This is a genomic window from Dehalococcoidia bacterium (assembly GCA_030648205.1).
GTDB lineage: Bacteria > Chloroflexota > Dehalococcoidia > JAUSIH01 > JAUSIH01 > JAUSIH01.
Genome location: JAUSIH010000026.1, coordinates 1 through 53491, shown reverse-complemented (window position 1 = coordinate 53491; position 53491 = coordinate 1). Strand labels below are relative to the sequence as shown.

Sequence of the window (53491 nt, the reverse complement as noted above, 5' to 3'; positions counted from 1 at the left end):
GGGCAAAACCGCTGATGGTTTTTCCAGCAAAATCCCAACACATACTTTTTCGCTGTTGACTCGCTCTTCACAAGCTGTTCATAGCTTTGCAGGTCCATGGCACCATCCTACTCCTGGTGCCAGACCGTACTCAATCACCTTGTATAATTGGTGCGATCGGTCACAAAGATGGAACCCCAAGAGTTCAAACGACGACGCAAGCAGCTAGCACAGACAATATGGAACGCCGTCACTATCTACGCCATATGGAAGGAATTGCAGTCGAGGAGTGAAGAAGAGGCTGCTGGACTGAACCGCTACAAAGGGTTCTTCCAGCCAGTGCTATACGCGCTACGTCAAGCGTTCGTCGTGGAGTTTTGGAAGATCTTTGACCCGGACTCCCATGCGAATAGTCTCGACTCCTTGATTGCCGCCGCTAGGAATGAAAAGGTGGCGCTTGCGCCGCGTACATCAGACGATGAACTCGCCGAAATAGGCCGTCTCTTGAGGCCACATCGTAAAGTCATTGAGAGGTGGCGTCGTCTCCGAATAACTTCAGTACATGACGACGTGGCACCGCAGAAGCCGGATTCCCCTCTCATTATCCGTGAGGCTAACGCTATGGCAGAAGCGGCTGTAGACGCTTTCAATCGCCTATCAAGTGCGCACGACGGCCAGGCCTGGATCTTCCAATACCAACCAGGGCGTTCAGCATGGGAGACTAGAGAGGTGAAACGGATTATGGCTGAGGAACGAAAACGGGCTGGCGTCGTGAGTGACAACAGACAGTGGGGTCTCGAAGTCGCTGAGAAGATAAAGGACTCAGCCGAGAAACTCCGTATAGCGATAGATGACCGAGGTGCAAGTAAGGAATCTATGCGCCCACTTATTAAAGAACTTCAAGATGCAGCCCACAACATGTGGACTTTTTGGGAAAGCATGAATCGTTAGCCATCTGTGGTGCTGCCAAATCTGTGTGCTAACGCCTCAAGATATTCTAGCTTCGGGGCAAGACTAGCACTAAAAAGAGCTCAAAAATAGGCTGAGTTCTGGTTTCTGTACGTTTAGGTCCGCCAGGCGAGTCAGGAATCGCTGGCCAGCAGTTCCCTCAGCCTGGGCACCAGATCAGGCCGCAGGAAGTTCGAGTACTGTCCACACAGAGCCCCACCGCAACGCGTTCACCCGCTCCTGCGGCACGCTCAGCAGGTCGCGGCAGACGCAGGCGTTGTGCTGGCCGGGCGTCGGGGCGTGGTCTGTTTCGGTAAGACTTGTGGTCATACCAATGGTATGGTAATCTGTATGGCGGAGGCATAGTATGCGTCCGTCAGGCGTCGCCAAAGTCACCATCAGCCTGCCTAAAGGTCTGCTTGCTGTGGCCGACGGGCTGGCCAGAGAGCGCGCCAAGACCAGAAGCGGCGTAATCGCCGAACTTCTGGAGAAAGAAGAGCGCGCCCGCGTCGAAGCGTTGATGGAGCAGGGCTACCGGGAAATGGCCGAGGAGGACCGCCGCCTTGCCGAGGAGGCATTCCCGCTCGCCGGCGAGATGATGCGCAAGAGCACGCGGTGGGACGAGCGCGCCGATGGTTAAGCGGGGCGAGATTTACTGGCTCGAGCTTCCACAAACCACTGGCTCCGAGCAGGCGGGCCGTCGCCCCGTCTTGATAGTCCAGAACGACGTCGGCAACCGCTCCAGTCCCGTTACCATCGTCGCCGCCATCACATCGCAGCCACGCCGCCGACGCTACCCGTTCCACGTTCCCGTCACAGCCAAAGAGACCGGGCTTCGTCTGGATGGGACGGTCCTGTGTGAGCAGGTCCAGACAGTTGACCAGACGCGCTTGGGTGCATTGGCTGGCGTCCTAAGCAGGGGAACGATGCGGGATGTTGACGTGGCCTTGCACTGGAGTTTGGGGTTGGAACACTAGATACCCAACCCGCGCAAAGCCATGTGGTATGTGGCACTTGAAGGACCAAGAGCGGGCAGCGAACATCCTTTCGCCAGACCCCATCCCCTACTGCAGCACCTTCTTGGCCGCCAGCTCGTCCACCCGCTCCTGCGGCACGCCCAGCAGGTCGTGGCAGACGTAGGCGTTGTGCTGGCCCAGTGTGGGCGCGTGGCCGGTGATCTTGCAGGGCGTGTCGCTCAGCCGCCACGGCACCGCGGGCAGCGTGATGTTCCCCAGAATGGGATGCTCCACCTCCACCCACGCCTTCCGGTAGTTGAAGCCCGGGTCGAAGTAGTGGTCGTGGGCGTTCATGACCGGCTCCGAGGCGACGCCCGCCGCCTGCATCGCGTCCGCGGCGTCGCGGGGCGTCTTCTGGCGCGTCCACGCGCTCACGATGCCGTCCAGCTCCTTGCGATTGCGTACGCGCTGGACCACGTCGGCGAAGGCGGGCCTGTCCGCGATGTCCGCGCGCCCTATGGCCGTGCAGAACGCTCGCCACTCCTGCTCGCTGGCCACGGCGATAGCTACCCACGCGTCGTCGCCCTCGCAGGGGTATATGTTGTGCGGGGCCATTGCGGGGTGGAATGTCCCACGGGGAGTCGCCACGCGCCCGTTCATGAAGTAGTCGGCGAACGGCTCGCCCAGCAGCGCCGTCGCCGTTTCCACCTCCGCCACGTCAATCCACTGGCCCTGTCCGGTCTGCTCCCGGTGGTGGAGCGCCAGCAGGATGGCGATGGCCGCGTGGATGGCCGAATTGGCGTCCCCATAGCCGCGCTGGGGCATGACGTTCCGACCGTCCTCCGTGCCGACGAGCGATGTCGTGCCCGACAGCGCGGTTGTGGTCGGGGCGTACGCGACGATGTTGCTGAGCGGCCCCGTCGCTCCGGCGCCAGACATGGACTGCACGATGATGTCCGGCTTGATCTTGACCAGGTCCTTGTAGCCAATCCCGGCCCTGTCCAGCACGCCCGGCGAGAAGTTGTCGGTGGTCACGTCGGAGACGGCGATGAGCTTCCGAAGCAGCTCGTGCCCTTCCGGCGTCTTGAAATCAATGGTCAGACTCTTCTTGCCGCGATTGAGCGAGTGAAAGATGGGTTGCAGCTCCGGCTCGTTGCCCGCGTCGCCGCTCATGACATCGCCGACCATGGGGCGCCCGACGCGCATCCCGTCGAGCTTGGTGCGCGACTCGATCTTGATGACCTCCGCGCCGAGGTCGCTCAGGATTTCGCCTATCGCCGGGCCTGCCCACGCGGTGCCGAAGTCCAGGACCCGTACCCCTTGAAGCGGCAGTGTTTCAGTCACGACTGACCCCCTATGACCAGGCCCGCGGTTGTCGCGGGCGGTCGTGTATTTTTCATCTGGAGAGGGGAAGAAAACGTTTCTGGGGACGCCCCAGACCCCGGCGGGCCGCAGGGCGGCCCTGCACCCGCTTCGAGCGCGGGGGCTTGTGTCATTCCGAGTCCTTCCGGGGAAGGACTCGGAATCTCCCCGGAAACCTTCTGCGGGAGAGACCCCTCGCTTCGCTCAGGGTGACACAAACTGGAACGCCAACGTTAGAACGGGCCACTCTAGATAACTCCCGCCCGACGCATGTCCACAAGGTCGCTGGGCGTGTACCCCAGCCGCTCGCAGTAAACGGCGACGTTATGCTGGCCCAAGGTGGGCGCGGGCCTGTCCACGCGCCACGGCGACCCGGTCAGCTTGAAGGGAGCGCCAATCTGGCGGACGACGCCCGCCCGCGGGTGGGCCACGTCGGTGAAGAGGGAACGCGCCCGTGAGTGCGAGTCCTCCGCGACCTCCGCGACGGTGTGCACCGGAGCAAAGGGCACATGGGCCTCTTCGCACAGCGCGAATATCTCCTTCTTGGTGCGCGCCATGAACCATGGTCGCAGCAGCGCGTCTATCTCGTCCGGGTACTGCTCCGCCATGGCGCGGCGGTCCCGATAGCGCGGGTTCTTCGACCACTCCGGCGTGCCTATCACCTGCACGAAGCGCACCCACTGGTCCTTCTGTGGAGCGCTCAGGCTCACGTAGCCGTCCTTGCACTGCATCAGCGTCTGCGGATACCGCCCGATGGTGTTCCGAAACCCCTGCCGCCGACCCATGACGCCCTGGAAGACGAAGGCAGGCATGTACATGTCCTCATAGAAGCACGCGAGCACCTCGGCGATGGCGATGTCCACGTGCTGGCCCCTGCCCGTCCTGTAGCGCGCAAACAGGGCGGCCAGAGTCGCGCCCGCGGCGCTCAGCCCGCCCTGGTACTCGCTCTGGTCGTATGGCATCTGCAGCGGCTGGCCGTCGGGCATGCCAATGCCCCAGGAGAAACCTCCGGCGGCGTTCATCGTCAGGTCAGTCGCCTTGCGGTCCTTGTAGGGGCCGTCCATGCCCCACGGCGTGATGGTGGTCACCACGAGCCGGGGATGCGACGTTTTCAAGTCGACGTGGGTGAGGCCCGCGGCGATGAGGCGCGACGGCGCCGCGTTCGTGATGAAGGCGTCCGCTCTTTCCAGCAGCTTCAGCAGGATGGCCCTGCCCGTCGGGAGCGCGGGGTTGAGGGTGACGCCGTACTTGTTCGTGTTCAGGTACAGGAAATGGCCCGCCTTCTCGGGGTCAGGCATGTCGCCCGGGAAAGGCCCCATCCGACGCAGCGCGTCGCCCTCTGGCGGCTCCACCTTGATGACCGTGGCGCCGAAGTCCGCGAGCATTTTGCCCGCGTGGGCGGCGGAGATGCCGTCGCCATACTCAACGACCGTGAATTGCCCTGTCGCTCGTGCGGAAGGTCCCGTCGTCATCTCTTCATCCTTGTCTAGTACATCTTCTGGAGCAGGCCCAGTATCTCAGCCGCGTCTTTCGGCGGGCGCGGCGCCCCGTTCAGAGAGCGGTCCCTGAGCGTCAGCTCCGCCACCTTCGGCAAGTCTGCCTCCCTAACGTCCGCGTCCCGCAGGCGGCCCGGCAGGCCCAGCGTCTTGACCAGCCCCCGGACCTTCGCCGTCGCCTGCACGGAGGCCTCCTCGTCGGACACGCCGATGATGCCCATGGCCTCCGCGATGTGCCTCTGCCTCTCGAGTGTCACGGGCCGATTATATTCCATCATGTGCGGCAGGACGATGCACCCGCTCACGCCGTGGGGTACGTGGCACAGGCCGCCCAACTGGTGGCAGATGCCGTGCCCCAGTCCGAAGCCGCCCTTGCCCCCTCCGAACGCCGTCATCCAGTTCAGGAATTGCAGGTTCCCGCGGGCGAACATGTCGGACGGGTCGTCCACCGAGTGTTTCAGGTACCGGAAGACGATCCTGATGGCCTCCAGGCCCAGGCCCTCGGAGAACGGGCTGCGGTTGCGGCTCATGTACCGCTCGACGGCGTTCTGGAGTCCCTTGACGCCCGTGGATCCCCAGAGCCACGGCGGCGTCGCCGAGGTCATGACAGGGTCAAAAATGATGGTGTGCGGCACGACTCCCGGGTCTACGTAGATATCCTTGCCGCCCGTGGCGGGGTTCGTGATGCCCATGGAGGAGTTGAACTCGCCCGCGCTCAGCGTCGTGGGGATGACGATAATGGGGAGCTTGCGATGGGTGAACTTCGGCACGACGTAGGTGTTGGCTATGTGGTCGTAGCGGGTGCAGAGGGCGTCCATGTCCTCGCCCTCGGCCAGGACGAGCGCCGTGCCCTTCGTACCGACGATGGGGCTGCCCCCGCCGACGCCTATCAGGATGTCCGCGTTCGCCTTCCGGGCCATGCGCGCCGAGGCGAGCACGGCGTCGCGCGGGGTGTGCATGCGCATGCCGTCGAAGACCCCCACGCTGCGTTTGCCCAGGGCCTTCACAAGCCGGGGGATGAGGTCCGTCTTGTTGGCGAGCGTGTTGCCGGTGACGATGAACGCGCGCGAGGCGCCTATCTCGTCAAGCTCGGCGTTGATGGCGGTGAACGCCTTGTCCGGCCCGAAGATGATCCTGGTCGCCCCCGGGATTTCCGCCTCGCCCTCCAGCCGCTGGCCCTTCTCGCTCATGTTGTGTGCCTCCTGCAATGGTCGCTGTAACACCCGCGGCAGATGCGCCGCCCGCTGGATTATGCCATAAGTCATGGGAGGGGGACCTCACCCCCTTGGTGCCCCTCTCCAGATTTGGAGAGGGGGAGGAGAAATTGAAGTTGGGGGATACCCCCAGCCCCCCACCAGAAGGGGCTTCGCCCCCTCTGGACTCCTCCGGCCTACCACTCTTACAGCGGCTTTGTGGGCAGCTTCACCGGCCCCGACTGCCGGCTGGGCAGGACGACCGTGGCGCGGCACGGCGCCGTGATCTCGTCCCGCTGGTTCACCGCATGCATCTCCAGCTCCACCCGATGCTCGCCGTCCCTGACCGACTTCCCCACAACCTTGCCGCGGCACCACGTGGTGTCTCCGATGGCGTTGAACCGGCGCAGCTCGACGCGATGGTGCTTCAGGAACCCGTCGTCGCCTATCCAGTCGGTCGCGAGCTGGCTCAGCCACGTGATGCGCTGGGAGCCGTTGTCGTACGCGCCGGGCGCGCCGATGTCTTTGGCCATCCAGTCCTGCGAGTGAACGCGCGCCGGGGCCTCGATCAGCCCCGTCTCCGGGTTCGTGTACGACCAGGACTTGTGGCGCATCCGGAACTTGTGGTATAGCTCCATGCCGCCCACCATGCCCGCCGTGGCGCCGATGCCGACATACGCGGCGATCATATCCTGCTCGGAGAGCGGCCCCTTCACAAGCGGCGAAAGCTGCTCGCCGACCTGCACGTCCTCCCAATAGCGCGGAGTGGCCCCGCGCCGCTCGTGCTTGAACATCTCGTCAAAGATGCGCTCAAGCATCTCAGGGGTATACTTGGTCTTCTCGATGCCGGAGTACTTGCCCTTGGCCCGCCCGCCGCGCGTGGGCGTGCGGAAGACCGTCTGGACGCGCCGGCACATGACCTCGTTCCGCTGGTTGCGGTACATGTGCTCCATCTGCTGCTCGATGAACGTGCCGGAGAATTGGCCCTGGCGCTCTTTGACAGCCAGGACCCTGGTCGTGGTGACAATCTGGTCTCCCTCATAGACCGGCAGGAAGAACTCCAGCTCGTCAATGGCCCAGAGGGCGTGGACACCGGGCAGGCCCACGCTCATCACCTTGCGGCCCGTCTCGACGAAGAGCGGCGGCGCCACCAGGCGGCCCCATCGGGTCTTTGCGGCGTACTCCTTGTCCGACCACAGAGGGTTGCCGTCGCCCATCCCCCACGCGAAGTGGCGGATGGTGTCCGACGCGGCATAGTCGTTGAACTGCTGCATGCCGCGCAGCTCCACGCCGACGAGGGCGCGCAGCTTCGCCAGCCCCTCGGGAGTGATGTCGCCGACGTGCACGGGTTGGGTCGTCATGACGCGCCTCCTTTTTCACGATGGTCCTTCCGTCCCTGAGACGGCGCGGTCCCTAGCAAAGACTGATAGTCCTCATCATATGTCCTGGCGGACTCCTTGCCGGGTCGCCCGCCCTCGCTGGCGGCGCCATGCACAGTGGCGACAGGGCAGTCGCCGATGATGCCCTGCTCCTGGAGCGATTGAAGCTCAGAGCCGGAGAGGCCGATAAGCCCGCCCAGTACCGCCGCGTTGTCCTGCCCCAGCCCGGGCGCGGGCGACTCAAGGTGACACGGCGTGGCGGACATCCGCACCGGTATGCCCGTGTGCACCCGGTCGCCCACGCCTGTCTCCGGCAGGTGGCGCACCACGGGGAAGGCCCCGCGCTGCCGATAGTGCTTGTCCAGCAGGGCGTCCTTGCTCGTCAGCACGCGCCCCGCGCTGAAGCCCGCCCGCTGCAGGCGCTCCATCAGCGCCTGGGGCGCATGGGCCTTTGTCCACGCCGCGATGACGCCGTCAAGCTCGTCGTGGTGCTCCGCGCGCGCCGCGAGTGTCGCGAAGCGCGGGTCCTCGGCCAGTTCCGGCCTGCCCATGAGCGCCGCCAGCGTCCGCCACTCGCGCTCCGACGTGACGGACAGCGCAAGCCACTCGTCAAACCCGGCGCAGGGGTAGCAGCCCTGCGGCGCGAACGCCGGATGGCGGTTCCCCCGCGGCTTTGCTATCCTACCGTTCCAGTCCGCGTCCAGGAGCGCCTCTGTCATGGCGGACGCGCCGATCTCGTACATGGCGAGATCAATCCACTGGCCCTCGCCCGTCATGTCGCGGTAGTTCAGGGCGGCCATCACCGCGAACGCCGCGTGGTACGCCGCGGGGATGTCGGTATAGGGCACGCCGGACTTCATCGGCCCCTCGCCGGGGTAACCGGTCATGTAGGTCAGGCTCGACGTGGCCTCCAGGCCGGAGCCGCGGCCCGCATAGTCCCGCCACGGCCCGGAGTGACCGAAGCCCGTAATGGATAGCATAATCAGGTCGTTTCTGACCTTCCGAAGCGAGTCGTAGTCCAACCCGAAGTTCGCCATGACGCGGGGCGTGAAGTTCTCCGCCACCACGTCGGTCACCGCCACCAACTGTTTGAACAGCGCGCATCCCTCCGGCTTCGTGAGGTCCAGCGTGATTCCCCGCTTGTTCCGGTTGACGTCGTTGAACCGCCCGCCCCTGTTCCAATACCTCTCTCCGGGGATGCCGTCGGGGTAGGAACCGGAGCGGACCATGTCCGGGTGGACCGTGGACTCCACCTTGATGACCTCCGCACCCATGCCGGCGAGGAACTGGATGGCGATGGGCGCCGCCCATTGGTGGCCCGCCTCCAGAATGCGGATTCCGTGCAGGGGCATTCCCTCAGTCTGCATGGCTACGCGACCCTCTTCTCGCGGAGCGCCGCCACGTCGCCGGGGTCGAGCCCCAGATGACCGCACAGCACCTCTTCCGTGTGCTCCCCCAGCAGAGGCGCGCGGCCCTTTCGCCACGGGCTCGCCGAAAGCCGGAACGGCGGGCCGGGAAGGCGTACCGCACCCGCTACGGGATGGTCCTGGACTGTAAAGAACCCCCGCGCTTCCAGTTGCTCGCAGCGCAGGAGGTCCCCCGCGTCCTGCACAATGCCGAACGGCAGCCGCCACTCCTGGGCCTGGTGGAACAGCTCCTTCTTGCCCTGTTCGACCAGCCACTTCTGGACGTGGCGCTCAATCTCCTCCGTCCAGCGATGCCGGCCCTCAGCGGAGGCATACCGGGGATCCTGGAACGCTTCTATGCCAGTGAAGGCGACGAAGTGTTCCCAGTCCCGATTATTCCCCACCTGAGGCACGACGTAGCCGTCCTTGCACGGCATGATGTTGTGCAGAGGCAGGACCTGACCCGGACGACGCCAGCCCACGACACCCATGTAGGTGTAATCCACAACCTGCGTTCGGATGACCGTGGTGATGCACTCGCTGATAGCGATATCCACATGCTGCCCCGCGCCGCGGCCTCTCCGTGCGTAGAAGGCGCCCAGCGCGCCCGCCGCCGCGACGGAGCCTGCCAGATAGGGGCCCTGGGCCAGGCCCAGCTTCAGCGGCGCCCTGTCCGGCGCGCCGTTCACGGCCACCAGACCGCCCATTGCCTCCAGCACCAGTTCCGTGGCCCGGTAGTCACGGTACGGCCCCGTCTGTCCGAAGTTGGAGACGGACACCAGGACGACCGCGGGGTTCGCCGCGCGCAATGCGTCCGGGGAAAGCCCGAACGACGCCATGACCCCCGGCGCAAAGCTCTCCACCACCACGTCCGCCTTCGCGGCCAGGCGCAGGGCGAGCGCCCGCCCTTCCGCCGACTTCAGATCCAGCGTCACGCTCTTCTTGTTCGTGTTAAGGTACAGGAAGAGGCCGCCCCGCTCAGGGTCTGGCCGGTCGTCGGGAAAGGGGCCGAACCATCGCGCCATGTCTCCCGTGCCGGGCCGTTCCACCTTCACCACATCCGCGCCATAGTCGGCCAGGAGCTTGGTGCAGTAAGGCCCTGCCATCGCATGTGTCAGGTCCAGGACGCGCATGTTGGTGAGTGCGCCGCGCACTGCTCCCCCATTGCGCGTCCCGGCGCTGCGTGTGGTCATGAAGCCTCTAGCCCTCGCCTTCGTCCGCCGCGTTCAAGCGGTAGCCGCGGGCCAGAATATCCTGCTGGATGGTCTGAGAAGGACTGACGCCGTCCACCCAGACCTTCGCCACAAAGCGGCCATACCTGTCCTTGCGGACCGGGACGAACTGGACCACCTTGTCCTGGACCAGCCGCTGGTTCAAGCGCCGCGCCACCGCCCCGCCGGGGGCCCAGACCGATGGCGCATGGAATTCCTCGTACCGCAATTCTGTGCCGTTCTCCAGCTCGATCATGCCGCCGTCCACGACGCAGATGCACTTGGCGGACTGAGCGCCGGAGGGCGGGGTCTCCCGCACGAGCCGTAGAGCGGGCCGCGCGGGCGCCGACTGTGGCAGGCTCGCCACGGCCGTCCCCTGCACCGCCTTCTCACCCCGCTGGTTTTCAGCCCACAGGCGGCATTCCACCAGGGCCTCGTCACCCTCGGTGAACTTCCGCGTCACCTCGCCCTTGCAGAACGTGGTGTCGCCGACGAAGTTGACGCTGCGGAGTTGCACGTCCATCTTCTTCAGGAAGCCGTCGTCGCCGACCCAGTCCGTCATCAACTGCGACATCCACGAGATGCGCTGCGGGCCGAGGTCGTAGGCCCAGGGCAGACCCGACCGCTGGGCGTAGTCGTCCTCCCAGTGGACGCGGGCGGGGATGTCCGGAATCCCCTGCGGGTTCTTCGTGGCGGCGCCGGGGTGCTGGCGGCGGTAGATGAGGTTGAGGGAGTGGGCATAGTGGTACGGATTGCCGCCGCCGCCCCATCCCATGCAGTAGGCGATGATGTCATTGGTCGTGATGGGGCCTTTGACGAGAGGGGGAAGGACGTCGCCCACCTGCACCTGGCTCCACAGGCGGGGAATGTCACCCTGCTCCGTATGGTGCATCACCTGCCGCTCGATGTCGCGTATCTGCTGGTCGGTATAGACCTGCTTCTGGAGGTCGGCGTACTTGCCTTTGCTCTGGGCCGCGCTGCGGTCCGCCCGGATGGTCCACATGAAGCAGGAGCCTGCCAGCTCTCCCGTCTGGTTCTTGTAGTCCACCCGCCATGTCTGGATGACCTCCCTGCCGCCAAAGCGTCCCTGCTTTTCCTTCACGTCTGAAAGATAGCACTTGCTGGTGAAGTGGTCGTCCACGCGGATGGGCCGGAACCACTCCCACGTCCCGCCCGCGTGCAGCCCGTGCGCGCCGCGCAGCCCGTGATGGCGGTGGTACCCGGCGGCGTACAGGATGCACGGAGGCGCCGTCAGGCCGCCGAAGCGGCTCTTCCGCGCGTACGTCTCGTCTAACCAGAGGGGATTGAAGTCCCCCATGCCGAAGGCAAAGTGCCTGATGGCGTCCTTGCCCGCCGCCTCGATGTAGGGCTGGTCGTTGCCGACCAACTCCTGGCCAATCTGGGCCCTGAGCTGGGCGACTGTCTCGTCGGTGATGGTCCCTGCGTGCTTTTCCATCTGTTCTCTCCTTACCCTTACCAGAAGACTTTCTGTTCCTCAAGGTCCCGAGCCTCCTCGCCGGGCATGGCGAGGAGGGCCTGATAGACGTACTCGTTGTGCTCGCCTACGGACGGCGCCACGCGCCGAATATGACCGGGCGTCTTGCTCAGCTTCCACGGCATGCCGTAGATTGGCTCCACTCCCACGAGGGGATGGTCCGTCTCCACGAAGGCCTGACGGGCCAGGTGGTGCGGGTTGAAGTACAGGTCCTGGATGTTCATCACGGGCATGGCCGCCACGCCCTCGGCCTGGAGCCGCTCCATCAGGGCGTAGGCATCCTCGTTCCGCGTCCACTCGCTGATGACCGCGTTCAACTCCTTGCGGTTGCGCAGCCGCTGGTACATATCGGCGAAGCGGCCGTCGCTCGCCCACTCCGGATGGCCCGCGACGCGGCAGAGCGCCTGCCACGCCCCTTCCGTGTCCACCGCGATGGATATCCAGGCGTCGTCGCCCTGGCACCGGTAGGCGTTGTACGGCGCCATGCGGGGATGATAGTTCCCTTTGGCGCGCAGCACACGCTTGTTCATTGAATACTCGATGATGGCCTCCGCGTGGAACGCCGTGTCCGCCTCCCACTGGGAAAGGTCAATGAACTGGCCTCTTCCCGTCCGCTGGCGATAGTACAGGGCCTGGCAAACGGCGGTGGCGCCGGCGGTCGCGGCGGCGGCGTCGCAGTAGTGGGTCTGGCTTATGCCCAGCACCTCCTCGTCCTCATAGCCGATGAAGGCGGCCATGCCGCAGAGGGCCGCTATCTGCGAGGCGTAGGTGACGATGTGGCGCTTCGATCCCCACGCGCCAGGCCCCGACATGGAGATGAGTACGATGTCAGGCTTGACTTTGCAGAGGTCGCGATAGCCCAGCCCCAGATTGTCCATCACCCCGGGGGAGAAGTTTTCCGTCACTGCGTCGCTGACGCGCGCCAAATCCAGAAACGTCCGCCGGCCCTGCTGGCTTTTCAGGTCCAGAGTGATGGCCATCTTGTTCCGGTTCACCGCGTGAAACATGGGCTGCATGTTGGGCCACTTGCCCTCGTCGCCGCCCGCGATGTCGTCACCGATGATGGGGCGGCCCAGCCGGGTGCCGTCCATCCTCTGGTGCGACTCCACCTTGATGACCTCTGCTCCCATGTCCGCCAACAACTGGCCGAGCATGGGCCCGGCCAGGACACGGCCCAGGTCAAGGACTCGAAATCCGTCCAGCGCGCTACGTTCCATCGCGTTACTCCATAGCTCAAGCGCCCGTCTTAGATGATGCCCGTGCGTCGCAGGGCGACCAGGTCGGCGCGGCTCAACCCCAGGGAGCCGCAGAAGACTTCCTGATTGTGCTCGCCGAGTTGCGGGGCCTGGCGGCTCAAGGCCCACGGCGTGACCGAGAACCTGGCGGTCGGGCCGGGCATCTCGAACGTCTGGCCGTCGGGCGTCGCGCCCTTCACGAAGAACCCGCGCTCGCGCAGGTGTGGCTCGGCAAGGGTCTCGTCCGCCGTCCGCACCGGCGCACAGGGGATGTGCTTGTCCTGTCCCATCTGGAAGATCTGCTCTTTCGTGTACTGCCTCGTCCACTGGGACACGAGGGCGTCCACCTCGTCCGGGTACTCTTCCGCCATGGCGCGGCGGTCCCGGTAGCGCGGGTTCTTGCTCCACTCGGGCGTTCCCATCAGCTCAATGAACCGTATCCATTCCCCAAGCTGAATCGCGCTGAGGGAGAAATGGCCGTCCTTGCAGGGCAGGAGCGCCTTGGGGTACCGCCCCACGCTGCCACGGCGACCGGAGCGGGTGGCCACGATGCCGCGGTAGATGTAGGTGGGCAGGTTGACCCCCACGTGCAGCGTGGCCAAGACTTCTCCTATGGAGATGTCCACGTGCTGCCCCTCGCCGGTGGCCTCCCGCGCGATGAGCGCCGCAGTGGTCGCCCCCGAGGCGTTGAGTCCTCCCTGGAAATCGCACTGGGTCAGGCCGAAGGCCAGCGGCTCCCTGTCGGAGTCGCCGTTGCCGGCGCTGACACCGCCGATGGCCGCGCAGTTGATATCGTGCCCCGCGAAGTTGCGGTACGGCCCTGTCTGGCCGTAGGGCGTGATGGATGTCATGACAAGCCGGGGATTGAGCTTTTCCATTTCCGCGTACGACAGGCCCCACGCGTCCGTCTGAGGAGGCAGATAACTCTGAACCAGCACGTCCGCGTCCTTGACTAGCCGCATCAGCAGGTCGCGGCCCGTCGGAACCGCGGGGTCCAGCGTGACGCCCCGCTTGTTCGTGTTCAGGAACAGAAAGAGGCCGCTGCGTTCCGGGTGCGGCTGGTCGCCGGGGAACGGCCCGTGCCGGCGCGCCACGTCGCCCTGGGGAGGCCGCTCCACCTTGATCACGTCCGCGCCCATGTCCGCAAGCAGCTTCCCGCAGTACGGCGCGGCGATGTATTCGCCGAACTCTATGACCTTCAGCCCTTTAAGCGCCTGTTCCATAGATGACCCCTGTGCAAGACGTTCGCGGTCTCGTTTCCCACGAGTCCCGCGACTACCAGACCATCCCCCAGACCCCCGTAGAGGGGCGTCGCCCCTCTGAACGCCCTGATATCAGACATTCGAGACAGCGACCAGCAAGCGAAGCGCTGGAACCACCGCGCTAGTACAGTACCTTCCGCTCAATCAGGTCTTCCACACGCTGCTGCGGAAGCCCCAGAAGCCCATGAAAAACGTGCATGTTGTGCTCGCCTATCAGCGGAGCGTGGCGCCGGACTTTGGACGGATTCGCCGTGAGTTTGAACGGCGCGTTCATCACCGCCTGCTTGTTCAGCACCGGGTGCATCACGAAGGTGTACATGTCCCGTTTCTTCATGTGCTCGTCCTCGTACAGGTCCTTGGAGCTGCAGGAGGGCGCCGCCGCGACCCCCGCCTTCTGCAAACGCTCGGTGGCCTGCCAGGGCGTAAGCTGGACCGTCCACGCGCCGATGGCCCCGTCCATGTCCCGCCGGTGCTCCCACCGGCTGAGCTGGTCAGCGAACCGCGCGTCTTTCAGAAGGTCCCGCCTGCCGATGACCCCGCACAACGCCTTCCACTCCGCGTCGTTGGCCACCGCGATGCTGACCCAGCTATCCTCGCCTTTGCAGGGATAGCACTCGCAGGGGGCCATGATCCCGTCCTGGTTCCCCTTCCGCTGCTGCACCCTGCCGTTCATAGTGTAGTCCATGAGCATTTCGCCGATGCTCGCGCTGGGAAGCTCAGCGGAGGCCAGGTCAACGTGCTGCCCTTTCCCCGTGCGAAACCGGTGCTCCAGCGCCACCATGGTGCCCATAGCCGCGCTGACTCCGCTGGCGAAGTCCATGGGCAGCCGCATCTCCACGGGCGGGCCGTCATCGTAGCCGGTCACGTAGCTCAACCCGCTGAGGGCGGAGAAGATGGAGGCGAACCCCAGGTAGTCCCGCTCCGGCCCCACGCTGCCGCGGCTGGACGAAGAGACCATGATGACGGACGGATTACGGGATGCCAGGCTCGCGTAATCCGCTCCCAGCCGGGCCATCACGCCCGGCCGGAAGTTCTGTATCACCACGTCGCATACTTGGGCCAAGCTCGTGACCAGCTCGCGCGCCTCCGGAACGCTCAAGTCCATCGTCACGCTCATCTTGTTCAGGTTCAGGTCGTTGAAGCGCCAGGAATTCTCAAGGTTACCGGGGTTCCGCGTCCGGTTAGTGTCCAGATGCCGGTGGTTTTCGACCTTGATGACCTCCGCGCCGAAGAGGGCCATCAGCAGCGTGGCGTAGGGACCCGCCCCCGCCCACGTGAAGTCCATGATCCGGATGCCGTCCAGTGCGTTCCTCGCCATCGTAATCTCCTGTGCTAGATAATGCCGGCCTCGCGAAGCTGCACGATTTCTTCGCGAGGAATCCCCAGGCGCTGGCGGAAGACCATCTCATTGTCCTGCCCCAGGCCGGGCGCGCTCCGCTCGTAGGCGGCGGGCGTTCCGGAGAACTGGTACGGCACGGTGGGCATGACCACTGGCCCTATGCCCGGGTGGTCCAGAGTGGTAAAGAAGTTGCGCTCCTTGAGTTGCTCGCTGTGCGCCACGTCCTTCGGAGACGCGAACCACCCGACGGGACAGTGGGCCTTCTGCCAGGCATGATAAAGCTCCGGCCCGCTCTTGTCCTTCAGCCACTCCGTCATGTACGCGTTGATGTCCTTCCGATGCTTGGTCCGCCCGTCGCGACTTGCGTACTCCGGGTCCGTCTTCCAGTCCGCGCGGCCGACCAGCTCCGCCAGAGTCCGCCAGTGGTGGTCGTCGAAGGCCATGATAATCATGTGGCCGTCGCGGCAGGGGAAAATTCCCAGGAAGTCGTAGTGCCGGGAGGCGCGCTGCTCCACCACGCCTTCGTTGGGGTAGCGGCCCAGAATCATGCGGTTCAGGCCCATGAGCGCCTCCTGCTTGGAGACGTCCACCTGCTGGCCAACGCCGCTGAAGTTACGGGCAAAGACGGCGAAGAGCGCGGCGGTGGCTGCATTCCACCCCACCTGGTACTCGCCGGCCATGCCTGCTGCCTTGATGGGAGGACGGCCCAGGTAAGCCTCTCCGCTCTGGAGCAGGTAGCCGTCGCCGCCCGCGTGATAGACGTTGAGGGGATAGGCCTTGTAGTCCTTGCGCGGCCCCGTCAGCCCGAACGGCGTAATGGCGACCGCGACAAGGCGCGGGTTCACCTTCTTAAGGTGCTTATATGTCAGGCCGAGCGCGTTGGCCTCTTTGGGTGAGCGATCGGTGACCAGAATGTCAGCGTCAGCTACGAGGCGTCGGAATATCTCCCGGCCCTTGGGCGACGCAATATCCAGCGTGACGCTGTGCTTGTTGGTGTTGACGTACATGAAGAGCGCGCCCCTGTCCGGGTGCGGGATGTCGCGATAGAACGGCCCGCGACGCCGGGCGGAGTCGCCGGCGCCGGGCAGCTCAATCTTCGTGACGTCGGCGCCAAAGTCCCCCAGCAGGCGGGTGCAATAGGGGCCCGCCACCAGGTCGGCCACCTCCACCACCCGCATGCCTTCAAGCGCTTTCGGCATATCAACGTCTCCCTTCAGCTAACAGATGTCGCCTTGCTCACGAAGAGCCTTGATGTCACTGGCCGCGTAGCCTGCTTCCTTCAGGACCTCGTCGGTGTGCTCCCCCAGAATGGGGCTGAGCGTCCGCACCTTCGCGGGCGTCTCCGACAGCTTCAAATGCGTGCCGGCCGTCCGGGTCTTCCCCAGCTTGTGATGGTCCACACTGACGACCATTTCACGCGCCAGGAGCTGTGGATCGCTGAACGTCTCCTGGAACGTGTAAACCGGCCCCACGCAGGCGTCCGCTTCACGGAGAAGGTCAAGCCACTCCTGCCGCGTTTTCGTCAGGAAGGCCTGCTGGTAGGCCTCCAGTATCTCTTTGGTGCGCGGGTTCTCGCGGGGGCTGGCCCTGAACGTCATGTGGTCCGGCAGGTACTGGGTCAGCCCGGTGGCTTTGCACAGCCGCTCCCAGAACCAGGGCTCGCCGGCGTTCACGGAGACGTGCCGCCCGTCTTTCGTCTGGAACACGCGGGACGGCGCGGCGTCGTACTTGGGAGCCGCTCCGTTCGCGAAGTACGCGGCGCCGTAGCGCAGCGCCATGACCATCGCGACCCCGTCCGTCAGCGCGATGTCCACGTACTGGCCCTTTCCCGACTTCTCACGGGCGCGCAGCGCGGCGAGGATGGCGACCGTCGCCGAGAAGCCGCCGATGACGTTGGCCAGCGGAATGGCGGGCGCGATGGGTTTCCCCTCCGGCGTGCAGAGGATGCTCAGAAGGCCACCCGTGGACTCATAGTTGATGTCGTGTCCGGGGTAGTCACGGTACGGCCCCGTCTGGCCGTACCCCGTGATGGCGCAGTAGATGATCCGCGGGTTGATGGCCTTGATAGTCTGATAGCTGATCCCCAGCCGGTCCACGACGCCGGGCCGAAATCCTTCCACCACCACGTCCGCCGTCTTCGCGAGCCGATGGAACACTTCCTGACCGGCCTTGCTCTTCAGGTTCAGGCCGATGCTGCGCTTGTTCCGCTCCACAACCCGCAGAGCGTCACCCCAGTGCTCGCTTTCTTTCTGAGCGGCGGCGCCAGGCGCTTGCACGGCGTGATGGCGGAACTTGGGCTTGGCTTCCTCCACTTTGATGACATTGGCACCCAGGTCCGCCAGAAGCATCGTACAGAAAGGGCCGGGGACCAGCCGGGATAGGTCCAGGACACGGACACCGTCCAGGGATGCGGGCATCGTACCAATCCTCCATCACTCAGCCCCCACGCCTTGACCCTCGGCCCCATGCGCGGGCTGAAAATAAATAGCGCTCAGGCCTTCCGAAGGCGCGGGTCCCAGACGTCGCGGATTGCGTCGCCCAGCAGATTGAAGCCGTACACCGTCAGGCTGATGGCCACACCGGGAAAGATCGCTATCCACGGCGCCTGTTGCAGGTACTCCCTGCCGACACCGGAGAGCATGCCTCCCCATGACGGCAGCGGAGGCGGAATTCCCAGACCGAGGAAGCTCAGCGACGCCTCCACCACTATAGCCTGCCCCAGGCCGGCCGTGGCGACGATAAGGTACGGCGCGAGGCAGTTGGGCATGACGTGCATGACGATAATCCGCAGCGGCGACGCCCCGACCGCGACCGCCGCCTCGACGTACTGGGTCTGCTTGATGACCAGGCCGCTGGCCCGCAGGATGCGGGCGGTGCGCGGCAGGTCCACGATGGCGATGGCGAGAATCACGTTCAGTATGGATGGCCCCATTACGGCGACGATGGCGAGGGCCATGATAAGGCGCGGAAACGCCATCATGGCGTCCACGAAGCGCTGGAACAGGATATCCACTTTCCCGCCCGCGTACCCGCTGATCACCCCTAGCACCGCGCCAACGGTGTGTCCCAGGGCCACCGCCCCGAAGCCCACCAGAAGCGAGACACGAGCCCCCCAGATAATCCGCGAAAGGAGGTCTCTCCCAAAGTTGTCCGTCCCGAGCAAATAGGTGGCGCTCGGCCCCTTGAAGCGGTCGGCGAAGTGGGCCTCAAGAGGATCAAAGGGCGCGACCAGCGGCGTCGCGATGGCGAGCAACGCCATCCCCGTCACCACGACGGCGCCGAACGCTCCCAGCGGCTTCGTGGTAAGAAGCCGGATGATGTTATCGAAGACGCCCGTCCGCCTTCTGCGGAGCAGACCGGCTGATGCGGACGCGTTCAAATCTTGGGATCTCGCCATTGCGCCTTTCTAGCGATACCGGATACGCGGGTCAATCCAGCCGTAGGCGATGTCCACCAACAGATTGACGATGGCGAGCATCAGCGCCACGGCGACGATGATGGCCTGCGTCACGTAGTAGTCCCGGCGGTTGATGGACTCGATCAGGTAGCTGCCCAACCCCGGAATAACAAAAATCGTCTCCACGATGACCGTGCCGCCGAGGAGCACCGCGAACTCCGTCCCCAGAAGCGTGACCACGGGCAGAAAGGCGTTCCGCAGCGTGTGGCGCGCCATGACGACGCGCTCACGCAACCCCTTGGACCATGCGGTGCGGATGTAGTCCTGGCGCAGCACCTCCAGGACGCTGGAGCGCACCATCCTGGTCAGCATGGAGGAGTGGTAGTAGCCCATGGCCATAGCGGGCCAGATCATCTGCTGGAGATTGCTCCAGGGGTCGGCGAAGAACCCCTTGTAGCCCAACGGAGGCATCCAGTTAAAGCCCACGACCATGAACAGCAGAATGAGCGTGGCTATCCAGAAGGTGGGCATGGCGATGCCCCCCACGGTCACGACTCGCAGCACATAGTCCACCCACGTGTCCTGGCGCATCGCCGCGATGACGCCCGCCGGTATGGCTATGAGCGCGGAGACGGCAATCGTGAGGAGCGCCAGCTCCATCGTCCGAGGAATCCGGAGTTGGAGATCCATGATCACGCTGCGCTGGGTGTAGAAGGAAGCTCCGGCGTCCAGCCGCACGAGTCCCCACATCCAGGACAGGTATTGCTCGTAGAAGGGTCTGTCCAGCCCCAGGCTGTGCTGGAGGGACGCTATCTGCTCCTCCGAGGGCGCGCCCGTGTCTCCGGACATGAGCATCACGACCGCCACATCCCCGGGAAGCACGCGCAGAATGCCGAAAATCACGACGGATACCAGCAGGAGCACGGGGACAAGCAGCAGTAAGCGACGCAGGATATACCGGTACACAGATAGACCCCTCAGCCGTTTAGCGAGATGCCGCTCCAGACATGGCTAGTGTCCTGAGCTATTAATCCGTTGCATAATTCGAGCGCCCTGGTGCTCGGAGTTCACACCCTTGCGGACGGCAGTACCTCACCCCCTCGATCCCCCTCCCCTAGATTAGGAGAGGGGGATGAAAGGAGAATCTGGGGACACCCCAGACCCCGGCGGGGCTGTGCCCCCTGCACCCCGCGGCTTTATGCCACGGATATCCAGGACAGGACACTAGCAGAGGGCCTCCAGCCCCGAACGTGCGCCACGGGTTACTTGTCCAGCCAGACCATCGGGTAGCGGTTCAGCGCATAGATGTTGGTGCCGATCGTCAGCCCTTTGACGTACCTGGCTTTCCCCAAGAGCTGGTCTTCCCAGTACGGGAGGATGGCGGGCACGTCTTGAATCAGGATGTCGTCAATCTGCTGAATAAGCTGGAAGCGTTTGGCGGGGTCCACCGCCTCTGCCTGAAGCTTCATCAACTCGTCCAGCTTCGGGTTGTAGTAGTTAACATAGTTCTGGGCCGCGCCCTTGATCCACTTGCGGCCCACATCCACGATATCATCGTCGGTGTACGCGTTGCGCGAGGTGTTCATCGCAAACTGCTTGGCCCGCTGGATTTCCACAGTCCGCGCCCGCGTGCTTGACTTCACTGTCGCCTTCAGCCCTATCAGTTGGAGCTGGGTCTGCATGTACTCAGACACGGTCACCACATCCTCGCGGGCCTCAATGACTACCTCCGCCCCTCCGGCCTTCGCGGCGGCCACAAGCTCCCTGGCCTGCGCCAGGTCCGCCGTCTTGTCCTTCCTGTAGCCGGGTAGCTTCTCAATGTCCGCTTGCGGCCTGGCCCAATCCCCACCCGGCTGCACGAAGGTACCCACGGTGGCGGCGCCTTCCCCAACAACATCAATGGCCTGTTGCCGGTTGAAAGCGAGGCTGACCGCCTGCCGCACGCGCACGTCGTCAAACGGCTTCACCGTCGCGTTCAGATGGAACCACGGGCCTCCCAGTCGCGCCTGCTTGATGATTTCGATATTCAGGTTCCCCTGCGTAGCGGTCTTGGCCTCTGAAGGAGTCAGCCTGCGCGACGAGTTCGCGAAGTCCACCTTCCCCGTCCGGAGCGCGGCCACCGCAGTGGACTGGTCCTTGATGATGAAGAACATGAGGCCGTCCAAATAGGGCTGCCCCTGCACGAAGTAGTCCGGGTTCCGGACAAGCTCCATGTGGCTTCCCGGCTCAAAGGACTTGAACTTGAAAGGCCCCGTGCCCATGACGGTGGTCTTCATGTTCTTGTTGACTTCCAAGATGTGCTTGGGCTGGACGCCGAACCACTCCACGGCGAACCGCGGCAGGAAGGTCACATCAATCTGGTCGAAGGTCAAGCGCACCGTCTTGTCGTCCAGCTTTTCAATCTTGGTCACCGGCTTGAACGTGTCCTTCCGAGACGCGATGTAGCCCTCTGGTGGTGACTTCTGCAGGTTCAACGCATAGACCACGTCGTCCGCCGTGAAGGGCTTCCCGTCATGCCACTTGACGCCGCTCCGCAGGCGGAACGTGAACACCTTGCCGTCCGGACTTACCTCCCACTTCTCAGCCAGGTCTCCCATGAGCGCGGTAGGCTTGGCCGGGTCATTGGCGATGAGGTTGTTGTACGCGGGCGTCACGAGCACCAGCGTCGTGGAGCCTTCCGTCTGGTAGAAATCGAAGTTCTCGGGGTCCGCGCCGGTGGCGATGCGGAACACGCCGCCTCGCTTCGGGGCCGTGCTTGCCGCCGCCTGCGCGGCGGGTTGCGCGGCGGCCGGGGCGGGGGTGGGCCGGGAGGCCGGCGCCGCCGCCGGGGCGGCGGGAGCGGGAGCCGCGGGGGCCGCCGCCGGGGGCTGCCGGGGCGCTGCGGCGGGAGCCGAAGGTTGCTGGGACGCTGGAGCAGGGGCTGGGACCGCCACGGGCGCGCATGCGGCCAGCAGCAATGAGGCAACGATCAGGCTGCCCAGATACGCTTTCCGAGACACTATTCCGTGCATACTTGCCTCCCACAACGATACTAAGATGCAACGACTGGACTGGGACTTCGGTTGTAGCCAGGTGCGACGGTCAACGCCGGAGCATGGTATTATGGCGCCGCGCTTGCACGCGGAGAGTACCTTTCTTTCGCCCCTTTGTCAAGGGATGGCACGGCAGAAAACCTCGCCTTTTTCTCGATTACGCAGTAAGGAGCACGGGAGGCCGCATGAAACTCAAAGGCAAGGTGGCATTGGTGACCGGCGCGGGGCGCAACATGGGTAAAGCGACAGCCCTAGAACTGGCGTCCCTGGGCGCGGATGTAGCCGTCAACGCCCGCGTCCTCGTTGACGCAGGCTATCTCACTTGCCAGTCCATTCAGCTACTACAGCGTGCAAGGCCCTGGTCCCGGGGCTACGAGCCACACAACAGGAGAGAGGGCGGTGCGCCACGCACCGCCCTCTCTTTTTCCGTCAGCGCCAGACGGAGGTCGATACATCCTTCGGGGTCAGGGTTAGAGAGACTTCCAGGCGGTCTTGCCGTCCAGCCGCACCACTTTGCCGACGCTGTCGGGAAGCCAGAAATGGGACGCCGCCACAGTCATGTTCTCATCGGCCAGGCGCTGGGTGACCTTGCGGCGGGTCTTGCGCGCATCGTCCTTGTTTATGTCGCCGCCCGGGCACCAGTCCAGCTCCGAGACCTGCGCGGGGCTGTGGTACACGTCGCCCACAATCATGCCCTTGTGCCCCGCGGAGCTGATGATAACGCTCAGATGGCCTGGGGTATGGCCAGGGGTGTAGAGAGTCTTCAGCTCCGGCGTGACCGCAAAGTCACCCTCCACGAGCTGCGCGACACCCAGGTTAAGCAAAGGCGTCGCCTGAGACAGAGGGGCATAGGCGGGGTTGGTCTTGCTGAAATGCTCGTAGTCTCCCTTGGGGATGTAATACTTGGCCTTGGGAAACGTAGGCCGGGCATTCGCGCCCGCGCCCATCACGTTCCACCCCATGTGATCGCCGTGCATGTGTGTGATGATGACGGTGGACACATCCTCGGCTTTCACCCCTTTGGAGGCGAGATGGTTCATGAGTTGCCCCGTGGCGCCGCCAAACCGCTCGTGCGGGCCGGGGCCAAGTCCGGAGTCCACCAGGATGGTCTTTCCCGAGGAGCGCAAAAGGAAGAAACAGAAGTTGGTGCGGAACTTGCCGTTCTGGTCCAGCCACTGCTTGTAGGGGGCCCAGGCCTCCGGGGGTACGTCCGGAAAGAAACGGGTCGTGTCAAATGGGGGCGGCGCCGCGTCCACAAAGACCGTGATCTCAACGTTGCCAATCGTAACCTTGTCAGCCATGACGACCTCCTGCACTAAACTTTGCCGCACATGAAATAGCCGTGAAACGGCTCTGCCGCGCCAAGCATAAAGACCGTTCTGAGCAGTGTCAAGCCTTTTGCGCTATCCCACGGCCAGAAAACGGCAAAAAGAAGCAGGGCCGCGTGCTCGCCAGAGCGTTGGGCCGCAACGCGACCCACGTATGGCAATTCCTTGCGTCCTCCGCTTGACACGGCGCTCGCTGACACCTACAATCGCGGGCATACTGGTCAGCATGGGATATAGCTTCCTGCGAGAGCGCCCCGGCGCCTTCCGCGGGTGTACGCCAGAGCACCCACGGCGGAATGGGCATGGCCGTACTCTGTCCCGTGCCCAGTGTGTCCCGCAATAACGCGGCCACGGGCGATTCCCAAGTACACAAGGAAGGCTTTCCACAGACATGGAGAAACTAAAGGCCCGCCGAATTTTTCTGGAAGAAGATGCCGAGGCCGCCTTCGAGGACGCCTACGGGAAGGGCTGGACGGACGGCCTGCCCATCATCCCGCCTACCTCGGCGCGCGTAGAGCGCATGATGGCGACAGTGGAGCGCGCGCCTGACTACGTCGTCGCCACGCTGCCGCCGCGCAACGGCGCAGCCACTGTGGAGCGCATCGCGGCCAACGCCGTCATGGCGGGTTGCAGGCCGGACTACCTGCCGGTGGTCGTGGCCGCGGTGGAGGCCATTGCGCAGCCGGAGTTCAACCTGTACGGCATCAACTCCACCACAAGCCCTGTAACCCCTTTGCTTATTGTCAACGGTCCCGTGCGGCACATGGTAGATTTGAACAGCAGCTACGGCTTCTTCGGGCCGGGCTGGCGCGCCAACGCCACCATTGGGCGAGCGGTCCGGCTGGCCCAGCTCAACATCGGCGGCTCCATCCCCGGCTCGGTGAGCAAGTCCACCATGGCCCAACCGGGGCGCTACTCCCTGTGCATGGCCGAGTACGAGGAGCGCAGCCCCTGGCCTCCCCTGCACGTGGAGATGGGACACCCGCGGGAGGAGAGCACTGTCACCGTCACCGCGGCGACGAGCACGGTCAGCGTGTCCGACGTGTGGAGCAGGGACGCGGAAGGCATCCTGGTCACGATGACCTCGTCTATGGACTGGCCTGGCATCCCCTCGCTGCGGTACTTCTCGGGCCAGCCTCTGCTCGTCCTCAATCCGGACCACGCCGCCATCTGCGCCCGCGACGGCCTGTCCAAGGAGGACGTCAAGCGCGTGCTGTACGAGCGCACCAGCCGGATTCCGCTGTCGCGGTTCGCCAAGGCGGAGCAGCAGCGCCTCACAGAGGACCGGCGCGTGCGCGACGGGCACGTGGCGCTGGTGCCGGGGCCGGAGTACTTCATGGTGGTGGTGGCCGGCGGCCACGGCGGCTTTCACTCCACCTTTGTGCCCACCTGGGCCCAGTCCCAGCCCGTCACCCGAGTCATTGACACACGGCGCATCACCCCAGTGTCCAACTCCTAGCGCAGCGCCTCACGGAGGAAAATCAAATGACACGCGTTGAAGTTATTGACCCCGTAGCGCCGTCCCCGGGCAACGTGAAGCAGGCGGCGCCCCGCGTCGCGGACCTGCGGGGCAAAGTCATCGGCGTGCGAAGCTACTGGCCCAACTTCTTCGTCTTCGTGGAGCGCATCCAGGAGCGTCTGCGCTCGGAGACCAAGGTCGGCGACGTGCGCATCATCTCGGTGGAGGAGGAGCGGGCCGACAGGATGCACACCCAGACCCGCACGTCCGCCACCGCGATGCCGAGCAGCGTGGACGCCCTTTCGCCCCAGAAGTATGCCGCCTTCGCCCAGGGCATAGACACCGCCATCTCCGGTCTGGCCGCCTGAGGCTCCTGCACAGCGTGGTGTATCCACGACGCGGTCTCGCTGGAGGAGAAAGGCGTACCCACCCTCATCCTGGTGACGTCCGAGTTCGTCACCCTGGCGCAGGCCTGCCTCAAGGCCAAGGGCTACGCCCACCTGCCGATGGTGGTACTGCCCCATCCGTTCGAGACGCTGCCCAGGGACGAGGTGCGCCGCATTGCGGACGAGCGCTTCGAGGAGATCGTCCAGAAGATGACCATGCCGGTGAAGCAACCGGCTCCGGCGGGGCCGTAAGCTAGCGTTTGAGGGGAGTGGGAGACAAGCCCTTGGCCCAGTACGCGCTGCGCCGCCTTGCTTTGCTTGTGCCCGTCCTTCTGGGAGTGTCGCTCATTGTCTTCTTCATCCTGCGCATCATCCCCGGCGACGTGGCCCGCCTGATGCTCGGTGACCTAGCCACCCCTGAGGAGCTGGCCAGCTTCCGCCAGTCCATGGGACTGGACAGGCCCCTGTGGGAGCAGTACCTGACGTGGGTAGGGAATATCCCGCGCGGCGACTGGGGGACCTCGCTCTGGACCAAGCGCACCGTGCTGGAAGAGTTCAGCAGCTCGCTGCCCGTGACCCTGGAGTTGGCGGCCTTGGCCGTGCTTGTGGCGGTATGCTTCGGCGTGCCGCTGGGCGTCCTGTCCGCCGTAAGACAGGATACTTGGATTGACTATGTCAGCAGGCTGCTCAGCATCAGCGGACTCGCCATGCCCGGCTTCTGGCTGGGCACACTGCTGTTGCTCGTCCCATCGCTGCTCTTCCAGTGGGTGCCTCCCCTGGTTTACGAGCCGCTCACGCGCGACCCCCTGACGAATCTGCAGCAGTTCTTCCTGCCCGCCCTGGCGCTGGGCGCCTCCATGGCCGCCCTCATCGCGCGGCTGATGCGCTCGTCGTTGCTGGAGGTCATGCGCCAGGACTATATGCGCACCGCATGGGCGAAGGGACTCCAGGAGCGAGCGGGCATCACCCGGCACGCGCTGAAGAACGCGGCCATACCCGTGATCACGCTGGTCGGCAACCAGTTCGGGCACTTCCTGGGCGGCGCGGTAATCATGGAGACGATCTTCTCGCTCCCCGGCGTGGGCCGCCTGACGGTGGACGCCATTCACCAGCGGGATTTCGTCCTTGTGCAGGGCGCGGTCGTGCTGCTGGCCCTGCTCTTTACCGTCATCAACCTTCTCGTTGACCTCACGTACAGCTATCTTGACCCGCGCATACGCTATCAGTAAAAGGAGGGCTTTCATGTTCCACGGATTGTCTCGCGTGCTATCCAACCCATGGGCTACCCGCCTCGTCGCCGCCGCCGCGCTCGTTCTCACCGCGTGCGCCGCGCCCGCGCAAGCCCCTGTGCCCACGCAGCCGGCGGCCACTGCTCCCCAGGCCGCGCCGACGACCGCTCCGGCGACGCCGTCCGCCTCAAGCCGGGCCACGCCCGTGCCCACACCTCGGCTGGAGCCTACGCCCGCCATCGCCAACGCGACGCCCACGGCGGTGTCGCGGGGGCCGAAGCGCGGCGGAACGCTGACGCGTGCGGTGGCAGTCGCACCGCCCACGCTTGACCTCAACTTCACCGGCAGTTCCACGGTCTTTGAGATCATCGGCCTCACCCACAATGGGCTGTTCTATTCCGACGCCCAGTTGTCCAACGTCAAGGACCTGGTCGAGTCCTGGGAGCAACCCAACGAGACCACATACGTGTTCCACCTGAAGAAAGGCGTCCGCTTCTCCAACATTCCGCCCGTCAACGGGCGGGAGATAACCGCGCAGGATGTGGTCACGGACTTCAAACGCAAGCGTCAGGAGATTCCAGGTCTTCCGCCCATGAACCTGGTGGCCCGGACCTGGTTTGAACCTCTCAAGAGCATGCAGGCTACCGACCCCTATACGATCACGGTGGAGACAAAGGAGCCTTACGCCCCCTTCCTGACCTACCTGGCCCACGCCTACACCGTCATCTATCCCCAGGAGTCGTACATCGGCCCACGCGGCCCCGCCTACGACCTGACGAAGATCGCTATCGGCACGGGCCCCTTCACTGTAGCCAGCTTCACGCCCAACGTGGAGTTCACCCTTGAACGCAATCCGGCCTACTTCGAGAAGAACCTGCCCTACCTGGACAAAATCCGCGGCGTCATCATCCCGGACGCCTCCACTCGCCTGGCGGCGTTCCGCGCCGGGAGGGTGGACCTCATCCAAGGCGACAAGTCCCAGTATGACGCCGCCCGCAAGACCGTGCCCAATATGGTCGCCGTCAAGCGCCGCGAGTTCCACAACGCTCTGTTCATGAACCCCACAAAGAAGCCGTTCGACGACATGCGCGTGCGTCAGGCGGTCTCCCAGTGCATGGACAGGGAGGCGCTGATACAGTTCGTGGTGGACGGCGACGGCGACCTGGCGGGCGTCCCCACGCTGCGCACGGGCTATAGCCTGCCCAAGGATGATCTGGCCAAGCTCTACAAGCGGGACGTAGCCGGCGCCAAGCAAAAGCTCGTCGCCGCCGGCTATCCCCAGGGCTTCGCCTTCAAGCTCAACGCCACCGTCCGTCAGCCCATTGCCGTGCAGAACATGACGGTCATCAAGGACCAGCTCAAGGACTGCGGCATCACCGCCAACATAGAGGTACTTGAGTTCCCCGTGTTCCTGGACCGGCGCGAGAAGGGGGACTGGGACGCAATCTCCCACGGCCATCCGCCGGAGGCGGAGCCGGACCGCAACATGGTCACCGTCTATGCGAAGGGCTCACCGTACCAGATTGACGACCCGGAGCTGCAGAAGCTGCTGGACCAGGAGAGACGGATTACGGACGACAAGAAGCGGGCGCAGGCTGTGCTGGACCTGGAGAGAAAGGCCATCGAGAAATCCTACGCGGCCTGGACCTATTACTTTTATGTGTACGTGATGATGTCGCCACAGGTGAAGGACTACGCGGAGCCTATCCCCACCGCCCAACACCTTCAGCGCTGGGCCTGGTTGGACAGGTAGCGGTGTGAGCATCTGGAATCGCTCGCGCACCGGAGCGCGGGACAGGTGACGACCAGGCAGGCATCGTCATGGCGATGAGCGACACGGCTACCCTGGAGGTCCAACGGAGGCGGCGTCCCGCCGTCTCCATTGTCCAAAGCGTGGCGGGCTTTGCGCAATGGAAGCCCCTGGGGGCCGTGGGCGCGGCCATCCTGCTGCTAGTGATAGCCGTCGCCATCGCCGCGCCCTACATCGCGCCCAGCGACCCGCTGACGCTGCGCGCGGCGCACCGCTTCGAGCCACCCGGAGCGGACTTCCTGCTGGGCACGGACAAGTTCGGGCGCGACATCCTCAGCCGCGTCATCCACGGCGCGCGCATCAGCCTGTGGGTGGGCATCGTCTCCGTGGGGATTGGGACGGGCCTGGGATCTGTCATAGGGGTGATCTCCGGCTACGCGGGCGGCCGGGCCGACCTGCTAGTGCAGCGGGCCATGGATGCGATCCTGGCCTTCCCAACCCTCATCCTGGCCATCACCATCACGGCCGCCCTCGGCATCAGCACGACCAACACCATGCTGGCTATCGGCATCGTCATGATTCCCCAGGTCAGCCGCGTGGTCCGGTCCACGACTCTGGCGGTGAAAGAGCACCAGTTCATCGAGGCCGCCCGGGCCGTGGGCTGCGGGCGCCTTCGCATCGTGCTCCGGCACGTCGCCCCTAACGTGGCCGCTCCCATTATCATCATCGCGACCGCCGGCTTGGGCTCCGCCATCCTCACCGAAGCCTCGTTGAGCTTCCTGGGCCTGGGCACGCAGCCGCCCACGGCGTCCTGGGGCGCCGACCTCTCCGGCCTGGGCCGCGAGTACTTCGAGCGCGCGCCGTGGATGGCCGTGTTCCCCGGTGTGGCGATAACCCTGGTGGTGCTGGGCTTCAACCTGCTGGGCGACGCGCTGCGGGACGTATGGGACCCGCGGCTGCGCGGTCGGTAGGCGCGGCTGCCGATGACACGCAGGATAGAGGAAACGATGAAGCTGAAAACGGCGGCGCAAGCGGCAGAGCTCCTGAACCCTGTCGGCGAGATAGAGCTCGTGGACATGGGGCTGGCGGAGCGGCCCGCGGACCTGAACGGGCTGCGCATCGCGTTCCTGGACAACAGCCGCCCGAAGGCGGACCTCTTCCTGGCCCGCGTGGAGGAGCTGCTGACGCAGCGCTACAAGTTCGCACAGGTGCTGCACCTGCGCAAGAACACCGCCAGCTCCCCCCATCCGGACCTGCCCGCGGTCATCAGGAGCACGGACATGGTGGTGGAGGCCTTCGCGCAGTGAGGGGGCTGTACGTCGGGGTGTATCTCTGACGCGGTGGAACTGGAAAAAGCGGGCGTGCCCACGGCCATTATGTGCACCCAGGGCTTTGACGTCCTCGGGCGCAGGCAGGCCATAGGCCGGGGCGTGCCCGCCCTTCCGCTGGTGACCATACCCGAGTACTTCGGCATGAGCAACGACGAGCTGCGCGGCTGGGCTGACCGGGTCGTCGGCGACATAGTGGAGGCATTGAGCAAGCCCAGGCAGCTTCTGATGGAGAAGGCGGCGCGCCACATCAACCAGAATGGGCTGGCCTCCGGCGCCGCGCAGGCCCGCGAGCTACAGAACGTTTCCGTCGAGCCGGACGCCGCTTCCGCCACCGACGCCTTCCGCGAGCGCAAGTGGACCGACGGCCTGCCCATTCTGCCTCCCACGCGCAAGGCCGTTGACCGGATGCTGACGCACGCGGACCGCGCCCCGGATGAGGTCATCGCGAAGGTGGCGACCAGATGGGGCAAGGCGACCATCGAAAAGATAGCGGTCAACGCGGTGATGGCGGGCTGCAGACCGGAATATATGCCCGTGCTCATCGCGGCGGTGCAGGCGATCACCGATCCCGCTTTCAACCTCACCGCCGTCCAGGCCACGACGAACCCGGTGGCGCCCCTGCTCATCGTCAACGGGCCTGTCGCCCAGGCAATCGGAATGAACAGCCGATTCAACGCCTTCGGCCAGGGGAACCAGGCCAACGCGACCATCGGACGGGCCTTGCGCCTCGTCATGATTAACGTGGGCGGCGGCCACCCGGAGGCGACGGACCGGGCGATTCAGGGGCAGCCCGCCAAGTACACGTTCTGCGTCGCGGAGAACGAGGCGGAGAGTCCCTGGGACCCCCTTCACGTGGAGCGCGGGCTGGAGCGCGGTGCCAGCGCGGTGACCGCGGTGGCGGTCATGGGGTTCCACGCCTGGGCAAGCGCCGTCCACACCCTGGAGACCGGCTCCGCCGAGTCTCTCGTCTCGACCATGTCCGGGGCCATGGCCGCAATGGGCGTGAACAATGTGCAGTACGCGGGAGTGACTCTCCTGGCCCTGAACCCGTACCACGCCTCCATCCTGGCGCGGTCCGGCTACTCCAAGGACAGACTGAAGCAGGAGTTGTTTGAGCAGGGGCGCATCCCCGTCAGCCGGTACCACCCCCTTGAGATTACCAAGCTGCGCAAGATGCGGCCCACCATCAACTGGGACGACCCTAAGACCATGATTCCCATGACCGACCGATGGGAAGACATCATGGTCACGGTCATCGGCGCGGGCGGCGTCCACGGCATCGTACTCCCGTCCTATGGCCGCCCTTCAACGCCCGTCACGCGGGCCGTGGCCATGCGGAGCGCGCGGGCCCGCCCGGCGGGGACGTAGCGCGGCGGGCCCGCAAGCAAACCTTCCACGGCCCACGCTCGTTATACTGTGTATATGGACACGCGTTTTCCGCGCGCCCTGCTCCTCGCGCTGGCGCTGGCGATAACCGGGTGCGTCGCTCCCGTCCTTCCAGCACCGGAAGGACCGGCCACGCCCGTCGCCGCGCCTTCCGCGAGCAGCGCTCCTGCCAGCAGCCCTGCCGCAACGCTCACGCAGCCCCCTTCCGCGGAAGGGCCGACGGCGACGTCCGCGCCTACCGCCGCGCCCGCCACTCCTCGGCCCGCGGCGCCCGCGGTCAAGCCTCCAGCGGCGCCACCCGCCGTCATCGCCATTCCGGAACCGCCACGTTCGAACGTCTATGAGATGGCGCAACGGCTGCGCCTGAAATCGAATGCGCCCATTGCGCGCGTGGTCAATCCCCAGCCGGTCAGCTACGCCGTGGGGCACAAAATGACGTTCGGGGCAGTGGACTTGGACAAACGCGAGCCGTTTCAGGTGGCCGCCACGCTCCGGGTCGTGACGCCCCACGCGTACTTCTACGTCGCGGACGACATGAACGTGCCGCAGGAGGACCTGGAGCGCTCGGGCAAGGAGTTCGAGGAGCGCATCTACCCACAGGTCACGCGCTACTTCGGGCGCGAGTGGGTGCCCGGCGTGGACAACGACGAACACCTCACCATCCTGCACGCCCGCATCCCGGCGGTGGGCGGCTACTACAGCGATTTGGACGAATACCCCAAGGCGGTCTATACGCTAAGCAACCAGCGCGAGATGATTTACATGAACCTGGAGTTCCTGCGGCCGGGCAGCGGTGCCTACTACGCCACGCTGGCCCACGAGCTCCAGCACGCCGTCCACTGGCGCGCCAGCCCTACCCAGCAGGTATGGGTCAACGAGGGCCTCTCCGAACTGGCCGCGGAACTGGCGGGCTATTCCAGCATCCCCTTCAGGCCGTTTCTGGACAACCCCAACACGCAGCTCACCACATGGCAGACCGAACCCCGCGAGAGCATCCCGCACTACGCGGCCGCGCACCTCTTTTTTTCATACCTCATGGAGCACTACGGAGGTCCCGACCGTGTCAAGGACATTCTGGCCGCGCCGAATACGGGCGCCGCGGGGATTGACTATCTCCTGACCCAACAGAAGTCCGGCGCCACCTTTGACTCGGTGTTCAAGGACTGGGTCATCGCCAACTATCTGGACAGGCCCGGTCGCTACGGCTACAGGGAGCGGGACGTGCGCGTGCGATCCTCCGCCACGCTCACCCGCGCTGGCGAGCAGGATACGGACGTCCGCCAGTACGCCGCGCGCTACTACGAGTTGCGCCTCCCGCCAGGCGACGCACGGCTGACGTTACAGGGCGACGCCACGGTCCCCATTCTGCCCACGACTCCGCGCAGCGGGCGGCGCATGTGGTGGGGCAACCGGGGCGACTCCATTGACAGCACTCTCACCCGCGCCTTTGACCTGACCGGCCTCTCGACGGCGACGCTGACCTGGTGGACCTGGTACGACATCGAGGAGGGGTACGACTTCGCCTACGTGGAGGTCTCAACCGACGGCGGCGCGACGTGGAACATCCTGCCCGGAACCCACACACGGACCGACGACACGCTGTTCGTCAGCTTTGGGCCGGGCTACACGGGAACCAGCGGCGGAAAGCAGTCACAATGGGCGCAAGAGCGAGTGGACCTGACGCCCTACGCGGGCCGCTCCATCCTGGTGCGCTTTGAGTACATCACGGACGGCGCGGTGAACCAGCCGGGCATCGCCATTGACGATATCTCCATCCCTGAGTTGCGCTACCAGGACCCGGCGGAAGACACACAGGGGTGGACAGCCAACGGCTTCGTTCTAACGGATAACGTTCTGCCCCAGCGCTTCGCGATGCAGCTCATCGAGGTGTTCCGTGACGGTCGCGAGCCGCAGGTGCGGGAGCTGCCGCTGGACGCGGAGCAGCGCGCCAGCGCTTCACTGGAGGGATTCGGGCAGAGGCTGGACTACGCCGTCCTGGTGGTCTCAGGCCTGACGCCGGTGACCACCGAGCCCGCCCGCTTTCGCTTCTCCCTGGCGCAACCGTAGCCGGACGCGCGCGCGGACGCTAGCCCTGCTTCTGCGGGGGTCCGGCAGGGCCGCCTGCCTGCGGCGCGGGCGCGGCGGACGCGGGGGCCGGCAGTTCCACATTCGCCCAGATGCGCTCGAACTCCTCCCGCACGGACTTGGAGAGAAGGACAGTGGGCTTCTCCGTCTTGCGGAAGTCCTTGCTCAGGTGAATCTTGCCCAAGAACTTCACCCCCAGGCGATGGGCCATCTCCTCCGCGCCGCCCTCGCCGAAGAAGTCGCTGACAAAGTTCTCGACAACGCCCAAGACGTTCACCTTCATCTTCTTGACCATGTTGATGGAGCGCGTGGCGTCCAGCACCGCCAGCTCCTGGGGCGTCGCGACGATGATGAACCCTTCCAGCTTGAACGTCTGCATCGTGGTCAGCGCCGCGTCCGACGTTCCGGGCGGCATGTCAATGATGAGGAAGTCCAGCGGCCCCCACTCCGTCATCTCCAGGAACTGCGTGATGGCATTGTGAATCATGGGGCCGCGGAAGATGATGGCCTCTTCCTCCTTTTCCTGGAACAGGCTCATGGAGATGACCTTGACGCCGTACTTCTCCGGCGGGTACAGCGTCTTGTCCTCTTTGAAGAGCGGCTGCTCCTGCAGCTTCATCACTTTGACTACGTTGGGGCAGTCAATGTCCACGTCGAACAGGCCGACTTTGAATCCCTTGTCCGCCAGCAGCACGGCCAGGTTGACCGCCACCGTCGTCTTGCCGACGCCGCCCTTGCCGCTATAGACAGCAATCTTGTACTTGATCGCTGAAAGCTTCTGCTCCAACCGGCGCTTGGAATCCCACTGGCGCTTCATGGCCTCCAGACGCGCCGCCATCTCCGGGGTCATCTTGGGCTGGTTCGAGGTCATCCTACTGTCTCCCTCCGGGTAGAGTCACATGCCACCCCACTATGGTTTCATTGTACCCGAAAGGTCGCGGGCGGCTCAAACGACGCCGCTTGGTGGGAGTCCAGAGGACGGAATAGGGAATCCGCGGCTATCAGCCGATAGCCAAACGCGGTGGCGCGACAGGGGGTGGATGCGTCCCTGGCGGGGACGCAGCGCTCGGTACGGAGGCCGTCTACTTCCGGGCGGACGCCCTCTTCGGCGGCGCGGCCGGAATAAGCCCCTTCTCCACGAGCTTCTTCCGCATCGCCGTCGCCACATGGGGCGGCACAAGGCTGTCGGCATCGCCCCGTAGGATGAAGACTTCCTTCAACAGGCTGGAGCTGACGAACTGGTACTCCAGGCTGGACATCATGCACACCAACTCAATGCCCGGCGCGAGCTTCTTGTTCATGAGCGCCATCTCGAACTCGCGCTCGAAGTCCGAGAACATGCGCAGGCCGCGGACGACGACCTGCGCCTTCATGCTCTGGGCGAAGTGCACCGTCAGGCCCGTGTACTGGGTCACCCGCACATTTTTCAGATGGGTTACTGACCCGCGGAACATCTCTACCCGCTCCTGCGTGGTAAACAGCAGGTTCTTCGGCGGGGTGTCGTAGACGCCCACGATGACCTCTTTAAACAGGTGGGCGACACGGGTGACGATGTCTACATGTCCGTATGTCACCGGGTCAAAGCTGCCGGGATAGACGGCGATGGTCACTCCACGTCCTCCTTGCGGTAGATGGTGATGGCGGTGTCCCCGTACCGGCGCTGCCGCACGGCGCTGAAGCCGTCCATGGCCTCCGGCAGGGGCCGGCGATGCGCGTGCTCCACCACAACTGTGGTCCGCGGCCCCACCAGGCCGGACTTCAACACTTGCCCGATAACCTCGTCCCTCCGCGCATCGGCGTAGGGAGGGTCCATGAATACCACATTATACGGGCCGGTCAGAAAAGTGGCGGCCCTGGCCACCTCCACGGCGTAAACGTGCGTCCGCTCCACGAATCCAGCGGCCTTCAGGTTCTCCCTTATCACAGTGGCCATGTGCGCGTTCCGCTCCACGAAGTCCGCCTCGCTCGCGCCCCGGCTGAGCGCCTCGATGCCGAGGGCGCCGGTCCCGGCGTACAGGTCCACAACCCTGTCGAACGGGACGTCCATGGACTCCAGCATCGAAAAGATGGCGCTCCGCACCAGGGCCGACGTCGGCCGGGCCGCTCCGCGCGGAGGCGTGCGCAGGCGAAGTCCCTTGACTTCGCCGGTGATGACCCGGATACCCCTCTTCGGCATGACCCCATCCACCTCTCCTGTGCAGGCGACACAACCCTCATTATACGAGGCGCCCTTTGAGCGTCAAGGCCACGACTGGTCAGACAGTGCGCGCAACCCGCCGCGCGAAAGGGTGCTCCTAGAACGTGGTTGACTCCTGTTTTCTGCATAGCTTATCCTCTTACCGGAACGAAGGTAAGAGAGATAGGAAATGGGAAGCACAAAGCGTTGGAACTGGTTCGGAAGAGCACTAATTGAGGGGATGAGAAAAGCCATGCCGCTAATCAACGAGATACCGGAAAAGTGCAAGCTCTGTGGTTCAAAGAACATAGTCCGCTTTGGGCACTACAAACAGATACAAAGATGGTGGTGTAAGGACTGCGGTAGGAAATTCGTCAACAACGACGCTCTACCCAAGATGAAAACGCCGGTCATCCAAATAGCCCTGGCAATGAGTGAGTTTTACGAGGGGAATTCACTACAAGCTATCTGTCGGAATCTTCACCAGACCTACAACAGCTACGTGACGGACGCTGCCGTGTACTACTGGATAACCAAGTTTACGAGGATCGCCATAGCGAAAATTGAGGGCATAACGCCAGTCGTCGGCGATATTTGGGTAGCCGATGAAACTATGCTCGATATTGGAGGGGAGAATGTCTGGTTTTGGGACATCATAGATACCAAGACTCGCTTTCTGCTGGCCTCGCATACGTCGCTAACGCGCACAAAACGAGTAGCGCAAACGCTCATGGAAAAGGCAGCGGAGCGAGCGCAAAAGACGCCAAAAGTTGTGAGAACCGACAAGCTGGCAGCTTACTTGGACGGTATTGAGCTAGCTTTCGGTGCAGATACCAAACACAAGCAAGGTGGTCCATTCTCAACCGAAGCTAACACGAATCTAATTGAACGCTTTCACGGAACACTGAAGGCCCGAACGAAGGTTATGAGGGGCCTGAAAAAGAGCCGGACAGCTAGCCTCGTCATGGACGGCTGGCTTGTGCATTACAACTTCCTGAGGCCGCACGAATCTCTCAGCGGCTCTACACCGGCTGAGGCTGCAAGGATCAAGTTTCCCTACAAGAATTGGCTGGACATCGTGAAGGGAGGTTAGAAAAATATGACTTTATTGTGCAGGCGTAATTGGGGTGTTTCCATACGGGAAGAAGCACTCAAATCGTGGGAGCACGTCGTCTCGGACAGCATTATAGATAGCTCTGAGTTCGTCAATAGGTCTGTCTATCTGATGCCCTTCAGAACCCCATATCAAGATTTCCCTGAAAGGGGAAGCTGGATATTCCTTTGGCTTCAGGTTGAGAGCCTTGGATATACGGACGACTATCTCGTCATCCTCACTCAGGTACTCGATTCCTTGCATAATAGGAAAGCTTTCTCTCATTCGCAACACAGAAATGATACCTCTATGCTTGTCAGCGTTCCACGCATCATTCAGCGTCCACAGCAACTTACCAATAGAGCCACTTCGTGGGTCATATATCTGGAGACTCTTGATAATATCCTGCGCAAGGGGGGGCATGCATTGGATGACCTTGCCTACGTATTCAGCTTGGTTAGATATGGGAAACGCAGGCTTGGGTCTTTTTGTCCGGCATTTTCCCTTCAATGGGAGGGGGTGATACCTGATAGGGTCATCCAAGCCGACCGCGATGTAGTCAAGAGAAGAGCGGATATTATGTATGACATCGCCCGCAATCAATCCAAGACGCTCCGTTTCAATCGTAATCGCCTTTTCCCGAAGGACATAGAAGCGCTCATCAGTTTCATCAATACGCCATTTGGTTTGTTGCCTCGCTTGACGAAACTTACTCAATGTATCGTCAAGAAGGGACAAGTGGTGCAATGCCCAATTCAGCTTGAAATTAGCAACATCGAAGGCGGTAACAATCGGCATAACCACTATTATAGGAAGGCTCAAATCTCTAGTCAACCACGTTCTAGGGGAACCCGCGAAAGCTAGGCACGGACGGGCGGTGTCTGCTATCCTGATGCATCGATGATCAACCACAACACCGTCAAGCGCATCGAACGCGCCCTGCGCTACTCGTCCATCGAGGGTATGGCGTACGGGGTAGTTCAGGGCGCGGGCGAACATTTTACTCCCGCCTACGCCGTCGCCCTGGGAGCCTCAAACACCCAGCTTGCCTTCCTGTCGTCCTTTCCCACCTTTCTGGGTGCATTCGGCCAGTCCTTTGCGGCGCGCCTCGCCGGTCTGCTGGGCGGCCGCAAACGGGTGGTCGTCGCTTTCGCCGCGCTGCAAGGACTCATGTGGCTCCCCATCGTGAGTGTCGGCTTTCTGTTCCCGGACCGTCGTCCGGAGCTGCTCATCGCCTTCCTGGCGCTCTACACCCTGTTCGGCGGCTTCATCAGCCCGACGTGGGGGAGCATCATGGCCGAAGTGGTGCCGGAGCAGCTCCGAGGCCGGTATTTCAGCCTCCGGAGCCGCTGGTCCACGCTGGCGAACATGTTCGCCTTCCTGGTGGGAGGGGGACTCCTGTTCGTGCTCGCGGACAAGGGGCCTCTGGGGTTTGCGCTCATCTTCGCCGTGGCCTTCATCTTCCGGATGGTCTCCCTCGGGATGCTGACCACCCTGTTCGAGCCTCATCACGACGGCAAGAGTGATGAAGTGCCCAGCCTGCGGACATTCGTGTCCCAGCTCCCCCGCACCAATCTGGGGAAGACCTTCCTGTACCTCTTCGGCGTGAACTTCGTGGTGAACCTCGCAAGCCCGTTCTTTGCCCCCTACATGCTCCGCGAACTGAAGCTGGACTACCTGACCTACACGGTGCTGGACATGCTCTCCATCGTGGCGGCTGTATGGGCCGTCACCCACTGGGGCGCCGCCGCGGACCGTGTGGGCAACCGCAAGATGCTGGCGGCCACGGGCATCCTTATCAGCCTTGTGCCGCTGGTGTGGCTCGTCTCCGGCAATGTGATTTACCTGGCCGTTGTAGAGCTGTTCACCGGGTTCGCCTGGGCGGGGTTCAACCTGGTGTCCACCAATTTCATCTATGACGCGACGTCCGCCCACAACCGCACCGCGTATCTGGCCTACTACAGCGCCGGGGTGAGCATCGCGAGCGGCCTGGGCGCGCTGGCCGGCGGGTTGCTCATCCCTTACGTCCCCGCATTCATGGGCTCGGCCATCCTCACCATGTTCGTCCTGTCAGGCGCTCTGAGGCTGCTCATGGCCCTGGTGTTCGTGCCGCGCATCCAGGAGGTCCGCCGGGTGCGGCAGATCCCGGCTACGGAGCTGTTCCACATCATGCTGGGGGGCAGGTCGGTGCACCAGCCCGCCAGCCACGGCCGGGCGCATCACCACCTGCAGAGCCACGGTGAGACCGGCGGGCACGGCGATACCTCGCGGCGCGAAGACGACAAGGCCCCTTTGTGAACGGGGGAGCGACGTAGCCCAACTCGTCTTGAAAGGTTCGCGCGGGCGCGGGCGCGGGCGGAAGCCATCGTTTGAGGCGGACCCCTTTAGTTAGAAAGACGCTTCTTTAGGGTGATGCTTCACGCGTTCCAGCAATCATCGTGCTTGACAGCATCGAACACTGCCGTTAGAGTAGCACACTAGGCTGGGGCGTTAGCGCGCCGGGCGAAAAACACAGAGACCACCCAGGCCCGAGCAAACGGCCTCCAGGTCGCCTTTTACGCGTCTTCATAGAGCTATCAGCCGATTATCGAACAATCGGGAGCAAGCCACATGCAACAGAACAAAGTACCGATGCTAATGCCGTTTGCCGAGGGTGCGCAGAGCAGCGGAGCAAGTCTGGCGCCACGGCTGAGCACTCTAGAGGGAAAGACCATCGGCATTATCAATAATGGCTGGAAGTGCATGCAAGTCGCCTCGCAAGAGCTGCGTCAGTTGCTTACGACGGAATACGGCGTGTCAGAGATCCTGGAGAAAGAAATAACGCCGCTGCAAACTCTTTCAGCCGGAGACATGGATGAGCTGATGCACCGGGCGGACGCCGTCATTTGCGGCGTGGGCAACTGAGGGTCCTGCACATCGTGGTGTATCCACGACGGCGCCGAACTGGAAAAGCACGGGATTCCTACCGTGACTATGGTGACAAAGGCTTTCGAGGGGCTCGCGAAAGCCTCCGCTAAAGGACGCGGCGTACCGGACCTGCGTGTAGTCGTCCTGCCGCATCCTCTGGACTCCTTGCCTGAAAAACAGATCCGTCAAATTGTGCGGCAGCATTCGGATGTGATCATTCACAATCTCGTGTCAGTCCCTCGAGTTCGCACGCCCGCAGCCATGTGAGGAAGACGATGCAAAGCGACGCGCTTACTTCCACACGAGAGCTGATGGCTGACGACGCCCAGGAGGTATTCAATTACTATTACGGCAAGGGTTATACCGACGGTCTTCCCATCATCCCCCCCACGGAGCAACGCGTACAGGAGATGATCGCCGCGTCAGGGCGATCCGCTCAGCAAGTTATCGCGCATGTTCCCCCGGCGAACGGCGCCGCCACTGTTGAGAAGATCGCCGTCAATGCCCTCATGGCGGGATGCCGGCCGGAGTACATGGACCTGGTGATCACCACAGTCGAGGCGATGACAGCCCCCGAGTTCAAGCTGGAACACGTCCAGACCACGACCAACCCGATAACCCCGTGCATCATTCTGAACGGACCGGTGCGGAAGCAGTTGGGTGTGAACTGCACCTCCGGAGTGATGGGACCGGGGTGGCGCGCCAACGCGACCATCGGGCGCGCTATTCGCCTCATCCTCCTGAATATCGGCGGGGCCGTGCCCGGCGATGTGGACAAGTCAACCCAGGGTTTCGTCGGGAAGTACACGTTGTGCATTGGGGAGAACGAGGAAGAAAGCCCCTGGCCGCCGCTCCATGTTGAACGAGGCTTCGCTCAAAGCGACAGCACCGTCACGCTCATAGGAGCCAATGCGAGCATCAACCTCCACGACAGCAGCCCCGGGTGGAAAGATGCTCTTCATTCGCTGACGTTAGGGCTGAAGGTGGCGACAGCTAATAACTACACCCATCCGCTCGCTGAGCCGCTGATAGTGTTGAATCCGTCCCACGCGCGCCTTCTATCCGACGCCGGCTTCACGAAGGACAAGCTCAAAGAGCATTTCTTCCAGAACGCCCGCATACCGCTTGATTGGCTGACCCCGTGGCGTCAACACGCCCGCCTGGGGGCGGTTGAGGGCGCCAAAGAGTACTTGCACGTAGGTGGCTTCGTGCCCATTTGCTGGGACCCGGGGAAGCTCATCATAGTGGTGGCTGGAGGACCTCAGGGAGGGCATTCCTGCTACCTTCCCACCGGAGTCGCTCGCGCCGTCACCAGGAAAATCTCAAGCAACGGCTCGTAGCTGGCCCGCCGCGCAAATGCAGCCTGTCCCATCAAAGGGATACAACGCACTTTTTCGAAGGAGAGCTTCAGCCATGCAATCACCCTATGAGATACGAACGCTCCTGCGCGTGGTGGCATCGGTCGTCCTGATAGCCACGGCGTGCGCGCCCGCGGGCGCTCCAACCGGCGCTCCTGCGGCTGCCGCCCCGCCGGCCCGGTCGGAGCAGCCAACTACTCCCGTCCCGACAGCGCCCGTTCCCGCGGCGCCCGCGCCTTCCTCCGCCACGCCCACGCCCAGGCCCAGCTCTGCCGCCGCCGTCGCCGCCCCGCCCCCCACATTGATCGCCCCGCAATACGGTGGGGTCTTGAACGTAGCGACCACGGAGGACCCGCCCACGTACGACGTGCATCAGGAAAGCTCACCCACCGTGGCGGTGCCCTTCCGTAACGTCTACGAGGGCCTGGTGCAATACCACTACCAGCGCCAATCGGAGATCGTCCCGGAGCTGGCCGAGAGCTGGGAGACCAGCGCCGATGGCTTGACGTATGTGTTTCGCCTGCGCAAGGACGTGAAGTGGCACGACGGCCGTCCGTTCACAGCCGAAGACGCCGCGTTCAGCTACATGCGCATGGCTAATCCCAAAGCCTACAAGATCATCAGCCCGCGTGGCGAGCCCCTGCTGGCAGCCGTGGACAAGGCGGAGGCCGTGGACCCGTACACTCTCCGGGTCCGCCTGAAGTTCCCCAGCGCCTCGTTCATGGGCAACATAGCGACGGACTGGGCGATGATTCTACCGAAACAGACAGTCGAATCCCAGGGCGATATGAAAAGAGTCGTCAACGGGACTGGCCCCTTCACATGGGTCAGCCATGACCGAGGCGTGAAGATCGAGATCAAGAAAAACCCCAACTACTACGATAAGAGCCTGCCGATGTTGAACGGGCTGGCGTTCTATATTATTTTCGACGATGCGACGCGTTTTGCCGCCTTCCGCACCGGGCGGGTAAAGATGACGTTCATCGGTTCCAACTCGTTGACTTCGTCACAAGCCGAGATTCTTGTCCGCGACCTGGCGGGCAAGGTAACCGTCAAGGACCATGCGGCTATCGCACGCATCATGTTCATTGTGAACAACACCAAGGACCCTTGGAAGGACGTCAGAGTGCGCAGGGCGGTGGACCTGGCGCTGGACCGTCAAAACCTGATCAAGCTGAACGGAAACGATGGGCTCATTGGCGTTGCAATGCATCCCCTCGGCACATGGGGTATCAGCCAGGAGGAACTGCGCTCACGGCCCGGCTATCGAGAATCCAAGACTGAGGATATCGCTCAGGCAAAACGGCTCCTTGCCGACGCGGGCTATGCATCAGGATTCAAGACCACCATGCTTTCGTACGGTGTCGCGGGGCGCTTGACGCCCGCGGTCAAGGAGCAACTGAAGGCTATCGGCATTGACCTGCAAATTGAGCTTCTGGCTCAAGGTCCACTCGTGGACCGCCTGAACCAAAAAAACTTCGAGTTGATCTGGTACAACGTGGGAGACCTCCTGGACGAACCTGACCTGGTGTTGAATTCACTCTATATTTCCAATGGTTCGCGGAACTTTGGCAACTTCAGTGACAAAGAGGTTGACACACTCATCAACGAACAGTCCCTCACGACGGATTTTGCAAAGCGCAGGCAGCTAGTCCTGCGGCTGCAGGAGCGATTGCTGGAGACCGGTTCCTATCCAATCGCGTTCTGGAGTGTGTACAGAAGAGCCTGGTGGAACGAGGTGCATGACTACAAGCCAGGGCCGGGTGTTCATGTGAACCTCAAGTTGGACCACGTCTGGCTGGGCAAATAGGGAAGAGCTGGCGCTCAAGCACGAGGCGCGTCGGCCCGTGGCTTCCCTGCTGAGCCCCGCGCCTTCGCCATGTGCGCGACGAAGGCCTGTCAGGACGCGCTGACGCACGGAGGGCCGCCCCGAGGGGCGGCCCTCCGCATGCGAGAGCTACGAAGCTACTCAATAGCAAAGACGATATAGACGCTTGTCCGGACTTCGCTCTCTCCGGGCGAGATGGGGGTAGCGGCGGCGGCAAACGCGGGCGCCGCGGACCGCGCGTCAAAGCTCTTCTCAATAACGGGCACAGCGCCACCGCTCTCGCTGATCGAGATGGGCTTGCCCACCTTGACGTTCAGCGCCTTTGCGATCTGCTGCGCCTTGCCCAGGGCATCCTTCAGCGCCTGGTCGCGGGCCTGTGTCACGGCGGCGGTCGGGTTACTCACCTGGAAGCTGATGCCCTGCACGCGGGTCAGGTCGCCGCCCGCCTTGGCCGCATCGTCAATGGCCGCGCCTACCTTGCTCAGGTCACGCAACTGGGCAGAGACCTGGTTGGACACGCGGTAGCCCAACACAATCTGGCGCTGCTGTTTGTCGTCGTAGCGGGTGAGCTGCGTGATGTTGAAGTTCTGCGTGCGGATGTCCTTCTCCGCCACGCCGCTCCGCTTGAGCGCCGACATGATGCCGTCCATCGCCGCAGCCGCCTTCGCGGAGGCGTCAGCCACGGTGGGCGCGTCGGCCTCCACGCCCAGGCGCAGGACGGCCACGTCCGGCGCGACGGCCACTCTGCCCTCGCCACCGACCGATATGCCCACCTGCTGCTGAGACGGCACGGAGATGTAGGCGCCCGCCTGCGCCGCGACTCTGGACGCGTCCGACGGCGCACCCGTCGCCGCGGGAGGCGCCGCAGCCCCGGCCGGCGCGGCGGGAGCGGCGGTGGGGGTGCAACCACCGATGAGCAGGACGCCCGCGAGCGCCACTGCGGGAATAAAAAGCTTCGTGTGTCTGAGTTTCATGACTGGTCTCCTTTTTTCTTGCGGAGGGCGGTGTGCGCCTCTCCTGACCGTTACACTTATTATAACGTCAGGAGAGGGCCAAAAGTTCCCACCAGGATGCCGCGCTAGTCCCCCGTCCAGCGGCGCCGCCATGTCACCGCGAGCGTCGCGACAAGCAGCACGGCGACCACGACGGCCAGGGCCGTCTCCACCGTCAGCCATACGTCAGCGGGCCGGCCTCCCGCTGGCGGAGTGAGTGGCGTGGCCGCCATCGCTGGCGCCGCGCGCTCGACGGGGCGCGGCGTCTCGACCGACGCCGCGACGGTCGGGGGCGCGGCCAGCGCCACAGCAGCAGTGGGCGTGGCGACAGGCGCGGGCGCGGAGCGGGTGCGGGCCTCCGCCGCGGGCGTGGGGGAGAGCGCGGGGGCGGCCCCGGAGGGAGCCGCTGCCGCCCTCATGGGCGCGGGGACGAGCGCGTCCGTGAGGGAAGGAGAACGCGCCGCCTCGGGGGGCGTGGCGGCGGGCGCAACGGGAGCCGCGGCCAGCGATGGCGCCTGGTCCTTCTGCGCCGGTGCTGTCGGGCTGGGAGCGACTGCGGCCGCGCGCAGCCCTTCCGGCGCTGCAGATGGCGGTGACTCGGACGGCTCCGCGGGGGCGGCGGGCACGGCGAGGGCGGCGACAGGCGCCGCCTGCGTCCGAGAGACGGACAGGGACGGAAGAAGCCGGAGGATGTCCCCTGCCAGCACGAGCACCAGCAGCCCGGCCGCCACGGCTGTGGCCAGCCGCAGGCCGCCCAGCAGCGAGAAAAGCCCTCCGCGCGGCGACGGAGCTTCACGCAACGCGAACGAGCGCGGCGCGGGAATGACGGGCACCCTGCGGAGGAGCATCACGGTGGCGCGGAGGGAGTTCACCTCCTCGCGGCAATGGACGCAGGCGTTCAACTGCGCCTCCACGTCCCCGCGGTCGCGCGGCGGCAGACGCCCGTCAATGTATTCCGACAGGCGCTCCGCGGACAGATGCTGGTGGCCGGTCTTGTCGAATGTGCTCATGATAATGGGCTCCGCCTACTATCAAGACGGAACGAAGCGGGCAAAAGTTCCGACCGCGCCCGGAGGTGATCGCGCAGGCGGGCGCGCCCCCGCGCGATGCGCGACTTGAGCGTGCCGAGGTTGGACTGCGTGACCTGGGCCGCCTCCTCGTAATTGAGGCCCTGAATGTCCACCAGGATGATGACCAGTCGCTGATCGGGCGGCAGGGTGTCCAGGCCCTTGCGGATCTCCCCACCCAACTCCTGGCGCAGGGTGTATTCCTCCGGCAGCTCCTCATGACTTGGGGGGTCCAGAACGAGCGGGTCAAGAGGCTCCGTGCGATGGCGCTTGCTGGCGCGTAGCTGGTCGAGGCAGGCGTTGGAGACGATGCGCAGCAGCCAGGCGCGGAAGTTCCCTCCTCGGAAGCTGGCGATGTTCCGGTAGGCGGAGATGAACGCGTCCTGAGTGACGTCCTCCGCAGAGGGGGAGTCGCCCAGCATGCGCAGGGCCACGTTGTACGCCTGGCCCTGGTAGCCCAGCACCAGGCCGTTGAAGGCGTCAAGGTCGCCCTGCTGGCTCCTAGTGACAAGCGCCTGCTCGTCCATGCCCCCTCCTCGCTGCGGACGCGCGTTCAGCCCATTCTAACATGGGCTACGGGAAATCTCCGCACGCCACGGCGGACAAGAGCGCGGACGCTCCAAGGCCCAGGGCAATCGCGTTTTGTTGATACGTCTCGTATCAGTCTAGACCTGCTCCTCTTATGAGCAAGGCGCACAACGCGAATCCCGCAGCGCGGAGGCTCCACTTCTCCACACGGACTCTCCTTTAGGAGAATACCGCGCGATTGCCCTGGGGCGCGGGTCACCGCGGGGGCCGCGCTAGGCCCTGGGGAGGCCCAGTCCGCGCGACGCGATGATGTTGCGCTGGACTTCGGACGTGCCGCCGCGGATGGTGTCGGACACGGCGCCCAGGAAGGGGCTGAGGAACGTGCCGTCCAGCGGCGCCCAGCGCGAACCCGGCCCCAGTTGCCCGGCGAGGCCCATCACCTGTAGGGCAATGGCGGTCACACGCTGGCTCAGCTCGCTGCCGAACACCTTAGACATGGACGCCTCGTGGTTGGGGTGCTTGCCCTGGCTCATCAGCCACGCCACGCGGTACGCCAGCCGCTGGCCCACTTGGAACTCGATGGCCGTCTCCGCCAGGCGCGCCCGCACCAGCGGGTCGTCCGCCAGCCGCCGTCCGTTCACCGTGGCCGCGCGTACGTACGCTACCAGCTTCTCGAACAGCAGCGCGTTGGCGGCGACGCGCTCGATGCCCGACCGCTCGAAGTCGAGGTTTGAGGCGACGATGTACCAGCCCTGGTTCAGCTCGCCGACGAGGTTGCGGCGCGGCACGCGCACGTTGTCGAAGAAGACCTCGCTGAAGCGGCCTCCGGACATGGTGATGAGCGGGCGGACGGTGAGGCCCGGCGACTGCATGTCCACGATGAGCACGCTGACGCCTTTGTGCTTGGGGACGTCCGGGTTCGTGCGGCAGGCCAGCCATATGTACTGGGCCATGTGCGCTCCGCTGGTGTAGGTCTTCTGGCCGTTGACCACGAAGTCATCGCCGTCCAGCACGGCGCGCGCCTGCAGCGAGGCGAGGTCGGAGCCTGCGCCCGGCTCGGTGTAGCCGGCGCAGAAGCAGAGATCGCCGGCGGTGATGCGCGGCAGGAACTCCTTCTTCTGCTCCTCCGTGCCGTACAGGATGATGCTCGGCCCCATCTGCCGCTCCGACATGTGGTGGAAGCGGACCGGGGCCTGCGCGTATGTCATCTCCTCATTGTAGATGAGCCGCTCGATGTACCCCATGCCTTTGCCGCCGTACTCCCTGGGCCACGCCACGCCTATCAGCCCCTTCCGGGCGAGCTTGCGGGAGAACTCCGGTGAGAAGCCGCCCTCCTCCGGGCGCTCGGCCATCTCCCGCCGCATCTCGGTGGTCAGTTCGGCATCGAGGAAGTCGCGGATCTCCTTGCGGAAGGCGTCCTGCTCGGATGTGAAGCAGAAGTCCATGGCGTCACCTCTGGCGCGGAGTGTGGCGTCATGCTAGCACAGAGGAACCGTGAGGAGCAACGTATTGTGGAACGCAGACGGGTGAAGCCGCTGCGTTGGCAACTGCGGCGCGTAGGACTCCAATCGCCCTTTGTCGAACGTCTTGCGAAAGAAGAGACGAGCATTGCTAGGGCGACAAGACGGCCGAGCCGAGCGGCGTCGGGATTGAGAACGACTCCGTCCCGTCCAGCCGTAATGGGCCTGCAAGAATGACCATGTACCAGTTTGTGACCCCCGTAAAGTTTTGATCGGTAATCATACTCTGCATGTACGTGGAAACGTCTTTGATATCCATCTTGGCGAACATTGTGAGCATTCCAGTATAATACCGTGAACTGATCCGCCCCGAGGTCTCGAATTCGCGCCGGGCGTCACCAAAAGTCTTGTCGTTCGCCACGATGAAGTACTTCGCCCAGTTTCCTATGACGTAACCCGTGTAGTCGTTGTCGGCGGCCAGCTTGCCATCGGCTGCAAAGAACTTAGACTGATCAGACAAGAGGAAGATGATGTTCACCAACGCGAACTGTATTCGTGCCTTATTCAGGTCCGTGTTTGCGTATCTCGCCCTGTCAAAACCGGCTTCTTCCATCCTTCTCAAAAAAGCGGTGTCATTCATGTAGCCTGCCGATTCAAGACCGGGCAGATACCATTTGATCGCTTCTTCGGCCTCTTGCTTGTTCTCGGGCAATTGCTGCAGACCCCAGATTGAAGCCAGTTTCGCTTTACCGGCTTCGTGCGCCAGTGACCGCAAGACGGTCAGGCCATCTCTGGATGCTCTTATGGACAGGCCTATCTTGGCGCCCTTTTCCGCGTCTCCGGAAGGAGTTGCCCACTCCGTAATACCTATCGCATCCCGCAGACGCTGATACTTGGCCTCGGCGGTTTTTTGTAGCCATTCCTTCTCGCCGAGCATATGGACATCAATGTTCTCTTCCGCAAGCGTTTTGCCATATAACGCTCTGTTCAGCAGATTTGCGGATTGCACTACGGACGACGTCTTATCAATGCCCTGGTCCGGGTCGTAGACCACGGGAATGTTCGCAAGAGCATCTATTGACTGCTTGATGTCAGCGTTCGTCGGCGGCGGCACAGGTGTTGCCGTTGCGCGGGCAGTTGCAGTGGCTATAGCTGTTGCCGTTGGAGCGGGCGTTGGCGTAGGCGTGGGAAGCGGCGTCGGTGTGGGTCGCAGCGCGGGAGAAGGCGACGGCGCAGGCGGAACACGCGTCGCGGCGGGCGCCAGCGTGGGAGTAGGCTGCGGCACAGGCGTGGGCGCGACCGGTATGCCGCAGGTTGCGGACAGCATGGGCGCCGCCAGGAGGGCGGCAGCCGCAAACAGCTTCAACACTACTCTATCCATCTTCTTTTCGCCCACATCCCGCTACGCATTCATCACGCCAGCGCTCCCCGTGGCCGAGGCTCAGTGTTGCATTCCGGCTCGAGGTCCGACCGCCAGGCGCGCGCCTCAGAGTCCATGGTAGGCCTCCCTTCGATGACGAATACGCTGGAGAATAACCTGCCTTGCCTGCGCATCCACTTCGTACACTATCCGGTAATTGCCAACTCTGATGCGGTACAGGCCGTGGCCAACCCGCAGCTTGATTGCCGCCCTGGGAATCGGGAACTCCGCCAACCCATCAATCTGTGCACTGACACGCGCCAACAGCGGTGCCGGGAGGCCGCGAAGGTCTTTCTCGAAAGATGACTTGTAGATGACCTTATAGGAGGCCCTCTCTCTTCAGGCGAACTTTCAAGTCTTCCCAGCTATAGGTCTTCTCGTTCCGCCGCTCCACGATGACCGCCATGTCGCGCAGGTCTTCCCGCATGCGTTCGAGGCGTTTCTTGGACATGAGCACATAGCCCTCGGGCACGGCCACGCGGCGGACCGTTTCGCGTTTCTTCGCAGGCTTCTGCGTTGTTGTCACGGTTCTCCTCCTCTACCGTCCCGTCCACGCGGCGCTCGGGAACGCGCGCGTGTAGCGCGGCAGCCACAGCCCGCGCAGCCAGTCCACGCGGGTGACGGCCAGCGTGAGCGTCATCCACACCGTCGGCAGGTGCATCACGACGCCCTGCGCGCGCTGCAGAAAGTCGTACCGGCTGCGGTAGCCCTCCACCAGCGCCGCGTAGGAGCGCAGCGCCGCCTCGCGGCTGGCGCGGCGCTCGATGACGTCGCGGACGAGGTCGCCGGCGCGCAGGCCGAAGTAGATGGCCGGGCGGATACCCTCGCCGGTCGCGGGCAGCGACTGCCCCGCCGCGTCGCCGACGACGAAGAGGCTGCCCACCGTGGGCCGACGCAGGGCGAACGGAATGTAGCCGCCGTGCATGTGGCCCGGCGAGAGGCGGAGGGCCTCCAGGAGCCGCGCCAGGCCCCCTCGAATCTTGACCAGGCCAGTGTTTTCCCCAAAGTAGCCCACGCCCACCCGGCAGTGCCTGCCGGACGGGAAGTTCCAGGCGTAGCCGCCTCTGATGTAGTTCGGGTCGAACCAGAAGTGCAGGCCCTCGCCCCGGCCCGTCGCCTCCGTCTCCACGCCGAAGGCCAGCGTCCGGGTGTCCACGAAGCCTCTGTCCAGGGACTTCGCCAGCACCGCCCGCCAGCCGGAGGCGTCCACCACGCACTCCGCCTCGAACCTCCCGGCGCTGGTCATGACCGTATGCCCGTCCGGCGACACGCCCAGCGCGGCGGCGCGCACGAACTCTGCGCCGCCCTTGTCAAAGAGGAGCTTGCAGAAGCGGGGGTAGTCCAGGACGCAGTAGGGTTCGGGAAGGCGGTACTTAAAGGCGCGTTTCGGCGTATATATGTAGCCGCTGGGGTGCGTCTGCGCCACGGCGCCCTCGCAGCCCAGGTCCCGGGCGATGCGCAAGGGCGCGCCGCAGGCGGAGGTAGGCATGGTGCCGATCTCCTTGCGGTCCAGGAGCAGCACGCGGCGGCCCTTCAGCCGGCTGGCCGCGGCCAGCCCGGCAAAGCTCGCCCCTACGATGATGACGTCATAGCGCATGGATGCCCCTGCGGAGATAGGATAGGAACATTATACCCTTTGAGCATCCAGGAGTGCTCGTAACGTGCTGCAGAGGGAGGCTTGCCGCGGGGGATGGACGGGGGTGCGGGACAAAAAGAGACGGCGGAGAGGCCACGAGCGGGGGCTTGTGTTCTCTCGCCGTCTCACCCGCGTCCGGCGGGGCTAGACCAGGGTCTGGACTTCGATGACGTCCTTATGGCTCATGGTGAAGCCTTTGGACTGGTGAGACTTCATCACCGCGTCCGCGTTGGGGGCTTCGCACAGACAGTATCCCTGGCCGCCCTTGCCCACGAAGACGTTGATGGGCTTCGTGCCGAACTGGTCAGCCTTTCCGGCTTTGATATCCCCCGCCATTTGCTGCATGGCCTGCGGTGGCATCTGGGGCATCTTCTCGTGGTAGTCCATGAATTTTGGCACGTGGTCCCTCCCTTTCTTGTGTTACCTTCCAATCCGCTGAGACAGGACGAGAACGCATCCGCGCGTCCTCTGGAACCGAGGTTCGCAGGAAGCCCGTAGTGTCCCCCGTCTCCTGCGGGACGGTATGGCCAGCATCTCCCCGCTCGTGGCCTGTGGTGTAGTCAGCGACTTTGGGGTTGTCATGTTACAACAAACGCGTCTTCCCGTCAAATAAACCCCAAAATGTTTGTGAAAACCGGCGTATTGCGCGTGTTTATCCCTTGGGCTGTTCGCTCTTGACCAGGCCGATGACGTTGCCTTCCGGGTCTGAGAAAAGGGCGAAGGTCACCATGTTCGGGACCGTCGTGACGGGCATGATCGTCTTGCCGCCCAGCTTCTCGATCTCCTTGAGCTTCGCGCCGAGGTCGTCCACCTCGACGTAGAACGTGACGCTCATGTTGCTGCCCGGCATCGGCTGAACGATGCCCCCGTTGATGCCCTTGCCTCCGGAGGCCGTATCCACCATCCCGTAGTTCATCTGCGGCATGTGCTCTATCTTCCAGTCGAAGGCCTTGGAATAGAAGTTGCTCAGCTTCTTGGCGTCCTTGCCGTGGACCTCAAAGTGAACGACCGGATTGCCCATGACTGCTCTCCTTTCAGTCTGCGCTGTGTCATACGTTTATACGCTTCCCAAGTGGCGGCGGATTCAGGTTAGGACTAACTGCCCATCTTGTCGCGGGAAACCCACGGGTCCGGGCCGGGGTCGCGGCCCTCCGCCGTGGCGGCGAGGCGCGGTAGGAAGTGGTTCCAGCCCTCGGTGTGCGGCGCGCGCGCATCCTTCGGCAGGTCCATGTGTCGCAGTCGCACGATAGTCCCGTCGCCGTCGGGGATGAGCGTAATCTCCACCGTGCTGGAACCCGGTGGCACCGGGTTGCCCTCGCCCTCCCATCCCCAGGTGAACACGACCCGCGTGTAGGGGGTGACCTCCAGGTATGCGCCGCGGGCGATCTCCCCGCCGGTGATGTTGCAGCGGTAGATGCCGCCCGGGCGGGGGTCGAGTTCCGCACTTATGCCCTTCCAGAGCACCATCTTTCCGGGGTCCGTGAAGAAGGGGAAGATGGTCTCCGGTCGCGCTATGATGCGGACCTTCAACTCCACCACGTCGCTTTTGGCAGGCCGCGCCATTCTATGACCTCCGTTCCTCGGCTTCCGCCGCCATCTTCAGGCGCCACAGGCGATCGGTCCAGAACTCCTCCAGGAACGTTCTTACCTCCGCCAGGCCCTCCGGGCGCGCCTGGTACAGCCGTCGCGTCCCCTGGCGGCGCACGGTCACCAGCCCCGCGTCCTCCAGGGCTCTGAGATGCTGGGAGACCGCGGAACGGGTTACGTCGAAGTGCGTGGCGATCTCGCCCGCCGAGAGCTCCCTGCTCAGGACGAGGCGCAGAATCTCCCGCCGGTGCGGCTCAGCGATGGCGCGTAGCGCAATATCCATAGTGCGCTAAATGTTAGCAGATGCTTACGAAAGTGTCAACTAACAGTTTATGCTACAGCCCGCCGCACATTGACGCGCCTCTCATTTGGTGATGGCATTTCAGCGCCTGTGACGATTAACCGCAGCCGGAGAAAAGTGAGTCTGGGGTCTGTCGCGTCGGAGTACGCACGCCCCGAGTCGGAGGTGACCCGGGGCGTGGGCCGTAAGCTGGGGGCTGCTGGTTCGCCGGTGCGCCTAGTCCTTCTTGGCCTCCAGGCTCGCTTCCGCTCGGGATTCGGCTTTCTCCCGCTTGGCCTCGTGCTTGGCGTCGGAAGGGTCGGCGATGGCGTCAATCTTCGCCGCCAAGTCGAAGTCTTTCTCCGAGAGTCCGGAGACGACGTGGGTGCTCAGCGTCAGGGTGACGCGGGTGTAGCTGATGCTGATGTCAGGGTGATGGCCCACCTCCTCGGCTAGACGGGCCACCTTGTTCACGAAGTCCATGGCCTTGGTGAACGTTCCGAACGTATAGCTTCGCGCGATGGCGCTTCCCCAGTGTTGCCATCCGTTTATGGACGCCATGCGGTTGCGCGTCTCTTCCGTAGAGAGCTTGGTTGTCATATGCTCACTCCAATCCTGACAGGGAGAATGCTGCGGCAGGGGAATTAGTCCATTATACAGCGGGACGGTGCGGAGGAATCAGACGGCGGACTTGTACAGAAAACGGGTTGGGGGGGTTGGTGGCGCCGGGCTGACTAGGAGGGCTGGGGGCCGCTCTCGCCGCCGCGCTGGCCGCGCCGCAGGAAGTCCTCAAGGTCTTTCACCACGTCCTCCGGGCGCGGCAGGTCGTCCGGGGGACGGACGGCGGCGTCGTACGCCTCCTCCAGCTTTTGGACGTAGGCGACGACCTCAGGGGAGTTGGCTATCGCCTTGCCAACCTCCTCCTCGAAGGAGGCGGCGCCCTTGGCCATATCGGTCATGTCCACCTGGAACCCAATGAGCTGAGCGAGCCCGGCCACCAGGGTCTGGCTGACCCGGATGTTGGGGATGGACTGGATGTAGTGCGGGGAGTGCCCCCACAGACTGCCGTAGGAGATACCCCGCCGGACGCAGCCCTCCATAAGAGCGGAGGTGATTCCCGTCGGTCCCTGGTACGTGGAGATTGAGGCCCCCAGGCCCTCCATGTCCTGGCGCATCTCAGGGGTGGTCCCGGAGCCGGTGATCCTGACCTCGCGCGTGTGGGGCACCATGTCCATCAGCGAGCCGATGGACATCACCCTGGCCGTGTCGAACTGCCCGGCCACGGACAGCAGAGCGTTGACGTACGTCCTCCACTTGAGGTTCGGCTCAATGCCGATGAAGAGCACCAGATCGTGGGGCCCCAGTTTGCTCTTCCAGCAGAGGAACTCGTTCGCGGGCCAGCGGACCTCCCGCTGGCCGGGGGCGACGACCATGGTGGAGGGTCGCACAGTCGTGAACTCGTAGAACTCCTCCGGGTCCAGGTCGGCGAACCTGGTGGCTGACAGCTTGCGCGCCAGGTAGTGGAGGGCGCCCGTGGCGGCCTGGCCCGCGTCCGACCACCCGCTGAAGGCGCAGACCATGACCGGGCGCCGCAGTGTTGGCATCTCATACGTGCGAATGTAGTCCATAATGCGCCTCTCTCCGTCGAAGCGGCGCCAGTGTAGCACCGGTCGGCGGGCGTGGGCAAGAGCGCATGCCGGAGCCTAGCTCCCGGCGCCTGGTGTGGTGTTCCCGAAATTCGCCGTCAATGTCATTGCGAGGCCCGATGGTTCGAGGCCCTCACCACAGGCTCCAGAGGGCCGTGCCAATCTGGCCGCGGGGCGCACCCTTCCTCCAGATTGCTTCGTCCTCCTTCCGCGGAAGGAGGACGAAGCAATGACAATTCATAAGCGTATTTCAAGGACAGGACACTAACCTCCGGCGCCGACAGTGGAGCGCAGGTAGGCCCGGATGAACGGGTCCAGGTCGCCGTCCAGCACGGCGTCCGGCGACGTGCTCTCCACGTCAGTCCGGTGGTCCTTGACCAGCTTGTATGGGTGCACAACGTAGCTGCGGATCTGGTTCCCCCAAGCGGCGGGAACATACTCACCCTTCAGCTTGGACACCGTCTCCGCCTGCTTCTGCAATTGGATCTGCAGCAGCCGCGCCCGCAGCACGGTCATGGCCATCTCCCGGTTCTGATGCTGGGAGCGCTCGTTCTGGCAGGTGGCGACGACGCCCGTGGGCAGGTGGGTGAGGCGCACCGCGGAGTACGTCGTGTTGACGCTCTGGCCGCCGGGGCCGCTCGAGCAGAACGTGTCGATGCGCAGGTCTTTCTCGTTGATCTGCACATCCACTTCTTCGGCCTCCGGCAGCACCGCAACGGTTGCCGTGGACGTGTGGATGCGCCCGCTGGCCTCGGTGGCGGGCACGCGCTGCACGCGGTGGACGCCGCTCTCGTACTTGAGGCGGCTGTAGGCCCCGCGGCCTTCGATCATGGCGATGACTTCCTTCAGTCCGCCGCCGCCCGTGTCGC

General features: G+C 64.0%; 51 protein-coding genes and 1 pseudogene. 18 read left to right on the top strand and 34 right to left on the bottom strand.

Going from position 1 to position 53491, the window contains the following annotated elements; translation table 11 throughout:
* Positions 1-168: 168 nt before the first annotated feature.
* From Q7T26_03015 to Q7T26_03005, 3 genes are all read left to right on the top strand, one after another.
* Positions 169-930, top strand: a complete 762-nt coding sequence (locus Q7T26_03015) for a hypothetical protein (GenBank protein MDO8531127.1) — start codon at positions 169-171, stop codon at positions 928-930.
* Between the two features lie 364 nt (positions 931-1294).
* Positions 1295-1567, top strand: a complete 273-nt coding sequence (locus Q7T26_03010; protein MDO8531126.1) for a CopG family transcriptional regulator — start codon at positions 1295-1297, stop codon at positions 1565-1567.
* Complete coding sequence (locus tag Q7T26_03005) at positions 1560-1904, top strand: type II toxin-antitoxin system PemK/MazF family toxin (GenBank protein MDO8531125.1); 345 nt, start codon at positions 1560-1562, stop codon at positions 1902-1904. The genes Q7T26_03010 and Q7T26_03005 overlap by 8 nt, the downstream gene beginning before the upstream one ends.
* Positions 1905-1991: 87 nt before the next feature.
* On the opposite strand, the gene Q7T26_03000 is transcribed toward Q7T26_03005, so the two are convergent.
* The 15 genes from Q7T26_03000 to Q7T26_02930 all read right to left on the bottom strand — a co-directional run bounded on the left by Q7T26_03000 (position 1992) and on the right by Q7T26_02930 (position 21669).
* Positions 1992-3227: a CoA transferase gene (locus Q7T26_03000; GenBank protein ID MDO8531124.1), complete on the bottom strand. Its 1236-nt coding sequence runs from the start codon at positions 3225-3227 to the stop codon at positions 1992-1994.
* Between the two features lie 266 nt (positions 3228-3493).
* Positions 3494-4717 carry a CoA transferase gene (locus tag Q7T26_02995; protein MDO8531123.1) on the bottom strand — a complete coding sequence of 408 codons (1224 nt, stop codon included), beginning with the start codon at positions 4715-4717 and terminating at the stop codon, positions 3494-3496.
* A 14-nt stretch (positions 4718-4731) separates the two neighbouring features.
* Positions 4732-5931 (bottom strand): iron-containing alcohol dehydrogenase, encoded by a 1200-nt coding sequence (locus Q7T26_02990; GenBank protein ID MDO8531122.1) that lies wholly within the window; start codon positions 5929-5931, stop codon positions 4732-4734.
* A gap of 209 nt (positions 5932-6140) precedes the next feature.
* Positions 6141-7295, bottom strand: a complete 1155-nt coding sequence (locus Q7T26_02985) for a MaoC family dehydratase N-terminal domain-containing protein (protein MDO8531121.1) — start codon at positions 7293-7295, stop codon at positions 6141-6143.
* Positions 7292-8680 carry a CoA transferase gene (locus Q7T26_02980; GenBank protein MDO8531120.1) on the bottom strand — a complete coding sequence of 463 codons (1389 nt, stop codon included), beginning with the start codon at positions 8678-8680 and terminating at the stop codon, positions 7292-7294. Before Q7T26_02980 ends, Q7T26_02985 begins: the two co-directional genes overlap by 4 nt.
* Positions 8681-8682: 2 nt before the next feature.
* Positions 8683-9912 (bottom strand): CoA transferase, encoded by a 1230-nt coding sequence (locus tag Q7T26_02975; GenBank protein MDO8531119.1) that lies wholly within the window; start codon positions 9910-9912, stop codon positions 8683-8685.
* A gap of 7 nt (positions 9913-9919) precedes the next feature.
* Positions 9920-11386: a MaoC family dehydratase N-terminal domain-containing protein gene (locus Q7T26_02970; GenBank protein ID MDO8531118.1), complete on the bottom strand. Its 1467-nt coding sequence runs from the start codon at positions 11384-11386 to the stop codon at positions 9920-9922.
* 17 nt (positions 11387-11403) lie between these two features.
* Entirely contained in the window at positions 11404-12642 is a 1239-nt protein-coding gene (locus tag Q7T26_02965) for a CoA transferase (protein ID MDO8531117.1), read from the bottom strand.
* A gap of 29 nt (positions 12643-12671) precedes the next feature.
* Entirely contained in the window at positions 12672-13883 is a 1212-nt protein-coding gene (locus Q7T26_02960; protein ID MDO8531116.1) for a CoA transferase, read from the bottom strand.
* Positions 13884-14043: 160 nt separating this feature from the next.
* On the bottom strand, positions 14044-15240 hold the full coding sequence (locus Q7T26_02955) for a CoA transferase (protein ID MDO8531115.1): 1197 nt from the start codon (positions 15238-15240) through the stop codon (positions 14044-14046).
* Positions 15241-15254: 14 nt separating this feature from the next.
* On the bottom strand, positions 15255-16460 hold the full coding sequence (locus tag Q7T26_02950) for a CoA transferase (protein ID MDO8531114.1): 1206 nt from the start codon (positions 16458-16460) through the stop codon (positions 15255-15257).
* An 18-nt stretch (positions 16461-16478) separates the two neighbouring features.
* On the bottom strand, positions 16479-17678 hold the full coding sequence (locus Q7T26_02945; protein MDO8531113.1) for a CaiB/BaiF CoA-transferase family protein: 1200 nt from the start codon (positions 17676-17678) through the stop codon (positions 16479-16481).
* A 74-nt stretch (positions 17679-17752) separates the two neighbouring features.
* The gene (locus Q7T26_02940; protein ID MDO8531112.1) at positions 17753-18658 is read right to left on the bottom strand and encodes an ABC transporter permease; all 906 of its coding nucleotides are present in this window, start codon (positions 18656-18658) and stop codon (positions 17753-17755) included.
* 9 nt (positions 18659-18667) lie between these two features.
* On the bottom strand, positions 18668-19624 hold the full coding sequence (locus tag Q7T26_02935) for an ABC transporter permease (GenBank protein ID MDO8531111.1): 957 nt from the start codon (positions 19622-19624) through the stop codon (positions 18668-18670).
* A 296-nt stretch (positions 19625-19920) separates the two neighbouring features.
* Complete coding sequence (locus Q7T26_02930) at positions 19921-21669, bottom strand: ABC transporter substrate-binding protein (protein ID MDO8531110.1); 1749 nt, start codon at positions 21667-21669, stop codon at positions 19921-19923.
* Between the two features lie 206 nt (positions 21670-21875).
* Here Q7T26_02930 and Q7T26_02925 point away from each other — a divergent pair.
* Positions 21876-21980: pseudogene (locus Q7T26_02925) on the top strand (beta-ketoacyl-ACP reductase).
* A 180-nt stretch (positions 21981-22160) separates the two neighbouring features.
* Here the strand turns inward: Q7T26_02925 and Q7T26_02920 are convergent.
* A complete protein-coding gene (locus tag Q7T26_02920; protein ID MDO8531109.1) occupies positions 22161-22991 on the bottom strand; it encodes an MBL fold metallo-hydrolase in 831 nt (276 codons plus the stop codon).
* Between the two features lie 418 nt (positions 22992-23409).
* Between Q7T26_02920 and Q7T26_02915 the strand changes: the two genes are divergently transcribed.
* From Q7T26_02915 to Q7T26_02875, 9 genes are all read left to right on the top strand, one after another.
* Positions 23410-24477, top strand: a complete 1068-nt coding sequence (locus Q7T26_02915) for a hypothetical protein (GenBank protein MDO8531108.1) — start codon at positions 23410-23412, stop codon at positions 24475-24477.
* A gap of 26 nt (positions 24478-24503) precedes the next feature.
* Positions 24504-24845 carry a hypothetical protein gene (locus Q7T26_02910; GenBank protein MDO8531107.1) on the top strand — a complete coding sequence of 114 codons (342 nt, stop codon included), beginning with the start codon at positions 24504-24506 and terminating at the stop codon, positions 24843-24845.
* Between the two features lie 72 nt (positions 24846-24917).
* The gene (locus tag Q7T26_02905) at positions 24918-25115 is read left to right on the top strand and encodes a hypothetical protein (GenBank protein ID MDO8531106.1); all 198 of its coding nucleotides are present in this window, start codon (positions 24918-24920) and stop codon (positions 25113-25115) included.
* A gap of 32 nt (positions 25116-25147) precedes the next feature.
* On the top strand, positions 25148-26092 hold the full coding sequence (locus Q7T26_02900; protein MDO8531105.1) for an ABC transporter permease: 945 nt from the start codon (positions 25148-25150) through the stop codon (positions 26090-26092).
* Between the two features lie 13 nt (positions 26093-26105).
* Positions 26106-27845 (top strand): ABC transporter substrate-binding protein, encoded by a 1740-nt coding sequence (locus Q7T26_02895; protein MDO8531104.1) that lies wholly within the window; start codon positions 26106-26108, stop codon positions 27843-27845.
* A 68-nt stretch (positions 27846-27913) separates the two neighbouring features.
* Entirely contained in the window at positions 27914-28813 is a 900-nt protein-coding gene (locus tag Q7T26_02890; protein MDO8531103.1) for an ABC transporter permease, read from the top strand.
* Positions 28814-28849: 36 nt separating this feature from the next.
* Positions 28850-29149 carry a hypothetical protein gene (locus tag Q7T26_02885; GenBank protein ID MDO8531102.1) on the top strand — a complete coding sequence of 100 codons (300 nt, stop codon included), beginning with the start codon at positions 28850-28852 and terminating at the stop codon, positions 29147-29149.
* A 33-nt stretch (positions 29150-29182) separates the two neighbouring features.
* Complete coding sequence (locus Q7T26_02880; protein ID MDO8531101.1) at positions 29183-30541, top strand: hypothetical protein; 1359 nt, start codon at positions 29183-29185, stop codon at positions 30539-30541.
* Between the two features lie 54 nt (positions 30542-30595).
* Positions 30596-32626 (top strand): immune inhibitor A, encoded by a 2031-nt coding sequence (locus tag Q7T26_02875; GenBank protein MDO8531100.1) that lies wholly within the window; start codon positions 30596-30598, stop codon positions 32624-32626.
* A 19-nt stretch (positions 32627-32645) separates the two neighbouring features.
* On the opposite strand, the gene Q7T26_02870 is transcribed toward Q7T26_02875, so the two are convergent.
* The 3 genes from Q7T26_02870 to rsmD form a co-directional block, all read right to left on the bottom strand.
* Positions 32646-33515, bottom strand: a complete 870-nt coding sequence (locus Q7T26_02870; protein MDO8531099.1) for an Mrp/NBP35 family ATP-binding protein — start codon at positions 33513-33515, stop codon at positions 32646-32648.
* A gap of 211 nt (positions 33516-33726) precedes the next feature.
* Positions 33727-34254, bottom strand: a complete 528-nt coding sequence (gene coaD / locus Q7T26_02865) for a pantetheine-phosphate adenylyltransferase (GenBank protein ID MDO8531098.1) — start codon at positions 34252-34254, stop codon at positions 33727-33729.
* Positions 34251-34820: a 16S rRNA (guanine(966)-N(2))-methyltransferase RsmD gene (rsmD, locus tag Q7T26_02860; protein MDO8531097.1), complete on the bottom strand. Its 570-nt coding sequence runs from the start codon at positions 34818-34820 to the stop codon at positions 34251-34253. Before rsmD ends, coaD begins: the two co-directional genes overlap by 4 nt.
* Before the next feature lie 190 nt (positions 34821-35010).
* Between rsmD and Q7T26_02855 the strand changes: the two genes are divergently transcribed.
* A complete protein-coding gene (locus tag Q7T26_02855; GenBank protein ID MDO8531096.1) occupies positions 35011-35913 on the top strand; it encodes a DDE-type integrase/transposase/recombinase in 903 nt (300 codons plus the stop codon).
* Positions 35914-35925: 12 nt separating this feature from the next.
* Here Q7T26_02855 and Q7T26_02850 read toward each other — a convergent pair whose 3' ends face one another.
* Complete coding sequence (locus Q7T26_02850) at positions 35926-36711, bottom strand: hypothetical protein (protein MDO8531095.1); 786 nt, start codon at positions 36709-36711, stop codon at positions 35926-35928.
* A gap of 102 nt (positions 36712-36813) precedes the next feature.
* Here Q7T26_02850 and Q7T26_02845 point away from each other — a divergent pair, with 102 nt between their 5' ends.
* The 4 genes from Q7T26_02845 (at position 36814) to Q7T26_02830 (ending at position 41988) form a co-directional block, all read left to right on the top strand.
* Entirely contained in the window at positions 36814-38211 is a 1398-nt protein-coding gene (locus Q7T26_02845; protein ID MDO8531094.1) for an MFS transporter, read from the top strand.
* 312 nt (positions 38212-38523) lie between these two features.
* Positions 38524-38817: a hypothetical protein gene (locus Q7T26_02840; protein ID MDO8531093.1), complete on the top strand. Its 294-nt coding sequence runs from the start codon at positions 38524-38526 to the stop codon at positions 38815-38817.
* A gap of 314 nt (positions 38818-39131) precedes the next feature.
* Complete coding sequence (locus Q7T26_02835) at positions 39132-40160, top strand: hypothetical protein (protein ID MDO8531092.1); 1029 nt, start codon at positions 39132-39134, stop codon at positions 40158-40160.
* A gap of 73 nt (positions 40161-40233) precedes the next feature.
* Complete coding sequence (locus Q7T26_02830; protein MDO8531091.1) at positions 40234-41988, top strand: ABC transporter substrate-binding protein; 1755 nt, start codon at positions 40234-40236, stop codon at positions 41986-41988.
* A gap of 155 nt (positions 41989-42143) precedes the next feature.
* On the opposite strand, the gene Q7T26_02825 is transcribed toward Q7T26_02830, so the two are convergent.
* The 14 genes from Q7T26_02825 to Q7T26_02760 all read right to left on the bottom strand — a co-directional run.
* On the bottom strand, positions 42144-42980 hold the full coding sequence (locus Q7T26_02825; GenBank protein ID MDO8531090.1) for an SIMPL domain-containing protein: 837 nt from the start codon (positions 42978-42980) through the stop codon (positions 42144-42146).
* Positions 42981-43084: 104 nt separating this feature from the next.
* The gene (locus Q7T26_02820) at positions 43085-44008 is read right to left on the bottom strand and encodes a zf-HC2 domain-containing protein (GenBank protein MDO8531089.1); all 924 of its coding nucleotides are present in this window, start codon (positions 44006-44008) and stop codon (positions 43085-43087) included.
* On the bottom strand, positions 44005-44592 hold the full coding sequence (locus Q7T26_02815) for a sigma-70 family RNA polymerase sigma factor (protein ID MDO8531088.1): 588 nt from the start codon (positions 44590-44592) through the stop codon (positions 44005-44007). Before Q7T26_02815 ends, Q7T26_02820 begins: the two co-directional genes overlap by 4 nt.
* A 273-nt stretch (positions 44593-44865) precedes the next feature.
* Entirely contained in the window at positions 44866-46038 is a 1173-nt protein-coding gene (locus tag Q7T26_02810) for an acyl-CoA dehydrogenase family protein (protein ID MDO8531087.1), read from the bottom strand.
* Positions 46039-46204: 166 nt separating this feature from the next.
* Entirely contained in the window at positions 46205-47449 is a 1245-nt protein-coding gene (locus tag Q7T26_02805) for a hypothetical protein (protein ID MDO8531086.1), read from the bottom strand.
* Between the two features lie 343 nt (positions 47450-47792).
* Positions 47793-47999: a hypothetical protein gene (locus Q7T26_02800; protein ID MDO8531085.1), complete on the bottom strand. Its 207-nt coding sequence runs from the start codon at positions 47997-47999 to the stop codon at positions 47793-47795.
* Between the two features lie 12 nt (positions 48000-48011).
* Positions 48012-49070, bottom strand: a complete 1059-nt coding sequence (locus tag Q7T26_02795; protein ID MDO8531084.1) for an NAD(P)/FAD-dependent oxidoreductase — start codon at positions 49068-49070, stop codon at positions 48012-48014.
* Between the two features lie 183 nt (positions 49071-49253).
* Positions 49254-49508, bottom strand: a complete 255-nt coding sequence (locus Q7T26_02790) for a hypothetical protein (protein ID MDO8531083.1) — start codon at positions 49506-49508, stop codon at positions 49254-49256.
* A gap of 253 nt (positions 49509-49761) precedes the next feature.
* Complete coding sequence (locus Q7T26_02785; GenBank protein ID MDO8531082.1) at positions 49762-50130, bottom strand: VOC family protein; 369 nt, start codon at positions 50128-50130, stop codon at positions 49762-49764.
* A gap of 74 nt (positions 50131-50204) precedes the next feature.
* A complete protein-coding gene (locus tag Q7T26_02780) occupies positions 50205-50672 on the bottom strand; it encodes an SRPBCC family protein (GenBank protein ID MDO8531081.1) in 468 nt (155 codons plus the stop codon).
* Between the two features lies 1 nt (position 50673).
* Positions 50674-50979: a metalloregulator ArsR/SmtB family transcription factor gene (locus Q7T26_02775; protein ID MDO8531080.1), complete on the bottom strand. Its 306-nt coding sequence runs from the start codon at positions 50977-50979 to the stop codon at positions 50674-50676.
* A 234-nt stretch (positions 50980-51213) separates the two neighbouring features.
* Positions 51214-51576 carry a 4a-hydroxytetrahydrobiopterin dehydratase gene (locus Q7T26_02770; protein MDO8531079.1) on the bottom strand — a complete coding sequence of 121 codons (363 nt, stop codon included), beginning with the start codon at positions 51574-51576 and terminating at the stop codon, positions 51214-51216.
* 134 nt (positions 51577-51710) lie between these two features.
* Entirely contained in the window at positions 51711-52604 is an 894-nt protein-coding gene (locus tag Q7T26_02765; protein MDO8531078.1) for a PAC2 family protein, read from the bottom strand.
* Positions 52605-52886: 282 nt separating this feature from the next.
* Positions 52887-53491, bottom strand: a 605-nt coding sequence (locus Q7T26_02760; GenBank protein ID MDO8531077.1) for a peptide chain release factor-like protein, incomplete at its 5' end; no start/stop codon positions are given.

What these genes read in the sequence shown, in the direction of transcription:
- Q7T26_03015 (MDO8531127.1), top strand. Translation starts at nt 169, where the DNA reads ATGGAACCCCAAGAGTTCAAACGACGACGCAAGCAGCTAGCACAGACA.
- Q7T26_03010 (MDO8531126.1), top strand. Translation starts at nt 1,295, where the DNA reads ATGCGTCCGTCAGGCGTCGCCAAAGTCACCATCAGCCTGCCTAAAGGT.
- Q7T26_03005 (MDO8531125.1), top strand. Translation starts at nt 1,560, where the DNA reads ATGGTTAAGCGGGGCGAGATTTACTGGCTCGAGCTTCCACAAACCACT.
- Q7T26_02995 (MDO8531123.1), bottom strand. Translation starts at nt 4,717, where the DNA reads ATGACGACGGGACCTTCCGCACGAGCGACAGGGCAATTCACGGTCGTT.
- Q7T26_02990 (MDO8531122.1), bottom strand. Translation starts at nt 5,931, where the DNA reads ATGAGCGAGAAGGGCCAGCGGCTGGAGGGCGAGGCGGAAATCCCGGGG.
- Q7T26_02985 (MDO8531121.1), bottom strand. Translation starts at nt 7,295, where the DNA reads ATGACGACCCAACCCGTGCACGTCGGCGACATCACTCCCGAGGGGCTG.
- Q7T26_02980 (MDO8531120.1), bottom strand. Translation starts at nt 8,680, where the DNA reads ATGCAGACTGAGGGAATGCCCCTGCACGGAATCCGCATTCTGGAGGCG.
- Q7T26_02975 (MDO8531119.1), bottom strand. Translation starts at nt 9,912, where the DNA reads ATGACCACACGCAGCGCCGGGACGCGCAATGGGGGAGCAGTGCGCGGC.
- Q7T26_02970 (MDO8531118.1), bottom strand. Translation starts at nt 11,386, where the DNA reads ATGGAAAAGCACGCAGGGACCATCACCGACGAGACAGTCGCCCAGCTC.
- Q7T26_02965 (MDO8531117.1), bottom strand. Translation starts at nt 12,642, where the DNA reads ATGGAACGTAGCGCGCTGGACGGATTTCGAGTCCTTGACCTGGGCCGT.
- Q7T26_02960 (MDO8531116.1), bottom strand. Translation starts at nt 13,883, where the DNA reads ATGGAACAGGCGCTTAAAGGGCTGAAGGTCATAGAGTTCGGCGAATAC.
- Q7T26_02955 (MDO8531115.1), bottom strand. Translation starts at nt 15,240, where the DNA reads ATGGCGAGGAACGCACTGGACGGCATCCGGATCATGGACTTCACGTGG.
- Q7T26_02950 (MDO8531114.1), bottom strand. Translation starts at nt 16,460, where the DNA reads ATGCCGAAAGCGCTTGAAGGCATGCGGGTGGTGGAGGTGGCCGACCTG.
- Q7T26_02945 (MDO8531113.1), bottom strand. Translation starts at nt 17,678, where the DNA reads ATGCCCGCATCCCTGGACGGTGTCCGTGTCCTGGACCTATCCCGGCTG.
- Q7T26_02940 (MDO8531112.1), bottom strand. Translation starts at nt 18,658, where the DNA reads ATGGCGAGATCCCAAGATTTGAACGCGTCCGCATCAGCCGGTCTGCTC.
- Q7T26_02930 (MDO8531110.1), bottom strand. Translation starts at nt 21,669, where the DNA reads ATGCACGGAATAGTGTCTCGGAAAGCGTATCTGGGCAGCCTGATCGTT.
- Q7T26_02920 (MDO8531109.1), bottom strand. Translation starts at nt 22,991, where the DNA reads ATGGCTGACAAGGTTACGATTGGCAACGTTGAGATCACGGTCTTTGTG.
- Q7T26_02915 (MDO8531108.1), top strand. Translation starts at nt 23,410, where the DNA reads ATGGAGAAACTAAAGGCCCGCCGAATTTTTCTGGAAGAAGATGCCGAG.
- Q7T26_02910 (MDO8531107.1), top strand. Translation starts at nt 24,504, where the DNA reads ATGACACGCGTTGAAGTTATTGACCCCGTAGCGCCGTCCCCGGGCAAC.
- Q7T26_02895 (MDO8531104.1), top strand. Translation starts at nt 26,106, where the DNA reads ATGTTCCACGGATTGTCTCGCGTGCTATCCAACCCATGGGCTACCCGC.
- Q7T26_02890 (MDO8531103.1), top strand. Translation starts at nt 27,914, where the DNA reads ATGGCGATGAGCGACACGGCTACCCTGGAGGTCCAACGGAGGCGGCGT.
- Q7T26_02885 (MDO8531102.1), top strand. Translation starts at nt 28,850, where the DNA reads ATGAAGCTGAAAACGGCGGCGCAAGCGGCAGAGCTCCTGAACCCTGTC.
- Q7T26_02875 (MDO8531100.1), top strand. Translation starts at nt 30,596, where the DNA reads ATGGACACGCGTTTTCCGCGCGCCCTGCTCCTCGCGCTGGCGCTGGCG.
- Q7T26_02870 (MDO8531099.1), bottom strand. Translation starts at nt 33,515, where the DNA reads ATGACCTCGAACCAGCCCAAGATGACCCCGGAGATGGCGGCGCGTCTG.
- rsmD (MDO8531097.1), bottom strand. Translation starts at nt 34,820, where the DNA reads ATGCCGAAGAGGGGTATCCGGGTCATCACCGGCGAAGTCAAGGGACTT.
- Q7T26_02855 (MDO8531096.1), top strand. Translation starts at nt 35,011, where the DNA reads ATGGGAAGCACAAAGCGTTGGAACTGGTTCGGAAGAGCACTAATTGAG.
- Q7T26_02850 (MDO8531095.1), bottom strand. Translation starts at nt 36,711, where the DNA reads ATGCCGATTGTTACCGCCTTCGATGTTGCTAATTTCAAGCTGAATTGG.
- Q7T26_02845 (MDO8531094.1), top strand. Translation starts at nt 36,814, where the DNA reads ATGATCAACCACAACACCGTCAAGCGCATCGAACGCGCCCTGCGCTAC.
- Q7T26_02840 (MDO8531093.1), top strand. Translation starts at nt 38,524, where the DNA reads ATGCAACAGAACAAAGTACCGATGCTAATGCCGTTTGCCGAGGGTGCG.
- Q7T26_02835 (MDO8531092.1), top strand. Translation starts at nt 39,132, where the DNA reads ATGGCTGACGACGCCCAGGAGGTATTCAATTACTATTACGGCAAGGGT.
- Q7T26_02830 (MDO8531091.1), top strand. Translation starts at nt 40,234, where the DNA reads ATGCAATCACCCTATGAGATACGAACGCTCCTGCGCGTGGTGGCATCG.
- Q7T26_02825 (MDO8531090.1), bottom strand. Translation starts at nt 42,980, where the DNA reads ATGAAACTCAGACACACGAAGCTTTTTATTCCCGCAGTGGCGCTCGCG.
- Q7T26_02820 (MDO8531089.1), bottom strand. Translation starts at nt 44,008, where the DNA reads ATGAGCACATTCGACAAGACCGGCCACCAGCATCTGTCCGCGGAGCGC.
- Q7T26_02815 (MDO8531088.1), bottom strand. Translation starts at nt 44,592, where the DNA reads ATGGACGAGCAGGCGCTTGTCACTAGGAGCCAGCAGGGCGACCTTGAC.
- Q7T26_02810 (MDO8531087.1), bottom strand. Translation starts at nt 46,038, where the DNA reads ATGGACTTCTGCTTCACATCCGAGCAGGACGCCTTCCGCAAGGAGATC.
- Q7T26_02795 (MDO8531084.1), bottom strand. Translation starts at nt 49,070, where the DNA reads ATGCGCTATGACGTCATCATCGTAGGGGCGAGCTTTGCCGGGCTGGCC.
- Q7T26_02785 (MDO8531082.1), bottom strand. Translation starts at nt 50,130, where the DNA reads ATGGGCAATCCGGTCGTTCACTTTGAGGTCCACGGCAAGGACGCCAAG.
- Q7T26_02780 (MDO8531081.1), bottom strand. Translation starts at nt 50,672, where the DNA reads ATGGCGCGGCCTGCCAAAAGCGACGTGGTGGAGTTGAAGGTCCGCATC.
- Q7T26_02775 (MDO8531080.1), bottom strand. Translation starts at nt 50,979, where the DNA reads ATGGATATTGCGCTACGCGCCATCGCTGAGCCGCACCGGCGGGAGATT.
- Q7T26_02770 (MDO8531079.1), bottom strand. Translation starts at nt 51,576, where the DNA reads ATGACAACCAAGCTCTCTACGGAAGAGACGCGCAACCGCATGGCGTCC.
- Q7T26_02765 (MDO8531078.1), bottom strand. Translation starts at nt 52,604, where the DNA reads ATGGACTACATTCGCACGTATGAGATGCCAACACTGCGGCGCCCGGTC.